Source organism: Caulobacter sp. FV2ye17ST (assembly GCF_058680955.1).
In genome coordinates this window covers 2464748-2519390 of the sequence record NZ_CM178727.1, presented here as the reverse complement: position 1 = coordinate 2519390, position 54643 = coordinate 2464748, and the positions used below count along the sequence as shown (strand labels likewise).

57 protein-coding genes and 5 tRNA genes (2 of these 62 cut by a window edge) are annotated in these 54643 nt (G+C 66.3%); 41 read left to right on the top strand and 21 right to left on the bottom strand.

Annotated features, from left to right (window positions below):
* On the top strand, nucleotides 1-451 hold the 3' portion of the coding sequence (locus ACW17V_RS12040; protein ID WP_492105361.1) for a TetR/AcrR family transcriptional regulator. 164 nt of this gene lie to the left of the window's left edge; 451 of the gene's 615 nt are visible here — the last part of the coding sequence; the start codon falls outside the window, past its left edge; it ends in the stop codon at nucleotides 449-451.
* On the opposite strand, the gene ACW17V_RS12035 is transcribed toward ACW17V_RS12040, so the two are convergent.
* The 7 genes from ACW17V_RS12035 to ACW17V_RS12005 form a co-directional block, all read right to left on the bottom strand.
* Nucleotides 448-831 carry an NUDIX hydrolase gene (locus ACW17V_RS12035; protein WP_492105360.1) on the bottom strand — a complete coding sequence of 128 codons (384 nt, stop codon included), beginning with the start codon at nucleotides 829-831 and terminating at the stop codon, nucleotides 448-450. The genes ACW17V_RS12040 and ACW17V_RS12035 overlap by 4 nt on opposite strands.
* Before the next feature lie 32 nt (nucleotides 832-863).
* On the bottom strand, nucleotides 864-1946 hold the full coding sequence (locus ACW17V_RS12030; RefSeq protein WP_492105359.1) for a serine hydrolase domain-containing protein: 1083 nt from the start codon (nucleotides 1944-1946) through the stop codon (nucleotides 864-866).
* 29 nt (nucleotides 1947-1975) lie between these two features.
* Nucleotides 1976-2842 carry a helix-turn-helix transcriptional regulator gene (locus tag ACW17V_RS12025; protein WP_492105358.1) on the bottom strand — a complete coding sequence of 289 codons (867 nt, stop codon included), beginning with the start codon at nucleotides 2840-2842 and terminating at the stop codon, nucleotides 1976-1978.
* Nucleotides 2839-3843, bottom strand: coding sequence for a porphobilinogen synthase (hemB, locus tag ACW17V_RS12020; protein WP_492105357.1), 1005 nt, complete (start codon nucleotides 3841-3843; stop codon nucleotides 2839-2841). Before hemB ends, ACW17V_RS12025 begins: the two co-directional genes overlap by 4 nt.
* A gap of 62 nt (nucleotides 3844-3905) precedes the next feature.
* Nucleotides 3906-4355, bottom strand: coding sequence for a DUF2147 domain-containing protein (locus tag ACW17V_RS12015; protein ID WP_492105356.1), 450 nt, complete (start codon nucleotides 4353-4355; stop codon nucleotides 3906-3908).
* Nucleotides 4356-4509: 154 nt separating this feature from the next.
* Nucleotides 4510-6012: a flavin-containing monooxygenase gene (locus ACW17V_RS12010; RefSeq protein ID WP_492105355.1), complete on the bottom strand. Its 1503-nt coding sequence runs from the start codon at nucleotides 6010-6012 to the stop codon at nucleotides 4510-4512.
* Nucleotides 6013-6224: 212 nt separating this feature from the next.
* Nucleotides 6225-6668, bottom strand: a complete 444-nt coding sequence (locus ACW17V_RS12005) for a DUF2147 domain-containing protein (RefSeq protein ID WP_492105354.1) — start codon at nucleotides 6666-6668, stop codon at nucleotides 6225-6227.
* 182 nt (nucleotides 6669-6850) lie between these two features.
* On the opposite strand from ACW17V_RS12005, the gene ACW17V_RS12000 reads away from it, so the two are divergent.
* From ACW17V_RS12000 to hemA, 6 genes are all read left to right on the top strand, one after another.
* Nucleotides 6851-8035: an isobutyryl-CoA dehydrogenase gene (locus ACW17V_RS12000; protein WP_492105353.1), complete on the top strand. Its 1185-nt coding sequence runs from the start codon at nucleotides 6851-6853 to the stop codon at nucleotides 8033-8035.
* Between the two features lie 36 nt (nucleotides 8036-8071).
* The gene (locus ACW17V_RS11995; RefSeq protein ID WP_492105352.1) at nucleotides 8072-8674 is read left to right on the top strand and encodes a histidine phosphatase family protein; all 603 of its coding nucleotides are present in this window, start codon (nucleotides 8072-8074) and stop codon (nucleotides 8672-8674) included.
* A complete protein-coding gene (locus tag ACW17V_RS11990) occupies nucleotides 8668-9723 on the top strand; it encodes an enoyl-CoA hydratase/isomerase family protein (protein WP_492105351.1) in 1056 nt (351 codons plus the stop codon). Before ACW17V_RS11995 ends, ACW17V_RS11990 begins: the two co-directional genes overlap by 7 nt.
* 57 nt (nucleotides 9724-9780) lie before the next feature.
* A complete protein-coding gene (locus tag ACW17V_RS11985) occupies nucleotides 9781-10587 on the top strand; it encodes a class I SAM-dependent methyltransferase (protein WP_492105350.1) in 807 nt (268 codons plus the stop codon).
* A gap of 74 nt (nucleotides 10588-10661) precedes the next feature.
* Complete coding sequence (mmsB, locus tag ACW17V_RS11980; RefSeq protein ID WP_492105349.1) at nucleotides 10662-11558, top strand: 3-hydroxyisobutyrate dehydrogenase; 897 nt, start codon at nucleotides 10662-10664, stop codon at nucleotides 11556-11558.
* Nucleotides 11559-11719: 161 nt separating this feature from the next.
* A complete protein-coding gene (hemA, locus tag ACW17V_RS11975) occupies nucleotides 11720-12946 on the top strand; it encodes a 5-aminolevulinate synthase (protein WP_492105348.1) in 1227 nt (408 codons plus the stop codon).
* A 16-nt stretch (nucleotides 12947-12962) separates the two neighbouring features.
* On the opposite strand, the gene ACW17V_RS11970 is transcribed toward hemA, so the two are convergent.
* Nucleotides 12963-13403, bottom strand: coding sequence for a Ros/MucR family transcriptional regulator (locus ACW17V_RS11970; RefSeq protein WP_492105347.1), 441 nt, complete (start codon nucleotides 13401-13403; stop codon nucleotides 12963-12965).
* Between the two features lie 161 nt (nucleotides 13404-13564).
* Between ACW17V_RS11970 and glyA the strand changes: the two genes are divergently transcribed.
* From glyA to ACW17V_RS11935, 7 genes are all read left to right on the top strand, one after another.
* Entirely contained in the window at nucleotides 13565-14857 is a 1293-nt protein-coding gene (gene glyA / locus ACW17V_RS11965; protein WP_492105346.1) for a serine hydroxymethyltransferase, read from the top strand.
* Between the two features lie 31 nt (nucleotides 14858-14888).
* Entirely contained in the window at nucleotides 14889-15362 is a 474-nt protein-coding gene (gene nrdR / locus ACW17V_RS11960; RefSeq protein ID WP_492105345.1) for a transcriptional regulator NrdR, read from the top strand.
* A gap of 70 nt (nucleotides 15363-15432) precedes the next feature.
* Nucleotides 15433-15897, top strand: coding sequence for a 6,7-dimethyl-8-ribityllumazine synthase (gene ribH / locus ACW17V_RS11955; protein ID WP_492105344.1), 465 nt, complete (start codon nucleotides 15433-15435; stop codon nucleotides 15895-15897).
* Nucleotides 15894-16343 carry a transcription antitermination factor NusB gene (gene nusB, locus ACW17V_RS11950; RefSeq protein ID WP_492105343.1) on the top strand — a complete coding sequence of 150 codons (450 nt, stop codon included), beginning with the start codon at nucleotides 15894-15896 and terminating at the stop codon, nucleotides 16341-16343. Before ribH ends, nusB begins: the two co-directional genes overlap by 4 nt.
* Nucleotides 16303-17364 (top strand): thiamine-phosphate kinase, encoded by a 1062-nt coding sequence (thiL, locus tag ACW17V_RS11945; RefSeq protein ID WP_492105342.1) that lies wholly within the window; start codon nucleotides 16303-16305, stop codon nucleotides 17362-17364. The genes nusB and thiL overlap by 41 nt, the downstream gene beginning before the upstream one ends.
* Nucleotides 17365-17398: 34 nt before the next feature.
* Nucleotides 17399-17911 carry a hypothetical protein gene (locus tag ACW17V_RS11940; protein ID WP_492105341.1) on the top strand — a complete coding sequence of 171 codons (513 nt, stop codon included), beginning with the start codon at nucleotides 17399-17401 and terminating at the stop codon, nucleotides 17909-17911.
* Nucleotides 17912-18152: 241 nt separating this feature from the next.
* On the top strand, nucleotides 18153-20294 hold the full coding sequence (locus ACW17V_RS11935) for a sodium-translocating pyrophosphatase (RefSeq protein WP_492105340.1): 2142 nt from the start codon (nucleotides 18153-18155) through the stop codon (nucleotides 20292-20294).
* 79 nt (nucleotides 20295-20373) lie between these two features.
* Here the strand turns inward: ACW17V_RS11935 and ACW17V_RS11930 are convergent, their stop codons facing one another.
* Nucleotides 20374-20739 carry a hypothetical protein gene (locus ACW17V_RS11930; protein ID WP_492105339.1) on the bottom strand — a complete coding sequence of 122 codons (366 nt, stop codon included), beginning with the start codon at nucleotides 20737-20739 and terminating at the stop codon, nucleotides 20374-20376.
* A 186-nt stretch (nucleotides 20740-20925) separates the two neighbouring features.
* On the opposite strand from ACW17V_RS11930, the gene ACW17V_RS11925 reads away from it, so the two are divergent.
* Nucleotides 20926-22710 (top strand): SLC13 family permease, encoded by a 1785-nt coding sequence (locus ACW17V_RS11925; RefSeq protein WP_492105338.1) that lies wholly within the window; start codon nucleotides 20926-20928, stop codon nucleotides 22708-22710.
* Here ACW17V_RS11925 and ACW17V_RS11920 read toward each other — a convergent pair.
* Complete coding sequence (locus ACW17V_RS11920; RefSeq protein ID WP_492105337.1) at nucleotides 22707-23357, bottom strand: response regulator; 651 nt, start codon at nucleotides 23355-23357, stop codon at nucleotides 22707-22709. The genes ACW17V_RS11925 and ACW17V_RS11920 overlap by 4 nt on opposite strands.
* 147 nt (nucleotides 23358-23504) lie before the next feature.
* Complete coding sequence (locus tag ACW17V_RS11915) at nucleotides 23505-23993, bottom strand: outer membrane protein assembly factor BamE (RefSeq protein WP_492105336.1); 489 nt, start codon at nucleotides 23991-23993, stop codon at nucleotides 23505-23507.
* A gap of 121 nt (nucleotides 23994-24114) precedes the next feature.
* On the opposite strand from ACW17V_RS11915, the gene ACW17V_RS11910 reads away from it, so the two are divergent.
* From ACW17V_RS11910 to ACW17V_RS11880, 7 genes are all read left to right on the top strand, one after another.
* Entirely contained in the window at nucleotides 24115-24645 is a 531-nt protein-coding gene (locus ACW17V_RS11910) for a ubiquinol-cytochrome C chaperone family protein (RefSeq protein WP_492105335.1), read from the top strand.
* Complete coding sequence (locus tag ACW17V_RS11905; RefSeq protein WP_492105334.1) at nucleotides 24630-25169, top strand: YceD family protein; 540 nt, start codon at nucleotides 24630-24632, stop codon at nucleotides 25167-25169. The genes ACW17V_RS11910 and ACW17V_RS11905 overlap by 16 nt, the downstream gene beginning before the upstream one ends.
* Nucleotides 25170-25234: 65 nt before the next feature.
* Nucleotides 25235-26320 (top strand): phosphate acyltransferase PlsX, encoded by a 1086-nt coding sequence (plsX, locus tag ACW17V_RS11900; protein ID WP_492105333.1) that lies wholly within the window; start codon nucleotides 25235-25237, stop codon nucleotides 26318-26320.
* Nucleotides 26317-27294: a beta-ketoacyl-ACP synthase III gene (locus ACW17V_RS11895; RefSeq protein ID WP_492105332.1), complete on the top strand. Its 978-nt coding sequence runs from the start codon at nucleotides 26317-26319 to the stop codon at nucleotides 27292-27294. Before plsX ends, ACW17V_RS11895 begins: the two co-directional genes overlap by 4 nt.
* A 198-nt stretch (nucleotides 27295-27492) precedes the next feature.
* Entirely contained in the window at nucleotides 27493-27795 is a 303-nt protein-coding gene (locus ACW17V_RS11890) for an integration host factor subunit alpha (protein ID WP_062146827.1), read from the top strand.
* A gap of 11 nt (nucleotides 27796-27806) precedes the next feature.
* The gene (locus tag ACW17V_RS11885) at nucleotides 27807-28235 is read left to right on the top strand and encodes a MerR family transcriptional regulator (protein WP_492105331.1); all 429 of its coding nucleotides are present in this window, start codon (nucleotides 27807-27809) and stop codon (nucleotides 28233-28235) included.
* Between the two features lie 72 nt (nucleotides 28236-28307).
* Nucleotides 28308-28384, top strand: a tRNA-Pro gene (locus ACW17V_RS11880).
* Between the two features lie 70 nt (nucleotides 28385-28454).
* Here the strand turns inward: ACW17V_RS11880 and ACW17V_RS11875 are convergent.
* Together ACW17V_RS11875 and ACW17V_RS11870 are read right to left on the bottom strand one after the other, a co-directional pair.
* Nucleotides 28455-28700, bottom strand: coding sequence for a DUF2842 domain-containing protein (locus ACW17V_RS11875; RefSeq protein WP_492105330.1), 246 nt, complete (start codon nucleotides 28698-28700; stop codon nucleotides 28455-28457).
* Entirely contained in the window at nucleotides 28697-28951 is a 255-nt protein-coding gene (locus tag ACW17V_RS11870; protein WP_492105329.1) for a GlsB/YeaQ/YmgE family stress response membrane protein, read from the bottom strand. The genes ACW17V_RS11875 and ACW17V_RS11870 overlap by 4 nt, the downstream gene beginning before the upstream one ends.
* 146 nt (nucleotides 28952-29097) lie before the next feature.
* Between ACW17V_RS11870 and ACW17V_RS11865 the strand changes: the two genes are divergently transcribed.
* The gene (locus ACW17V_RS11865; protein ID WP_492105328.1) at nucleotides 29098-30129 is read left to right on the top strand and encodes a COX15/CtaA family protein; all 1032 of its coding nucleotides are present in this window, start codon (nucleotides 29098-29100) and stop codon (nucleotides 30127-30129) included.
* Here the strand turns inward: ACW17V_RS11865 and ACW17V_RS11860 are convergent.
* Nucleotides 30126-31523 carry an alkaline phosphatase PhoX gene (locus tag ACW17V_RS11860; RefSeq protein WP_492105327.1) on the bottom strand — a complete coding sequence of 466 codons (1398 nt, stop codon included), beginning with the start codon at nucleotides 31521-31523 and terminating at the stop codon, nucleotides 30126-30128. The genes ACW17V_RS11865 and ACW17V_RS11860 overlap by 4 nt on opposite strands.
* Before the next feature lie 236 nt (nucleotides 31524-31759).
* On the opposite strand from ACW17V_RS11860, the gene rplM reads away from it, so the two are divergent.
* The 3 genes from rplM (at nucleotide 31760) to argC (ending at nucleotide 33743) form a co-directional block, all read left to right on the top strand.
* Nucleotides 31760-32233, top strand: coding sequence for a 50S ribosomal protein L13 (gene rplM, locus ACW17V_RS11855; protein WP_035047832.1), 474 nt, complete (start codon nucleotides 31760-31762; stop codon nucleotides 32231-32233).
* A gap of 3 nt (nucleotides 32234-32236) precedes the next feature.
* Nucleotides 32237-32710, top strand: coding sequence for a 30S ribosomal protein S9 (gene rpsI / locus ACW17V_RS11850; RefSeq protein WP_492105326.1), 474 nt, complete (start codon nucleotides 32237-32239; stop codon nucleotides 32708-32710).
* Between the two features lie 85 nt (nucleotides 32711-32795).
* Complete coding sequence (argC, locus tag ACW17V_RS11845) at nucleotides 32796-33743, top strand: N-acetyl-gamma-glutamyl-phosphate reductase (protein WP_492105325.1); 948 nt, start codon at nucleotides 32796-32798, stop codon at nucleotides 33741-33743.
* Nucleotides 33744-33760: 17 nt separating this feature from the next.
* Here argC and ACW17V_RS11840 read toward each other — a convergent pair whose 3' ends face one another.
* Both ACW17V_RS11840 and ACW17V_RS11835 read right to left on the bottom strand, forming a co-directional pair.
* A complete protein-coding gene (locus ACW17V_RS11840; protein WP_492105324.1) occupies nucleotides 33761-34375 on the bottom strand; it encodes a DUF1287 domain-containing protein in 615 nt (204 codons plus the stop codon).
* 69 nt (nucleotides 34376-34444) lie between these two features.
* The gene (locus ACW17V_RS11835; RefSeq protein WP_492105323.1) at nucleotides 34445-36439 is read right to left on the bottom strand and encodes a class I poly(R)-hydroxyalkanoic acid synthase; all 1995 of its coding nucleotides are present in this window, start codon (nucleotides 36437-36439) and stop codon (nucleotides 34445-34447) included.
* 95 nt (nucleotides 36440-36534) lie between these two features.
* Here ACW17V_RS11835 and ACW17V_RS11830 point away from each other — a divergent pair, with 95 nt between their 5' ends.
* From ACW17V_RS11830 to ACW17V_RS11770, 13 genes are all read left to right on the top strand, one after another.
* Entirely contained in the window at nucleotides 36535-36978 is a 444-nt protein-coding gene (locus ACW17V_RS11830; protein WP_492105322.1) for a hypothetical protein, read from the top strand.
* 109 nt (nucleotides 36979-37087) lie between these two features.
* Nucleotides 37088-38308: an LL-diaminopimelate aminotransferase gene (locus ACW17V_RS11825; protein WP_492105321.1), complete on the top strand. Its 1221-nt coding sequence runs from the start codon at nucleotides 37088-37090 to the stop codon at nucleotides 38306-38308.
* A 27-nt stretch (nucleotides 38309-38335) separates the two neighbouring features.
* Nucleotides 38336-39625: a homoserine dehydrogenase gene (locus tag ACW17V_RS11820; RefSeq protein WP_492105320.1), complete on the top strand. Its 1290-nt coding sequence runs from the start codon at nucleotides 38336-38338 to the stop codon at nucleotides 39623-39625.
* 50 nt (nucleotides 39626-39675) lie between these two features.
* A complete protein-coding gene (gene glpX, locus ACW17V_RS11815; protein WP_492105319.1) occupies nucleotides 39676-40629 on the top strand; it encodes a class II fructose-bisphosphatase in 954 nt (317 codons plus the stop codon).
* 60 nt (nucleotides 40630-40689) lie between these two features.
* Complete coding sequence (locus ACW17V_RS11810) at nucleotides 40690-41658, top strand: class 1 fructose-bisphosphatase (protein WP_492105318.1); 969 nt, start codon at nucleotides 40690-40692, stop codon at nucleotides 41656-41658.
* A gap of 99 nt (nucleotides 41659-41757) precedes the next feature.
* Nucleotides 41758-43566 carry a single-stranded-DNA-specific exonuclease RecJ gene (recJ, locus tag ACW17V_RS11805; protein WP_492105317.1) on the top strand — a complete coding sequence of 603 codons (1809 nt, stop codon included), beginning with the start codon at nucleotides 41758-41760 and terminating at the stop codon, nucleotides 43564-43566.
* A gap of 118 nt (nucleotides 43567-43684) precedes the next feature.
* Nucleotides 43685-43759, top strand: a tRNA-Glu gene (locus tag ACW17V_RS11800).
* A gap of 57 nt (nucleotides 43760-43816) precedes the next feature.
* Nucleotides 43817-43891: transfer RNA gene (locus tag ACW17V_RS11795), tRNA-Glu, on the top strand.
* Between the two features lie 196 nt (nucleotides 43892-44087).
* Nucleotides 44088-44708 carry a stationary phase survival cold shock domain protein CspD gene (gene cspD / locus ACW17V_RS11790; protein WP_492105316.1) on the top strand — a complete coding sequence of 207 codons (621 nt, stop codon included), beginning with the start codon at nucleotides 44088-44090 and terminating at the stop codon, nucleotides 44706-44708.
* An 86-nt stretch (nucleotides 44709-44794) separates the two neighbouring features.
* On the top strand, nucleotides 44795-45274 hold the full coding sequence (locus ACW17V_RS11785) for a DUF192 domain-containing protein (RefSeq protein ID WP_492105315.1): 480 nt from the start codon (nucleotides 44795-44797) through the stop codon (nucleotides 45272-45274).
* A 75-nt stretch (nucleotides 45275-45349) separates the two neighbouring features.
* A tRNA-Pro gene (locus tag ACW17V_RS11780) sits at nucleotides 45350-45426 on the top strand.
* A gap of 23 nt (nucleotides 45427-45449) precedes the next feature.
* Complete coding sequence (locus ACW17V_RS11775) at nucleotides 45450-45755, top strand: ETC complex I subunit (RefSeq protein WP_492105314.1); 306 nt, start codon at nucleotides 45450-45452, stop codon at nucleotides 45753-45755.
* Nucleotides 45756-45782: 27 nt separating this feature from the next.
* Nucleotides 45783-45859, top strand: a tRNA-Arg gene (locus tag ACW17V_RS11770).
* Between the two features lie 191 nt (nucleotides 45860-46050).
* Here the strand turns inward: ACW17V_RS11770 and ACW17V_RS11765 are convergent.
* The 3 genes from ACW17V_RS11765 to ACW17V_RS11755 all read right to left on the bottom strand — a co-directional run bounded on the left by ACW17V_RS11765 (nucleotide 46051) and on the right by ACW17V_RS11755 (nucleotide 49473).
* Nucleotides 46051-46896: an alpha/beta hydrolase gene (locus ACW17V_RS11765; protein ID WP_492105313.1), complete on the bottom strand. Its 846-nt coding sequence runs from the start codon at nucleotides 46894-46896 to the stop codon at nucleotides 46051-46053.
* 278 nt (nucleotides 46897-47174) lie between these two features.
* On the bottom strand, nucleotides 47175-48179 hold the full coding sequence (araD1, locus tag ACW17V_RS11760; protein ID WP_492105312.1) for an AraD1 family protein: 1005 nt from the start codon (nucleotides 48177-48179) through the stop codon (nucleotides 47175-47177).
* Nucleotides 48180-48315: 136 nt separating this feature from the next.
* Nucleotides 48316-49473, bottom strand: a complete 1158-nt coding sequence (locus ACW17V_RS11755) for an aldose epimerase family protein (protein ID WP_492105311.1) — start codon at nucleotides 49471-49473, stop codon at nucleotides 48316-48318.
* 347 nt (nucleotides 49474-49820) lie between these two features.
* On the opposite strand from ACW17V_RS11755, the gene ACW17V_RS11750 reads away from it, so the two are divergent.
* Both ACW17V_RS11750 and ACW17V_RS11745 read left to right on the top strand, forming a co-directional pair.
* On the top strand, nucleotides 49821-51623 hold the full coding sequence (locus ACW17V_RS11750; RefSeq protein WP_492105310.1) for an IlvD/Edd family dehydratase: 1803 nt from the start codon (nucleotides 49821-49823) through the stop codon (nucleotides 51621-51623).
* Nucleotides 51624-51664: 41 nt separating this feature from the next.
* Nucleotides 51665-53230: a glycoside hydrolase family 43 protein gene (locus ACW17V_RS11745; protein WP_492105309.1), complete on the top strand. Its 1566-nt coding sequence runs from the start codon at nucleotides 51665-51667 to the stop codon at nucleotides 53228-53230.
* A gap of 23 nt (nucleotides 53231-53253) precedes the next feature.
* Here ACW17V_RS11745 and ACW17V_RS11740 read toward each other — a convergent pair whose 3' ends face one another.
* Both ACW17V_RS11740 and ACW17V_RS11735 read right to left on the bottom strand, forming a co-directional pair.
* Nucleotides 53254-53991: a FadR/GntR family transcriptional regulator gene (locus ACW17V_RS11740; protein ID WP_492105308.1), complete on the bottom strand. Its 738-nt coding sequence runs from the start codon at nucleotides 53989-53991 to the stop codon at nucleotides 53254-53256.
* 81 nt (nucleotides 53992-54072) lie between these two features.
* Nucleotides 54073-54643: the 3' end of an alpha-N-arabinofuranosidase gene (locus ACW17V_RS11735; RefSeq protein ID WP_492105307.1), read on the bottom strand. The gene runs 1031 nt beyond the window's last position; the window shows 571 of its 1602 coding nt (coding positions 1032-1602); its start codon lies off the right edge, out of view; its stop codon occupies nucleotides 54073-54075.

Genomic DNA, 54643 nt, shown 5'->3' with positions numbered 1-54643 from the left:
GCTGCACCACTTCGGTTCGATCGACGGCGTGCAGACCGCCCTGATGGAGCGGATGATCCGCCAGCTGGTCGATGACGTGCTCTCCATCACCGTGGCCGAGGGGCAGGGCGCGGCCTTTGCGGGGGAAGGCATGCGGGCCCTGTTCGACGCTTTCGAAGCCCGGGGCGCGGCGCGTCTGGCCGCCTGGCTGGCGCTGACCGGCGAGGCGGCGCGCATGACGGGCGTGCGGGGCGCGGTTCAGGAGGTGATCGATGCGCGCATCAGTCAGGTGGATGGCGTCTCGGCCGAGGTGATGGGCGACTTCATCCTGGGCTGCGTCACCTACGCCCTGGGGGTCGGCCTGTTCGGCGCACCGCTGGGCGAGCTGCTGGGCAAGCCGCCGGGCCGGGCGCGCGAAGTGGCCCTGGGCATTCTGCAGGCGCGACTGGACGCGGCGGCGCGCGGCGCCTAGAGGGCCGCGATCACCACGCGCATCAGCGGCGCCAGACGGATGTCGCCCGGCGCGGCGATGTCGATCCAGGCCATTTCCTCGATCTCGGCGCGCACCCCTATCTCGCCCTCGACCTGGGCCAGATAGGTCGCGGCCTTGACCGTGAAGCCGGCCTCGTTGGCGGCCGGGGCCTCGAAATGTCCCAGCAGATCCGCGCGGACCAGCTTGCAGCCCAGTTCCTCGTCGAGTTCGCGGGCGAGGGCGGTGAGGTCATCCTCGCCCGGCTCGCGCTTGCCGCCGGGCTTCATGAAGATCGCCGTGCCGCGCTTGCGAACCACCAGCATCCGCCCGGCGTCGTCGCGGATGACGGCGGTGACGATGTCGATGGTCGGCTGGGTCATGGACCCAGCCATAGCAGACGAGGGGATTCGCCTCAGCCGCCGACCGCCGCCAGCACGTGCTCGACCAGCAGCTTTTCGGAAATCCCGTGGGACCCGCGGACATTGAAGTTGGTGGTGGTGATCACCACCACCAGGTCCAAGTCAGGGATCACGATCACCTTGTTGCCGCCGCTGCCGTTCATCAGCCAGGCCTTGTGGCCGGCGAAGGTCTGCAGCCACCACAGATAGCCGTAGTCGGTTCCGGTGCGCGCCTCGGCGTGGGGTGCGACGGATGCCTTCACCCAGGCTTCGGGCAGGATCTGCTGGCCGTTCCAGCGCCCGCCATTGGCGTAGAGTTGGCCCAGTTTCAGCAGGTCGCGGCTGGTCAGGCCAAGGCCGCCGCCGCCCTGGGCCAGACCCGTGGGCGAGAACTGCCATTGCGGCTTCTCGATGCCCAGCGGGCCAAACAGCGCCTCATCGGCGAAAGCGGGCAGCGGCTTCTTCACGGCGCTCTGAACCACCGCGCCCAGTGTGGTGACGCCGGCGGTGCAGTAGCTGAAGCTACGGCCATAAGGGGCGTCGGCGGGCTTGGGCATCCAGGCCGGAAAGCCACGGATGGGCAGGTCGAGGTAGAATTTCGGCCAGTCCTCGATCAGGTACATGCGCTCCTCGTTGCCGCGCGAGAACGAGTTCTCGTCGTCGCATTCGAGCAGGGAGCTCATGGTCAGCAGATCCTCGATCGTGATCTTCGCCTTGCGCGGATCGGGGTTCTCGAGCGGCAGCCGGTCCTTCAGATAGGGCAGGATGGGGGCGGAAACGCTGGGGATCTTGCCGCGAGCGATGGCGGCCCCCGCCAGCATGCCGGTCACCGACTTGGTGACCGAGCGCGTGTTGCGGCGGGCGTCGGCGCCGCCGTCATCATAGTAGGACTCGGAGACCAGCTTGCCGTGGCGGGCGATCAGGACACTGGTGATCTGCTGGAAATCGCCCTTCCTGATCGCGGCCGACATGGCTTCCAGCCTTTCGGCTGAAAGGCCCTCTGTGGCCGGCGCGGCGGTTGGCCAGTCTTTGTCGGCGGCGAGGGCGGGAAGGGGTGCGGCCAGCATCAGGGCGGCGGCGATCAACAAAGGCTTCAAGTCGGGTACTCCTACGCTTGAGCTCCCGCTTAGCTAGCCTTGCGCGTTCCGTCTTGGACAGCGGAAACATCGGGGCGACGACGGCCGCACAGGCGCGCGAATTCGCCGGGGGTTACGCCATAGGCGGCGCGGAACTGGCGGTTCAGGTGGCTCTGGTCGCAGAAGCCGGCCTGAAGGGCGACTTCGCCGATGCCCGCGCGACCATGCATCAGCAGGTCGGCGGCTCGCTCCAGCCGGCGGACCCGCAGCCGGTCGCCCGGGGCGGCGCCGATCCAGCGTTGATAGCCGCGCGCCAGATGCACGCGGTGAACGCCGGCGGCGCGGGCGATATCGGCGATGCCGATCGGCTGGTCGAAGCTGTCGGCCAGAAAGCTCTCGGCGGTCTCCAGCCAGGCCGGGCGTTTCTGGCTTTCGCGTCGCGCCGGGATCATGGCCTCGGCGGCCAGCGCCAGGGCGTGGGTCTCCAGGTCGATCCGCTCGACGTCGCGGGACAGGGCGGCCCGGGTCAGGCGCAGGGCGGCCCCGACCGCGCGCGGCGACTGCAGGCGCAGGGCGTCGACAGCCGCGCCGGACTGGCTGGTCAGGTCGCGCCAGGCTTCGGCCTCGACACTGATCGCCAGGAACCAGCCGTCCACGCCCTCGAAGCGGTCGCGATGGATGACGCCGGGCGGGTTGAAGACCAGCACCGGACCCTCGGTCTCGTCGCCATGCGCGGTGGTCACGTACCGCCCGCGCGTGGCCAGCACGAAATGGGCGTCGTCGTGACTGTGCTCAGCCACCTGTTCGGGCGGGGTGGTGGCTGCCAGATGGGCGACGCGGGCGTCGGCCAGCTTATGCTCGACCGCGACGGCGCCGTAGAACCGGCCCGGGCTGAAGGCGGCCCGGGGCTGACTCACGAACCCAGCTTCTCGGCGGCCCAGGGCGCGAAATAGGTGATGATCCCGGCCGCGCCGGCCCGCTTGAAGGCGGTCAGGCTTTCGAGGATGGCGCGCTCCTCGTCGATCCAGCCGTTCATTCCGGCGGCCTTGATCATCGCGTACTCGCCCGACACTTGGAAGGCGTAGGTGGGCATGCGGAACTCGTCGACCAGGCGGCGCAGGATATCCAGATAGGGCATGCCTGGCTTGACCATGACCATGTCCGCGCCCTCGGCGATGTCGAGCGCGACTTCGCGGATGGCTTCCTCGGTGTTGGCCGGGTCCATCTGATAGGTCTTCTTGTCGCCCTGGCCGCCGGCCAGCTTGGCCGAGCCTATGGCGTCGCGGTAAGGGCCGTAGAAGGCCGAGGCGTACTTGGCGGCGTAGGACATGATCAGCGTGTCCTGGAAGTTGGCGCCCTCCAGGGCCGCGCGCAGGGCGCCGATCCGGCCGTCCATCATGTCGGAAGGGGCCAGGATGTCGGCGCCGGCTTCCGCCTGCATCAAGCCCTGTTCGATCAGGCGCTCGATGGTCGGGTCGTTGAGGATCCTGCCGCCCTCGACCACGCCGTCGTGGCCGTGATCGGTGAAGGGGTCCAGCGCCACGTCGCACATGATGCCGACCTCGGGGGCGGCGTCCTTCATGGCCTTGACGGCGCGGGGGATGACGCCGTCCGGATCGGCGGCGATCGAGCCGGTCGAGTCCTTCCGGGCCCCATCGATGTGCGGGAAGATGGCGATGGCCGGGATACCCAGGTCGCGGGCGCGCACGGCGGCCTTGGCGGCTTCCTTGACGCTCAGGCGCTCGACGCCCGGCATCGAAGCCACCGGGATCACGCCTTCGCCTTCATGCACGATCATCGACCAGATCAGGTCGGAGGGGCGCACCTCGGTCTCGCGGACCAGGCGGCGGGTCCAGTCGGCCTGGCGAACGCGGCGCAGGCGGGTGGCGGGATAGGGAGCGAGCGGGGGCGTGGTCATGGTCTAGGGTTTCGCGCGGTCGGGCGCGCGAGGCAAGGCGCCCAGGCCCTTAAATGGGCGCCTTAAGGGCTGACCGTGGACGCCATGACCGACGCCGCGTCGACCCGGGTCCAGATCTGCGACTTGCAGAGGATGCTGCCCAGCACGCAGCCCTTGGCGCGCAGCGTCTTGGCGTCCAGCACTTCGGCGGTGCCCGAGAAGGTCATGTTCAGGTCGGGGACGAAGACCTTGCCGCGCCAGGCGCCGTTCTTGTCGGGGGTGAAGTCCCGGAGGAGCCGCAGGCCGACGAGATTGGCCGAGCCGCCCTTGCGGGCGTCGGCCTTGGCGCGGGTGCTGGCCCAGACAACGACGCCGCAGGCGGTTTCACCGCAGTCCTTGATCTCGAGATGGACGCTGTTCTTGGGATTGCGCCAGACGCCATAGGTGTCCGCCGTGCTGGCCGCGTAAGCCGAAATCGGGGCCATGCCAAGGACCGCCGAGACCGCGACCACGGCGAGTTTAACGATATGCATCTAAACGGCGCCTCCAGAGGCCCGCAGGATTGGAGCCAGCCCGGAACATTAGCAAGGGGGCGCGCGTCTCACGCGAGGTCACGACGTGTAACAGCAGGTTTCGCTGGCGACGGCCGGAGGGGGAGAACCCGACCGTCGCCGCCGCGAAGGGACCTCAGGAATAGACGAAGCTGGCCTCGTCCAGATCGATGGCGGGAAGCGCGTCCTTTTCCGCCCAGTAGTCCTGGGTGTGGCGCCATTCGGGCTTGTCGCCGGCCTTTGGCAACAGGTGCATGCCGCGCATCAGATAGCCCGGATTGAAGTTTTCCGGATCGATCCAGCCGGACAGGGGCATGTCCTTGTCCTGTGGCCGCAGGGCGACCTCGACCTGTTTGGCGCCCTTTTCGTCCATGTGGGCCAGCAGTCGGCAGACGAAGTCGGCGATCAGGTCGGCGCGCAGGGTCCAGCTGGCGCGGAAATAGCCGAACACCCAGACCATGTTGGGCACGCCGGTGAACATCATGCCGCGATAGGTGACGGTGTCGGCGAAGGTCAGCGGCTTTCCGTCGACGACGAAGTCGATGTCGCCCAAGACGTTCAGGTTGAAGCCGGTGGCGGTGACGATGATGTCGGCGTCGAGGGTTTCGCCCGATTTCAGCAGCAGGCCGGTGGGGGTGAAGCGCTCGATCTCGTCGGTGACGACCGAGGCCTTGCCCGAGGCGATGCCCTGGAACAGGTCGCCGTCCGGCACGAAGGCGATCCGCTGGCGCCAGGGCCGGTAGCGCGGGGTGAAGTGCCTCGCGATGTCGAAGTCCTCGCCCAGGAAGGCCTTTACCCCCTCCAGCAGCTCTGCCTTGACCGCGTCGGGCTCGGCGATGGCGCGATGGGTGAACATCTCCTGGTCGAACAGGGCCTTGCGACGGACGATCTCGTGGATCCAGGTCTCGTCGATCTGCAGTTCGCGCAGGGTGTTGGCCAGGTCGTTCTCGTTGCGACCGGGCACGAAATAGGTCGGGGAGCGCTGCAGCAGGGTGACGTGGCCACAGTCCCCGGCGATGGCCGGCACCAGGGTGGCCGCCGTGGCTCCGGATCCGATGACGACGACTTTCTTGCCCTTGTAGTCGAGGTTTTCCGGCCACTCCTGCGGGTGGATGATCTGGCCCGTATAGTCGCTCATGCCCGGCCATTGCGGCGTGTAGCCCTGCAACTGGCGATAATAGCCCTGGCACATCCACAGGAAGTTGGTGGTGAAGCGTTGGGTCGCCCCGTCGCTGCGGGTGACCTCCAGGGTCCACAGCTTGTCCTGGCTGGACCAGCTGGCGCGGGTGATCCTGTGGCCATAGCGGATGTGGCGGGCCAGATCGTTGTCCTCGATCACCTCGCCCATATATTTGAGAATCTCGGCCGCGCTGGCGATCGGCGGTCCGACCCAGGGCTTGAAGCGATAGCCGAAGGTGTAGAGGTCGCTGTCGGAGCGGATGCCGGGATAGGTATGGCTGCGCCAGGTGCCGCCGAAGTCGCCCAGGGCTTCCAGCACGACGAAACGAGTGTCCGGACGCTGCCGGGTCAGATGATAGGCCCCGCCGACCCCGGATATGCCGGCGCCGACGATGATCACGTCGAAATGTTCGGTCGAGGACTGTTGCGGCGCTCTCTCGAGCGTGGAGGTGTCCGTCATGCGCGTCTTCCCTGGGCGGAAGACCCTGAGGTCCGCCGCGTGCCCTCGCCAAAGTCGACGCCTCTTCGGGCGTCTAACTGAACGCAGTAAACCTACACGCTGCCGCGAGGTTTGATCGGGATCAAGCGACTTGTTTCGACAGGCGGGGCGGGCGCGAGGTCAGGGTGTGCGCGAAGCTGGGCGGGACCGTGGTGGTCAGACGCCCCGGAAGTTCAGCTGGAGGCGCGGCTGCCGCCGGCGGTGACGGTGTCGACCCGGGTCCAGATCTGCGACTTGCAAAGGAGCTTGCCCAGCACGCAGCCCTTGGCGCGCATGGTGCGGGCGTCGATGAACTCGGCGGTGCCCGACAGGGTGACCTTCAGGGTCGGCACGAAGACCTTGCCGCGCATCGAGCCGTTGCCGACGGGTTCGAAGTCGCGCAGCAGCTGCTGGCCGATCAGGGTGTCGTAGCCGCTCTTGCGGGCGTCGGCCTGAGCCTTGGGGCTAGCATAGACGACCACGCCGCAGGTGCTGTCGCCGCAGCTCTTGATCTCGACCCGGACGTTGTCCTTGGGATTGCGCCACACGCCATAGCCTTCGCCGCCGGCATGGGCCGGAGCGGACGCGAGACCAACCAGCGCGGCGAGCGCGACAAAGAAAAGCTTGAGCTTACGCATGACGAAACGATGACGCCTCCGAGGGGCGTGATCTGATGTCAAAGCGAAGGGTTATCAAGAGGGCGAGGCGTTTGCGCTGCAGCACAACATGTAACAGAGGATTTCAGGTCACAGTTTCGTCGGGCGCGCTATCGTCGCGTCGCCGTTGACATCGCGGTCGCAGCGCGTCACGTCCAGCGGCAATGAAAGGCGAGGGCGGTTCTGCCTCGCATGGGAGGATATCGCGCATGGATTTCGCACTCAGCGACGACCAGATCGCCATCCAGGACGCCGCGCGCGCCTTTGCCGAGGGACAGCTTGCCCCGCATTCGGCGGAATGGGACGAGAAGAGGCACTTCCCTGTCGATGTGCTGCGCCAGGCCGCCGAGCTGGGTTTCGCGGGCATCTATGTGCAGGACGACGTCGGCGGCACGGGTCTGAGCCGCCTGGACGCCTCGATCATTTTCGAAGCGCTGTCCTACGGTGACGTGCCCACGGCCGCCTATCTGACCATCCACAACATGGCCTCGTGGATGATCGACCGGTTCGGATCCGAGGATCTGCGCCAGCGCTATCTGCCGCGCCTGACGACCATGGAGCTGATCGCCAGCTACTGCCTGACCGAGCCGGGCTCCGGGTCTGACGCCGCCAACATGCGCACCAGCGCCAAGCTGGAAGGCGACCACTATGTCCTGAACGGCGGCAAGGCGTTCATCTCGGGCGGTGGTGTTTCAGACGTCTATGTGGTCATGGCCCGCACCGGCGGCGACGGCGCCAAGGGCGTCTCGGCCTTCGTGGTCGAGAAGGGGGCGCCCGGCCTCACCTTCGGGGCCAACGAGCGCAAGATGGGCTGGAACAGCCAGCCGACCGCCCAGGTCAATTTCGACGACTGTCGGGTCCCGGTCGCCAATCGCATCGGCCAGGAAGGCGAGGGCTTCCGCTTCGCCATGATGGGCCTGGACGGCGGACGCCTGAACATCGCCTCCTGCTCGCTGGGCGGGGCCCAGTTCGCGCTCGACACCGCCAAGGCCTATCTGGAAACCCGCAACCAGTTCGGCCGCCCGCTGAAGGACTTCCAGGCCTTGCAGTTCAAGCTGGCCGACATGGCCACCGAGCTGGAAGCGGCCCGCCTGATGGTGCGCCGCGCCGCCCACGCCCTGGACAACAAGGACCCGCAGGCCACCAAGCTGTGCGCCATGGCCAAGCGCTTCGCCACCGACGCCGGCTTCCAGGTGGCCAATGACGCTTTGCAACTGCACGGCGGCTACGGCTATCTGCAGGACTATCCGCTGGAGCGCATCGTCCGCGACCTGCGGGTGCACCAGATCCTGGAAGGCACCAACGAGATCATGCGCGTGATCATAGCGCGCGAGATGTTTCGGCAGTAGAGCCACGCCAGCCCTTCGCCGAACCGGGATGCCCACGTGATCTATCTCTGCCGCCACGGCCAGACCGAGTGGAACCGCGAACGCCGTCTGCAGGGGCAGACGGAGGCCGACCTGACGCCCCTGGGCCGCTTGCAGGCCGCGGCGATGGCTGACCTGCTGGACGACTGGATCGCGCGGGACCCTGCTGCCGATTGGCGGATCGTCGCCAGCCCTTTGCGGCGAGCGCGCGACACCGCCCAAGCCATCGCCAATCGTCTCGGTCGCGAGGTCGAGTTCGACGACCGATTGATGGAGCTAACCGTCGGCGAATGGGAGGGGCGTCTCTATGCCGATGTGCATCGTGAAAATCCGGAGGCCTTCAAAAGCCCCGAATGGTTCTTCACGGCGCCTGGCGGCGAGACCTATGAGCAGGTCATGGCGCGGGTGTCCGATTGGCTGGCCGAGCAGGCGCCTGAGCCGGAACGGCGGCTGATCGTGGTCAGCCACGGCATCGCCGGCCGGCTGTTGCGGGGCGCCTATGCCGGCCTGTCGCGCGAAGACACCCTGGCCCAGGATGTGCCGCAAGACGCGCTCTATCGATTGCACGGCGGTCAGATTGATCGCCTGGACTGCGAACCCGTCGAGGAACCGGCATGCTGAACGATACGGCCGAAATCATTGTCCGCGTTCATAAAAACGTCGGCCGGATCACGCTCAACAGGCCCAAGGCGCTGCACGCCCTGACGCTGGGCATGTGCGAGACCATGATCGAGACCCTGCTGGAATGGCAGGCTGATCCCGAGATCGACATGGTCATGATCGACCACACCGGCGAGCGCGGCTTCTGCGCCGGCGGGGATATCCGCATGCTGGCCGAGAGCGGGGCGGGCGACGGCGTCGCGGCGCGCCAGTTCTTCCACACCGAGTACCGGCTCAATCACCTGCTCTTTACCTATGACCGTCCGGTGGTGGCGATCATGGATGGGGTGGTGATGGGCGGCGGCGTCGGCATCTCTATGCCGGCCCACTACCGGATCGCCACCGAGCGCACGACCTTCGCCATGCCCGAGACCGGCATCGGCCTGTTCCCGGACGTGGGCGGCGGCTGGTACCTGCCGCGCCTGCCGGGCAAGGCGGGCCTGTGGCTGGCCCTGACCGGCGCGCGGATCAAGGGCGCTGACTGCCTGCGTCTGGGGATCGCCACCCATTTCGTCGAGTTTGGCGCGGTCGAGGGCCTGAAGAAGGCGATCATCGCCGATCACCGCCGCATCGACGAGATCCTGAAGATGTTCCGCGCCGACGCCGGCAAGGCGCCGCTGGCCAGCATCGAGCAGGATCTGAACCGCCTGTTCGTGGGCGACAGCGTCGAGCAGATCTTCGAGTTCCTGGAGATGGACTCCAGCGACTGGGGCAAGGCCCAGTTGGCCGCGCTGAAGACCAAGTCGCCCCAGACCCTGAAGGTGGCCTTCCGGCAACTGGCGCTGGGCGAGGCCGCCGAGGACTTCGCCGAGCACATGGCGATGGAGTATCGCATCGGCGCCCGGGTCGTTCAGCGGCACGACTTCATCGAGGGTGTCCGCGCCGTGATTATCGACAAGGACAATGCGCCCCAATGGTCCCCGGCGACCCTGGACGGTGTGACCGAAGCGATGCTCGACGAAATTTTCGCGCCACTCGCGCCGGAAGATGAGTGGACGCCGCTGACGTAAGGGACGGCGTGCGCTAACCTGGGCGCAACAAGAACACCACCGGTCGGAAGGAATGCCATGCGTAAGCCGCTTCTCAGTCTCGTCGCCGTGCTCGGCCTCGCCGCGTGCGCCACGACGCCCATGGGACCGCCGCCTCCGCCCCCGCCGCCTTCGGGTCCTGTCGCCGTGGCCATTCCGGCCAACATCGCCGCCGCCGTTTCTGATCCCGCGCGCCCGGCCGCCGATATGGTCCGCGACGCCGATCGCCTGCCGGGCGACGTCCTGGCCTTCGCCGGCGTCAGGACTGGCGCCAAGGTCGCCGACCTCATCCCCGGCGGCGGCTACTTCACCCGTATCTTCGCCAAGGCCGTGGGTCCCAAGGGCAAGGTCTACGCCTATGTGCCCGACGAGCTGACCAAGCTGGCCAAGCGCGAGCCGGCGGTGAACGCCATCGCCCGCGATCCGGCCTACAAGAACGTGACGGTGCTGCTGAACACGCTGCCGAACTTCTCGGCTCCCGATAGACTGGATCTGGTGTTCACCGCCCAGAACTATCACGACATGCACAACAAGTTCATGGGGCCGGCCGACCTGGGCGCCGTGAACCGCGCGATCTTCCGCTCGCTGAAGCCGGGCGGCGTCTATCTGGTCATCGACCATTCGGCTGAGCCGGGTTCGGGCCTGCGCGACACCGAAACCCTGCATCGCATCGACTCGGCGGCGGTGAGATCTGAAGTGACGGCGGCCGGCTTCGTCTTCGAGGGCGAGAGCCGGGTGCTGCGCGACCCGGCCGACAAGCGCACCGCCAGCGTCTTCGACCCGTCGATCCGTGGCAAGACCGACCAGTTCGTCTACAAGTTCCGCAAACCGGCCAGCGCGCGATAGAGTCCGGCAACCATCCGGATTTCAACGATAAGAACCGCGCCCATGAGGCGCGGTTCGCATTTGGGAGCAGCAATATGACCCGCATCGCCTTCATCGGCCTGGGCAATATGGGCGGCGGCATGGCGGCCAACCAGGCCAGGGCCCAGCATCAGGTGAAGGCCTTCGACCTGTCGCCGCAGGCGGTCGAGCGGGCGGTGGCGGCGGGGTGCCATGCGGCGGGTTCGGTCGCCGAGGCGGTGGCCGACGCCGAGGTGGTGATCACCATGCTGCCGGCCGGCCCACATGTGCGAAGCGTCTATGGCGAGCAGATCCTGGCCCATGCGCCGAAGTCGGCCCTGCTGCTCGACTGCTCAACGATCGACGTCGAGAGCGCTCGGGCCGTGGCGAGCCAAGCCGTCGCCGCTGGCTTCCGCTTCGCCGATGCGCCGGTGTCGGGCGGCATCATGGCGGCCGAGGCCGGGACTCTGGCCTTCATGGTTGGCTGCGACGCCGCCGATTTCGCCGCGGTCGAGGCGGCGCTGGCGCCGATGTCGCGCGTCACCATCCACGCTGGCGACCATGGGGCGGGGCAGGCGGCCAAGATCTGCAACAACATGCTGCTGGGCGTCTCGATGCTGGGAACCTGCGAGGCGTTCGCCCTGGCCGAGAAGCTGGGCCTGGCCGCCGACCGATTCTTCGAGATCGCCAGCAAGTCGTCCGGCCAGTGCTGGTCGGTCTCGACCTACTGTCCCGTACCCGGAGTGGGTCCGGCCACGCCCGCCGATCGCCAGTATGAAGGCGGCTTCGCCACGACGATGATGCTCAAGGACCTGAAGCTGGCCCAGGACGCCGCCGCCAAGGCCGGCGCCTCCACGCCCATGGGCGCCCAGGCCGAAGCGCTCTACGCCCTGTTCGACGCCAATGGTTTTGGGGGCAAGGATTTCTCGGCCGTGATCCAGATGCTGCGCGGCCGTCTCGCCGAGCTTGGCTGACGCGGGCTTGACCTGGATCAATGTGACAAAAAGCCTATTTCTTAAGCGTAAGTAATCGTCCCTATGTGGACAGCGGCGGCCCGTGCGTGCGAAACGCGGGGTATCGAGAAGGGACCGGCGGTCCGGCGGTCTTGTCCGTCTGGCGGTCGAGTAAGAAGACCATGGACTATAAAACCGCGTTCAGCGCCGCGATCGGCCAGATCCGTGAAGAAGGCCGCTACCGGGTATTTGCTGACCTGAAGCGCCACCGCGGCGCCTTCCCGCGCGCGACCTGGACGGGTCCTGACGGCGGCGAGAGCGACGTCGTGGTCTGGTGCAGCAACGACTATCTGGGCCAGGGCCAGAACCCGGTGGTGCTGGACGCCATGCACGCCGCGATCGACCAGCACGGCTCGGGCTCGGGCGGCACCCGCAATATTTCCGGCACCAACCATCACCATGTCGAGCTGGAGGCGGAGCTCGCCGACCTGCACGGCAAGGATGCGGCGCTGCTGTTCACCTCGGGCTATGTCTCGAACGAAGCCAGCCTCAGCGTGCTCTACAAGATCCTGCCGGGCCTGATCATCTTTTCCGATGAGCAGAACCACGCTTCGATGATCGCCGGCATCCGCAACGGCGGCGGCAAGCGGCACATCTTCCGCCACAACGATCTGGCGCACCTTGAAGAACTGCTGGCGGCCGCGCCCGCCGACGCCCCCAAGCTGGTGGCGTTCGAGAGCGTCTATTCGATGGACGGCGATATCGCCGACGTCGGCGCGACGGCGGCCTTGGCCAAGAAGTACGGCGCGATGACCTATCTCGACGAGGTCCACGCGGTCGGCATGTACGGTCAGCGCGGCGGCGGCGTCGCCGAGCGCGACGGCGTCATGGACCAGATCGACATCATCGAAGGCACCCTGGGCAAGGCCTTTGGCGTCATGGGTGGCTACATCACCGGTGACGTCGAAGTGGTCGACGCCATCCGCCTGATGGCTTCGGGCTTCATCTTCACCACCTCGCTTCCGCCGGCCCTGACGGCCGGGGCCCTGGCCAGCGTCAAGTGGCTCAAGCAGCATCCCGAGGTGCGTGAAATGCACCAGGAGCGCGCCCAGGCCCTGAAGGCCATGTTCAAGGCCGCCGGCCTGCCGGTGATGGAAAACGACAGCCACATCGTGCCGGTGATGGTGGGCGACCCCAATCACACCAAGATGATCAGCGACATGCTGCTGGCCGAACACGGCGTCTATGTGCAGCCGATCAACTATCCGACCGTGCCGCGCGGCACCGAGCGCCTGCGCTTCACGCCGACGCCGTTCCACACCGACGACATGATGCGCAAGCTGGTCGGCGCCATGGAGCAGTTGTGGGCGCACTGCAACGTGGCCCGCATGGGCGGCTACGCCGCCTGATCGGGTCGGGAGGGGGCTAAAGCCCCCGCCGAACGCCCTTGCCCAATCCGATCTGCTTGGCGAAATCCGAGCGCCGCGCCGCATAGGCCGGAGCCACCATCGGGTAGTCGGCCGGAAGACCCCATTTGCGGCGGTATTCCTCGGGGCTCATATTGTAGTGCGAGCGAAGATAGCGCTTGAGCATCTTCAGGCGTTTTCCGTCTTCGAGACAGACGATGTAGTCGTGCTGGACAGAGCGTGAGACGGGAACAGCGGGCTTGGTCTTCTCGGCGGCCCGCAGCGGCTCGCCGCCATTGAGGGTCGACAGCGCCCCGTGAACGGTGCGGATCAGCTCGGGAATGACCGACTGGGCGACGGTATTCTGCCCGACATAGGCGGCTACGATATCGGCGCTGAGCGCCAGAAGGTCGGGTGATTGTCCGTCGTTCAAGCCTGCATCCCCGCTTTGCGCCGTCATCGGTAATCGCCTCATGATTGTTACAGTCGTCGGGCGGGGGCGGACTCATCGCCCCGGCAGGCGACGAACGCGCAACTTTCTCCGAGGTTCCGAGATTGATCGCGGCGCGAAGGCCGTTAAAGAAGGCGCCACTGACTCCCCGCAGTGTCTGGAGACCGCCCATGACCGCACCAGCTTCCACCCTGACCGCCTTCTTCGGCGCGGACCTCGCCACGGCGGACCGCGACATCTTCGATCGGATCGGTCTGGAGCTGGGTCGTCAGCAGAACCAGATCGAGCTGATCGCCTCGGAGAACATCGTCTCCAGGGCCGTGCTTGAGGCGCAGGGCTCGATCCTGACCAACAAGTACGCCGAGGGCTATCCGGGCAAGCGCTACTACGGCGGCTGCGAGTTCGTCGACGAGATCGAGCTCATAGCCATCGAACGCGCCAAGCAGCTGTTTGGAGCCGGCTTCGCCAACGTCCAGCCGCACTCGGGCTCGCAGGCTAACCAAGCCGTGTTCATGGCCCTGCTGCAGCCCGGCGATTCTTTCCTCGGCATGGACCTGGCCGCCGGCGGCCATTTGACGCACGGCAGCCCCGCCAACCAGTCGGGCAAGTGGTTCAAGCCGGTGTCCTACACCGTGCGCCAGCAGGACCAACTGATAGACTATGACAACGTGGCTGAGGTGGCCGAGCGCGAGAAGCCCAAGCTGATCATCGCCGGCGGCAGCGCCTATAGCCGCGAGATCGACTTCGCCCGCTTCCGCCAGATCGCCGACAGCGTCGGGGCCTATCTGATGGTCGACATGGCCCACTTCGCGGGCCTGGTGGCCGGCGGCGCGTATCCCAGCCCGATCCCGCACGCCCATGTGGTCACCACCACCACCCACAAGACCCTGCGCGGCCCGCGCGGCGGCATGGTGCTGACCAATGACGAAGCGATCATCAAGAAGGTCAATTCGGCGGTTTTCCCTGGCCTGCAAGGCGGCCCGCTTGAGCATGTCATCGCCGCCAAGGCCGTGGCCTTCGGTGAAGCGCTGCGTCCGGAGTTCAAGGCCTATGCCCGGCAGGTGATCGCCAATGCGCGAGCCCTGGCCGACGCGCTGGGCAAGTCGGGGGTCAACATCGTCTCCGGCGGCACCGACAGCCACCTGATGCTGGTCGATCTGCGGCCCAAGGGCGTGACCGGCCGCGACGCCGAGCACAGCCTCGAGCGCGCCAACATGACCTGCAACAAGAACGGCGTACCGTTCGACACCGCGCCGTTCACGGTCACCTCGGGCATCCGACTGGGCACGCCGGCCGGCACGACCCGCGGCTTCGGCGAAGCCGAGTTCACCAAGGTCGGTGAGTTGATCGGCGAGGTCATCAATGGCCTGGCGGCCAACGGCGCCGAGGGCAACAGCGCGGTAGAGTCGCAGGTGCGCGAGCAAGTGCTGGCCTTGACGGCGCGCTTCCCGATCTACAACTAATAGATTCGATTGAGCCGGGGAGGGCCAGATCATGCGCTGCCCTTTCTGTGGTCACGCCGAAAGCCAGGTCAAGGACAGCCGCCCGTCGGAAGACGGCGCGGCGATCCGGCGTCGCCGCGCCTGCCCTGAATGCGGCGGACGCTTCACCACCTTCGAGCGGGTTCAGCTGCGCGAGCTGACGATCCTCAAGCGTTCAGGGCGGCGCTCGCCGTTCGATCGCGAAAAGCTTGTGCGCTCGATCGCCCTGGCCACCCAGAAGCGTCCCGTCGACGCCGAGCGCGTGGATCGGATGATCAACGGCATCGTCCGACAGCTGGAAAGCATGGGCGAGACCGAACTTCCGTCATCGACGGTGGGCGAAATGGTCATGAAAGCGCTGAAGGCTCTCGATGACGTGGCCTATGTCCGCTACGCCTCGGTCTATCGCGATTTCAAGGAAACTAGCGATTTCGCAAAGTTTCTGGGCGAAGAAGGCCTGAGCGACGTCGCGGATGAAGAAGTATAGGCGCATTCTGTAACGATTGCGGCTGAGTCTGTTGGCCACGCGCCTGCGCCGGCCCTGGAGTTCGAGTTAGATGATGGAAGAGAAGATCCGCCTGCTGATCGTGGAGGGCCGAAGCTATTCGGGCATCTCCGACGAGCTGCTGCGCGGAGCCGCGCAGGCGATCGAGGCCTATGGCGCGGACTATGACGTCATCACCGTTTCCAGCGCGCTGCAGATCCCGGGCGCCGTGGCGATGGCCGAAGAGGCCGGCCACCGTCCTGTCGGCGTGCAGTATGACGGCTATGTCGCCCTGGGCTGCGTGATTCGCGGCGAGACCTATCATTTCGAGATCGTCGCCAACGAGACCGCGCGGGGTCTCCAGGATCTGTGCATCGGCAAGCGTCTGGCCATCGGATTTGGCGTGTTGACCGTCGATGAGGAAGACCAGGCCTGGACGCGCGCCAGGGTCAGCGAAGGCGATCGCGGTGGCGCGGCCGCCAAGGCCTGCCTCGAGACCGTCGCCCTCAAGCGCCAATTGCTGGGGCAGACCCGATGAGCAAGAACCGGATCCAACCGCGTTCGGTGGCCCGTCTGGCCGCCGTTCAGGCGCTGTATCAAATGGAAGTCTCGGGGGTCGGCGTCGACGCCGTGGTCCGTGAATTTTCCGAGCACCGCTTCGATCGCGACGTGGACGGCCAGCAGATGGCCGCCGCTGACGAGACCTTCTTCGCCGAACTGGCCAAGGGGGTCGTGGACAAGCAGGGCGAGGTCGACCAGGCCATCGTCAAGCGTCTGGCCTCGGGTTGGCGTCTGGAACGCCTGGACGCCACCGCGCGCGCGGTGCTGCGGGCCGGGGCGTTCGAGCTGATCCATCGCCGCGATGTTCCCACCGAGGTCGTCATCGACGAGTATGTCGAGATCGCCAAATCGTTCTTCGAAGGACCGGAGGCCGGATTCATCAATGGCGCCCTCGACGCGATCGCCCGCGATGCACGAACCTGACGCTGACGACGACTGGTTCTCGGATGACGGCCCGTCGGAACCGGCGGTTGAGCCGGCCAACGAGTTCGACCATATCGCCCGTCTGCTTCGCCCGCTGACGCGCGGCGATCCTGTCGCCCTCGACCTGATGGATGATGCGGCGGTGCTGCCCTCGCGCATCGACCACGACCTGGTCATCACCAAGGACGCCATGGTCGCCGGCGTGCATTTCCTGGCTGGCGAGGACCTGGACCTGGTGGCCAAGCGGCTGCTGCGCACCAACCTGTCGGACCTGGCGGCCAAGGCCGCTGAACCCTACGGCTACTTCCTGGCGATCGGCTGGCCATCGGGCACGACCGTCGAGGATCGCGAGACTTTCGCCCGCGGCCTGGCCGAGGACGGCGAACTCTACGATATCAATCTTCTGGGCGGCGACACGGTCACCACCTCCGGCGCCCTGGTGGTTTCGGCCACTTTCCTGGGCTGGGTCCCCGCCGGCGACGCGGTGCTTCGGCGCGGCGCACGGGTCGGCGACCGCCTGATGGTCAGCGGCACGATCGGCGACGGCTGGCTGGGCCTGCTGGCTCACTGGGGTGAAGTCGAGGATTTGGACGGCAGTCTGGTCAGCAGCTATCGTCTGCCCCCGCCGCGCCTGAGCATTCGCGACGCCCTGCGAGCCTACGCCCGGGCCGCCGCCGACGTGTCCGACGGACTGCTGGCTGATGCGGCCCATGTGGCCAAGGCCAGTGGCCTGAGGGTCATGGTGGACCTTGATCGTCTGCCGTTGTCGCCCGGCGCTCGCAACTGGCTCAGCGCGCAGCCGGAAGCCGGCGAGGCGCGGATGTCCCTGGCTTCGGGTGGCGATGACTATGAAATCGTCTGCGCCGTCGATCCCACCGACGTCGCCGCCTTTCAGGCCGCCGCCATGGCCGCAGGCGTTCCCGTGCGCGACATCGGCGAGTTCGTGGAAGGCGAGGGGATCTGCGCCCTGTTCAAGGGCAAGGATATCACCCCCGAGCGTCTCGGCTGGCTTCACGGGTAGTAAAACCTCAAGCCTTGGCGGGTATAGAGGGCGCATGATCGCTCGTTCCGTCCTTACGCGCCGCTTCCTGATCGCCACAGCCCTGCTGGCCGTTGCGGGTCCTGCACTGGCCAGTGGACCGCCGAAGAAGAAGGAGGGCGAGGCCGCCGCGCCGGACCCGACGATCAAGCTTCAGCCCATAGCCATTCCGATCATCGTCGATGGCAAGCTGCTGAACTACATCTTCGTCAACATGACCCTGAAGATGGCCCCGACGGTCCCCGTGACCGCGATGGAAGGGCAGGAGCCTTTGCTTCGAGACGCTGTCGTGAAGGCCGCGCACCGCACGCCGTTCACCGCGTCCGACACCTATGTCGAGGTCGACGCCGTCAAGCTCAAGGCCGTCGTGATGCGCGAGGCCGCTACCCTGGTCGGCAAGGGCAAGGTGGCTTCGGTCGAGATCACCAAGCAGATCGCCCGCAAGCAGATCCCGCATCCGTCCGGCCCCAAGCGCGCCGCGGCCCCTGCGTCTGACGGCCATTCCGCGCCGGCCGCAGCCCACCACTAGATCGCTTCGAACAATTGTTTCACCTGCTCGATGGCCCTTTCGGCCACGGGTTGCGCACGCTTGTCCCATTTGGCACTGTCCACGCCTTGGCGCGCCGTGCGCGTCAAGACAGGGAGCATCGAGGGGGCACGAGGCCATAAGGCCCACCCGTCGATCCGAACGACCTCTTGATCATGGTCAAGGCGTCCAAGCCGGATCGGCGTCCCTCTCGTGATTGGAAGCGCGAAGGGGCAATTTACGGATGAGTTCTTGGCTTATACTGGCCATAGCGGCCGGGCTGCTGGCGGTGCTGTATGGCGCTGTCCAGACGGCCAGCTTGATGCGGGCCTCGGCCGGCAATGCAAAGATGCAGGAGATCGCCGCGGCGATCCAGGAAGGCGCTCAGGCCTATCTGAAGCGCCAATACACCACCATCGCCATGGTCGGCGTGGTGGTCATCGCCCTGCTGACCTTCTTCTTTAAATCCTGGGAACAGCCCGTCGGCTTCGCCCTGGGCGCGATCCTGTCGGGCGCCGCCGGTTTCGCCGGTATGCTGATCTCGGTCCGCGCCAATGTGCGCACCGCCCAGGCCGCGTCCGAGAGCCTGGCCAAGGGCCTGTCGATGGCCTTCACCTCCGGCGCCGTCACCGGCATGCTGGTGGCCGGCTTCGCCCTGATCGGCGTAGCGGGCTATTTCGCGTTGCTGACCGGTCCTGGCGGCTATGCCGGCACCGACCGCGTGGTGGTCGACTCCCTGGTTTCGCTGGGCTTCGGCGCCAGCCTGATCTCGATCTTCGCCCGTCTGGGCGGCGGTATCTTCACCAAGGGCGCTGACGTGGGCGGCGATCTGGTGGGCAAGGTGGAAGCCGGCATTCCGGAAGACGACCCCCGCAACGCCGCGACCATCGCCGACAACGTCGGCGACAATGTCGGCGACTGCGCAGGCATGGCCGCCGACCTGTTCGAGACCTATGCGGTGACCACGGTCGCCACCATGGTCCTGGCGGCGATCTTCTTCCGCGGCACCGAAGCGGTCACCGCGATGATGCTGCTGCCGCTGGCCATCTGCGCGGTCTGCATCGTCACCTCGATCGTCGGCGCGTTCTTTGTCCGCCTGGGCAAGAGCCAGAACATCATGGGCGCCCTCTACAAGGGCCTCATCGTCACGGGCCTGCTGTCGATCCCGGCGGTCTGGTACGTGATCCACCAGCTGGTTCCCGCCGCCGTCACGGTCGGCGACCAGACCTTCGACGCCAACAGCCTGTTCTATTGCGGCCTGGCTGGCCTAGCCGTCACCGCCCTGATCGTGATGATCACCGAATACTACACCGGCACCAACTTCCGTCCGGTCAAGTCGGTGGCTCAGGCCAGCGTCTCGGGTCACGGCACCAACGTGATCCAGGGTCTGGCCATGTCGCTGGAATCCACGGCCCTGCCGGCCCTGACCATCATCGTCGGCATCGTGGTGACCTATAATCTGGCCGGCCTGTTCGGCATCGCCATCGCCACCACCACCATGCTGTCCCTGGCCGGCTTCATCGTCGCCCTGGACGCCTTTGGTCCCGTCACCGACAACGCCGGCGGCATCGCCGAAATGGCCGGCCTGCCCAAGGAAGTCCGTGTCACGACAGACGCCCTCGACGCCGTGGGCAACACCACCAAGGCCGTCACCAAGGGCTACGCCATCGGTTCTGCCGGCCTTGGCGCCCTGGTGCTGTTCGCCGCCTACACCGAAGACCTTAAGTTCTTCTCGGCCAACGCCGCGCCGGGCAGCTTCTTCGAGGGCATGGGTCCTGTCACCTTCGACCTGTCCAACCCCTATGTCGTGGTCGGCCTGCTGTTCGGGGGGCTGCTGCCCTTCCTGTTCGGCGGCATGTCGATGACCGCCGTCGGGCGCGCCGCCGAGGCCGTCGTGGCCGAGGTGCGTCGCCAGTTCCGCGAGAATCCGGGCATCATGACCTATGAGGTCAAGCCCGAGTACGGCAAGGCGGTCGACATCCTGACCAAAGCCGCGATCCGCGAAATGATCGTACCCAGCCTGCTGCCGGTGGTTTCGCCGGTGGTGCTGTTCTTCGCGATCCAGGCGATCGCCGGCAAGGTCGACGCGTTCGCCTCGCTGGGCGCCATGCTGATGGGCGTGATCGTCACCGGCCTGTTCGTCGCCATTTCAATGACCAGCGGCGGCGGCGCCTGGGACAACGCCAAGAAGGTGATCGAGGAAGGCTTCACCGACAAGGACGGCGTCCTGCACACCAAGGGTTCGGAGGCTCACAAGGCCGCCGTCACCGGCGACACCGTCGGCGACCCCTACAAGGACACCTCGGGTCCCGCCGTGAACCCGATGATCAAGATCACCAACATCGTGGCCCTGCTGCTGCTGGCGGTCCTGGCCCACGGCGTCTGATCCAGACACACCGTACAAAAGGCGACGCCCCGGAGAGTGATCTCCGGGGCGTTTTCTTTTTCAGCCTGGGTGGGGAGGCTTAGCCCCGGCGGCCGTCGTGGCGACCGTCGCGGTCGTGGCGGTCACGATCCTGACGGTCATGCTTCTGGACGTAGACGCGCTGGCTCAGGCGGTCGAAGCGCATGTCCAGGTCGCGGCGTTCCTGCATCGACAGGCCACCGCCGCTGCGACGGTACTGGACTTCCAGGCGACCCAGGCTGCGGAACTCGCCGCGCAGGCGCTGGGCTTCCGAGCGTGTGATCTCGCCGCTGCGGACGCCCTGGTCGATGCGGCGGTCCAGATTGGCCTGACGCTGGTTGACCGACTGCCACGGCGCGGCCTGGGCGGCCAGGGGCGCTGCCGAAACGATGGCCAGGGCGGAGAGGGAAAGCAGAAGGCGCTTCATGGCGAAAACCTTTCGAAACTGTCGATCGCCGGGGAGTGCGATCTGATGGAGCCATAAAGCCACCCCTCATCTGAACGTTTCCGGAGCCGCTCGTTATGCTGCGTTCATGCTGGGAACGGTGGACGGCAAGGATCGTTGAGCGTCCAAGGTCGAGCTTGTCGGCCGCCAGTACGGGGCGTTTTCTCAATGACATTGCAGCAGGGACTGTCCTTCGCGCTGATCGGCGCGACGGTGCTGTGCTTTCTCTGGGGGCGCTGGCGGTACGACCTGATCGCCCTGGGCGCGCTCGCGGCGGGCATCGCGCTTGGCCTGATCCCGATCAAGACCGCCTTCGACGGCTTCTCCAACGACATCGTCATCATCATCGCCAGCGCTCTGGTCCTCAGCGCCGCCATCGCCCGGTCAGGGCTGGTCGACATGCTGATGGCGCCGCTGTTGCCCTATCTGAAGGATGAGCGCTCGCAGGTGCCCGTGCTGGCCGGCGTCACCACCATCCTGTCCATGGCGACCAAGAATGTCGGGGCCCTGGCCCTGATGATGCCTTCGGCCCTGCAGATCGCCAGGCGCAGCGGGGTTTCGCCGGGGCGTCTGCTGATGCCGATGTCGTTCGGGTCACTGGTCGGGGGGCTGGCGGTGCTGGTCGGCACCTCGCCCAACATCATCGTCTCGGAGGTGCGCAAGGAAGCCCTGGGCAAGCCCTTCCTGATGTTCGACTTCATGCCGGTCGGCGGCATCCTGGCGATCCTGGCTGTGGTCTATCTGTCCTTCGCCTATCGCCTGCTGCCCAAGGGGCGGGTCGCGGCGATCGACGTCGACGCGGCGCTGGCCGCCAACGCCTATGTGACCGAGGTCGAAGTCCCCGAAGGCTGGGCGTTCGAGACCTCGCGGGTCGCCGCCCTGCTCGCCGCAGCAGGCGGCGCGGTCAGCGTGGTGGCCATCCTGCGGGGTCGCAAGCACATCGCCTCGCCACACCCCAACCGCAAGGTGCTTCCGGGCGATGTGCTGCTGTTGGAAGGCGAGCAGCAGGCGCTCAATGAATTGATCGTACGGGCCAAGTTCAAGTTCAACGACGCCGACCGACCGATCGTCATGGATGAGCCCACGGACGAGGTGCGCGTGGTCGAGGCGGTGATCGGGGCCCAGTCCGACCTGATCGGCAAGACGGCGAAGGGGTTGAAGCTGAACGAGATCCAAGGCGTGAATATTCTGGGCGTCAGCCGCAGCGGCTACCGCATGGCGGGACGACTGGCGACCGTGCGCCTAAGGGCCGGCGACATGCTGGTGCTGCAGGGCTCCGAACAGCAACTGCCCGCGGCCCTGCAGGCTCTGGGCTGCCTGCCGTTGGCCGAGCGCGAAGTGCGCCTGGGCGGCGTACGGCATGCCCTGCTGCCGACGGGCATCGTGGCCGCCGCAATGCTGCTGGTGGCATTCGGCCTGATCCCGGTCGCGGCGGGCTTCTTCGGCGCCGCCGTTCTGGTGATCGCCACCGGCGCCCTGAGGATGCGGGAGGCCTATGGTGCGCTGGAGGGGCCGGTGCTGATCCTGGTGGCCGCCTTGATACCGGTCAGCGACACCGTTCAGGCCAGCGGTGGCACTGACCTGATCGCCGGCTGGCTGTCGGGCGCTTTCCACGGGCTGCCGCCGCTGTTGACCCTGACGGCGATGATGGCGGTCGCCATGGCCGCGACACCGTTCCTCAACAACGCCGCCACGGTGCTGATCGTCGCCCCGATCGGCCTGAGTCTGGCCCAGCGCCTGGGGCTCAATCCCGACCCGTTCCTGATGGCGGTGGCCATTGGCGCGGGCTGCGATTTTCTCACGCCCATCGGCCATCAGTGTAACACGCTGGTGCTGGGCCCAGGCGGCTACAAGTTCAGCGACTATGCTCGGCTGGGCGCGCCGCTCACCGTGTTAATCCTGCTTGTGGCTCCGTCCCTGATCGCCGTCTTCTGGCCGTTCGTGGCACGCTAGTAGACGTCTTCGGGATCGAACTGCGCCTCGGCGTCAGCGTCCGGAACCGAGCCGCGCCGTTCCTCGCCCGCGAATTCGTGGTCGATACGGCGACGCCGGCAGGGACCGAAATACTCGCCCACCCGAACGAAAGGGCGGGGATTGTTGATCACCTCATTGAGGCGGTGCATCACGCCGCGCGCGTTGAGCGGCTTGGCGAGAAACTCGGTGACCCCGGCCATGCGGGCGTCGTCGAGGCTGCGCTTGGTGGCATGGCCCGTGATCATGACCACCGGCACGTAGGGGTTGGGGCTGGCGGTGGAGGTGCGGATCCATTTGATAAAGGCCAGGCCGTCGACAGGCTGCATCATCAGGTCGGTGAAGATGATGTCGACCTCGCTCGCGTTCATGATGCGCAGCGCCTGAAGGCCATCATCGGCTTCGTGGATCCGTCGGATGCCAAACGACTTCAGGATCGCGCCCATGATTTTGCGCATGTTTGAATTGTCGTCGACCACGAGTACGGACAACGAACTGAGGTCCATCCCGTTCACCCAACCGTCTCCAATCACCCAGCAATATGAAAGCCGTTGGACTTTGTAGTCCCAGACGTCGAAGTTGCGCCATCTCTGGTTTATGAAGTGTTTCTGGTCGCGATCTGAACTCACGAAGCCATGATGACTCAGTTTTAACTGTAAATCGATTGGCTGAATTCTATCGCTACAGTGGATTGAGAATATCTGCTGTCGCGACGCGCGAAAAAGGCCGCGCTCTGCAAGAGCGCGGCCTTCTGAATCTCGGCGGTGCTGTGAAGCCTAGCGGCGGTCGCCGGGGCGGCTGCCGGGAACATTCTGATCGTCCTGGGGCAGCATGCCGCCACGACCGACGGTTCCGAGCAGCTGCTCAAGGATGGTCATTTCGCGACCGCGGGTCGGGGTCTCTCGGCCGTTATAGGCGATGACCTTGCCGTCCTTCAGCGTGAAGGTGTTGACCGAGGCGACCTTTTCGTCAGCCGGGTTGAACTTGATCGCGATCACGTCGCGCTTGATCACGCGCGGCATGTAGAACGCCACCCGGTCCGTTGTCTGGGACACGTAGTACCAAGTGTTCGGATCAAAGGTTGAAATGGTCGAGGGGGAACCCAGCTTCTCCATCAGCGTGGATTTGCTGTCCTCGCCGACCTTCATGTCGGCGGGGCGAGCCTCGATGGCCTGAAAGCCGGAATAGCTCGTCAGCGGCGTGCAGCCGGACACAACGGCGGACAGGCCGAGGGCGGCGGCGACGAAAACGGCGGGACGAAACATGTAGGCTCCGGAACCGGAAAAATGCTGGACTTTGACCTATCGCCCGCAGGGGCTTAGTTCAATGGCCCGCGTGGACCGGTAGCTCATCTAGTTCCGGGTCGCGGCGAAATAGAGGCGTTGAATGATTCTGGATCGGCTGCTGAAACCCAGGCCCGCCAAGGCCGCAGGGGCCAAGCTGTATGCATCGGCCGTCGCACAGGCGCGCTCAGCGCCGCTGTACGCGACGATGGGCGTTCGCGACTCGCTGGAAGGCCGGTTCGAGCTGTTTACGCTCCACGTCGTGATTTTGCTGGAGCGGTTGAAGGGGCAGGGCGACCTGGCCGCTGAAACTTCTCAGGCCGTGTTCGACGCCTATGTACGCGGACTTGACGACGCTTTCCGCGAGATCGGGGTGTCGGACACCGCCGTCGGCAAGAAGATGAAGAAGCTGGCCGGCGCCTTCTATGGCCGCCTTAAGGCGTTCGACGAGGCCGCCGCGTTGCTGCCTGATCGCACCGCTCTGGGCGAGATGATCGGCCGCACGGTTCTGGAAGAGCGCGGCGAAGGCGATGCAGAGGCTCTGACGACCTATGTGGTCGCTGCGCGGGGCAGCCTGGCCGCCCAGTCGCTGGACGCCCTGCTGCAAGGAGAGGCGCAATGGCCGAACCCGTGAATACGCCCTGGCCTTGCGAGGTTCCCCTGGCCCGCGTCGATCGCGGCGACATCAGCCTGCGCTTTGAACCCGACGCCGATCAGCGCAAGGCCATCGCCAAGCAACTGGGTCTGGTGCGTCTGGAGGCGTTCTCGTCCGAGGTCTATCTGACCTCATGGATGGATGGCGCCGAGGTCTCGGGCCGTCTGAGCGCCCGGGTGATCCAGGTGTGCAGCGTAACGGCCGACGACTTCGAGGAGGCCATCGAGGCGCGGTTCACGGTCCATGTGATCCCCGCGGACAGCGAGCATGCTCCGGCCGAAGAGGGCGGCGAGCTTGGGCTGGACCCCGAGGCCGACGATCCGCCGGACGTGCTGGAGGGCGATGTAATCGACGTCTCCGGCTATGTGCTGGAGCATCTGGCTCTCGAGCTCGACCCGTTCCCCCGCAAGCCGGGCGCGGTGTTCGAGAACCCGCTGCCGACAGCGGAAGTCTCGCCCTTCGCCGCGCTCAAGGCGCTCAAACCCAAGGGCGATTCGGACTAAACGGGTCCGACTCGCCCCGCTTGCGTGATACTCATGCGGGCGTCCCAGGAGCTAAAAGCGCCAACGTGTCCAAGACCATAGTCATTTCGATCGACGCCATGGGCGGCGATCACGGCCCGTCCGTCGTTGTTCCTGGGGTAGCCAAGGCCGCCCAGGCGCTGCCGGGCGTGCGCTTTCTGCTGCATGGCGACGAAGCCAGGCTGAACGCCGAACTGGCCAAGTCGCCGGCCGCGCGGGCGGTCAGCGAGGTCCGTCACACCGACAAGTTCATCGCCATGGATGAGAAGCCTGCCCAGGCCATGCGCCGGGGCAAAGGCTCCAGCCTGTGGAACGCCGTCGAGTCGCTGCGCGCCGGCGAGGCCCAGGCCTGCGTCTCGGCCGGCAACACCGGCGCCCTGATGGCGATCTCCAAGCTGATCCTGCGCATGGGCGCCGGGCTGGAGCGTCCGGCCATCGTCGCCAGCTGGCCGACCATGAAGGGCATTACCGCGGTTCTGGACGTCGGGGCCAATGTCGAGAGCGACGCGGCCCAGCTGGTCGAGTTCGCGATCATGGGCGCGGCCTTTCACCACGCGGTGCATGGCTCCAAGCGACCGACCGTTGGCCTGCTGAACGTGGGTTCGGAAGACCAGAAGGGCCACGACGAGGTGCGTGAAGCCCACGCCATCCTCAAGGACACCCAGCTGGACTTCGACTATCACGGCTTCGTCGAGGGCACCGATATCGCCTATGGCACCGTGGACGTGGTCGTCACCGATGGATTCACCGGCAATGTGGCGCTGAAGACCGCCGAGGGCTTGGCGCGGTTCTTTTCCAATGAAATCAAGTCGACCCTGACGTCTGGACCGCTCGCCATGCTGGGCGCGGTGATCGCCTCGGGCGCGCTGAAGAAGATGCGCGCGCGACTGGATCCGGGCCGCGTCAATGGCGGGCCGCTGCTGGGTTTGAACGGCATCGTGGTCAAGAGCCACGGCGGCGCGGACGCCAACGGCTTCTTCTCGGCGATCCGGGTGGCCACGGATCTGGCGCGCAGCGACTTCACCGCCGAGATCGACCGAAATCTGAAGCGCCTGACCGCTTCGGCGACCCCAGGCGGCGTCCAGGGCGAGGCTTGCCCCGTCGACGCCAAGCGTGATGGAGTGAGTGAGTGAGCGTTGTCCGCAGCGCGGTCACCGGGATCGGCGCCTATCTGCCCCCCAAGATCGTCACCAATGATGACCTGTCCAAGTTCGTCGACACCAGCGACGAGTGGATTGTCGAACGCACGGGCATCCGCCAGCGTCACCAGGCGGCCGAAGATCAGGCCGTGTCAGACCTGGCGCTTGAGGCCGCCAAATCGGCGCTCGCAGCGGCGGGCAAGACGGCGGCCGATGTCGATCTGATCATCGTCGCCACCACAACGCCCGACCTGACCTTTCCCGCCACCGCCACCATCGTGCAGCGCAAGCTGGGCGCGCCGGTTTGCATCGCCTTCGACATCCAGGCCGTCTGCTCGGGGTTCGTCTACGCGCTGAGCGTCGCCGACGGCTTCGTGGCGCGGGGTCATGCCAAGTGCGCTCTGGTCATCGGGGCCGAGACCATGACCCGACTGATGGACTGGTCGGACCGCGGCACCTGCGTGCTGTTCGGCGACGGCGCCGGCGCGGTGGTGCTGGAGCCGCGCGAAGGGCAGGGGACGACGGCTGATCAGGGGCTGCTGAGCTTCGCCCTGCGCGCCGACGGGACCAAGCAGGACCTGCTGTTCGTCGATGGCGGTCCTTCGACCACCGGCACGGTCGGCAAGCTGCGGATGCTGGGCAATCAGGTCTTCAAGCACGCCGTGGTCAATATTTCGGAGGCCATCCGCGCGGCGGCCAGCTCGGCCGGCGTCCAGATCGCCGATGTCGACTGGTTCATCCCTCACCAGGCCAATCAGCGCATCCTGCAGGGTGTGGCCCACCGGGTGGGGCTGGACGAGGACAAGGTCATCTCGACCGTGGCCATTCACGCCAATACCTCGGCGGCTTCGATCCCTCTGGCCTTCGCCCACGGCGTTGCCGACGGGCGCATCAAGCCGGGGCAATTGCTGTTGCTGGAAGCCATGGGCGGCGGTCTGACCTGGGGCGCCTGTCTTCTGCGCCTCTGACGCGCGCCGGCGCCCTGCTTGCGGGCGGGTGTGAAGTCTCGCCCTTGAGGCTTTGACTTCATGCGATAATCACGGCATGCAGTCTTGGCTAAACGTCAGCGTTCGCTGAGTGAAGGCGACGACCTTCGTTTGAGTGGACCAAGTGTTTTCAATCTGGCGCAGTCCTTTCAGGACCCGTCAAAGCGCGTAGGGGGCGTCATGAAGGGCGCGACATTGACCCGGGCCGACCTCTGCGAGGCGGTCCATGAAGAGGTTGGTCTGACCCGGCAGGATTGCGCCGGTCTGGTCGAGCGTACGCTCGATCTGGTGGCCGAGGCGCTCGAGGGCGGCGAAACCGTCAAGCTGTCGGGCTTCGGCGTCTTCCAGGTTCGCGACAAGCGGGCGCGCATGGGCCGCAACCCCAAGACGGGCGAGCCCGCCGAGATCGAACCCCGCCGGGTGATCGGTTTCCGCGCCTCGCAGGTCATGAAGGCGCGCATCGACCGCGCCCTGGGCGGCTAGGCACACACGCGGTGGCGAAGGGACCCAACGCCTTCCGCACGATCTCCGAAGCCGCTGAAGAGCTGGGCGTGCCGCAGCATGTCCTGCGGTTCTGGGAAACCAAGTTCTCTTTCATACGCCCCATGAAGCGGGCGGGCGGACGGCGATTCTACCGTCCGCAGGATATCGCTGTCCTGAACGGCGTGCGCGTGCTGCTGCACGGCGAAGGCCTGACCATCAAGGGCGTGCAGAAGCTGCATCGCGACCAGGGCCTGTCCCATGTGATCGCCGCGGGCCTGGGCTCCAACGGTTCGGCCATGCTGGACGCTGACGCCGCTCGCCCCAACGATCCCACGCACGGCTTCGAACTGGCCGACGAGGCCCGCGATCGGCTGGCCTTTGCGCTCGGTGATCTTGAGGTCGTCAAGGCGCGTCTGGACGGCCTTTTGAAGCGTCTTTGAGGCCCCTCGAAATTCACCCGGAATACCGGTTGCAGAGCCCCGGACCGGCGCCTATAAGAGCGCCTCTTCCGTCGGAGCGTGGCGCAGCCTGGTAGCGCACTTGACTGGGGGTCAAGGGGTCGCAGGTTCAAATCCTGTCGCTCCGACCATTTCCGCAAGGGAATAAACGGAAGAACGGAAAGGCCGCCCTACGGGGCGGCCTTTTTCGATTCTGGCGCCTCAGCGAATGACCGGCTTGTCGGCCTTGCCCATCCACGACATCAGCGGCATCAGCGGCAGGCCCCAGGCCAGGCCCACGACGGCGAAATACAGCAGGTGCACCGCGCGGTTGTCGGGCAGGTAATCGTAGAGCGTGGCGGCGCCGGCCACATAGGCCGTCAGAAAAGCCATGATGCCCAGGCCGCCGATCAGTTTCCGCACCCTGGCAGGGAGAAGAGGGCGGGCGGGGATAAGGGGAGCACTCACGCGGATCTCCGGAAGACGAGGCCGAGCACGGCCAGAAACAGGACGGCGCCGACGCTGGCGATCAGCAGTCCGCCCCAGAAGCCGGTGAACGGCAGGGCCAGGCGCTGGGCGATGAACACGCCGATAAAGGCGCCGATGACGCCGATCAGCAGCTTGACGAACAGCGAGTGGCGGCGTCCCAGCACGAGGTCGGCGAACCAACCGGCGAAGATGCCGATCAACGCCGTGGCGAACACTCCAACACCGCTCATCAGGTCCTCCGCGCCGGACCCGTCGTCCGCGTCGCATCCTCGCACGAAAGTCCCTTAAGCGTCATCGGTCATGGACGGCTGGCCGCGACGGGAGTAGGGGTCGGCTGGTCGCATTTCGGCCCAGAATAGTCGCTTTGTCCGGTAACATGACGTCTTTCCTGCGTTCCGATCGTTCCCGTCCCGTCGCCATCTGGCTGTTTGTCGTGGCGGCGCTCGTTTTCTGCATGGTCGTGGTCGGCGGCGCGACGCGCCTCACCGACTCGGGCCTGTCGATCACCGAGTGGAAACCGATCATGGGCGCGCTGCCGCCGATGTCGGAAGCCGCCTGGCAGGCCAATTTCGAGCTCTACAAGGAAATTCCCCAGTACAGGCTGGTGAATGCCGGCATGACGCTGGAGGCCTACAAGACCATCTTCTGGTGGGAGTGGGGACACCGGCTTCTGGGTCGCCTGGTCGGCGCGGCGTTCGCCATCCCGTTCGCATTCTTTCTGATCCGCGGGATGATCCCCCGCCGCTTGATCTGGCGCTGCGCGGTGATGCTGCTTCTGGGCGGGCTTCAGGGGCTGGTCGGCTGGTGGATGGTGTCCAGCGGTCTGTCCGAGCGGGTCTCGGTCGCGCCCGAACGGCTGATGACCCACCTGGGCCTGGCCTTGGCGCTGTTCGTGATGCTGAACTGGACGGCGCTGGACGCCTGGGCCGGCTCGCCCCGCGTCGAGGAGCGTTCGCCCTGGCGCGGCTGGGCCCTGGCCCTGCTGGGCGCCATCTTCTTTCAGAGCCTGCTGGGCGCCCTGGTGGCCGGCAATGACGCGGGTCTCGTCTATAACGACTGGCCGCTGATGAACGGCGCGCTGTTGCCCGACCAGTATCTGGGCAAGGGTTTCTGGGGCACGCTGGCCCATAGCCAGGGCGCGGTGCAGCTTCACCACCGGCTGGTCGCCTACGCCCTGTTCGCGGCGGGCATCGCGGTGGGCGTCATGGCCCAGCGCGCGCGCCACCTGCCGGCTCAGGCCAAGGCGGCGGGCCTTGCGGTCGCCGTTGTCGTTACAATGCAGGCCGGGCTGGGCGTGTGGACCCTTATGGCCCACGTGCCGCTCTCCCTCGGCGTGCTGCACCAGGCAGGCGCCGCGGTGTTGCTGGCGGTCGCCACCGCCTTCGCCTGGCGCGTGCGGCGGCCTTAGATCTTCATGGCCGCCCAGGGACCCGTGATCGCCAGGGTCATGCCGGGCCACTGGATGTTGACGAACAGGGTCTGGCCGTCCGGCGAGAAGCAGGCGCCGGCGAACTCGGCATTGCCCTTGAAGACATTGCGACCCAGGGTGAAGACCTTGCCCTGCGGGGTGACCATCTTGATGTGGTTGGGCTTGATCAGGGAATAGCGATCTTCGCAGACCACGATGTGGCCCTGGGGCGAGATCGTGATGTTGTCGGCATAGTCCAGCACGCGCGTGTCGTCGCTCTCGACGAACAGTTGCAGACGCCCCGGCTTGTCGCGCTCGCCAGCCTGGCCCTCCTCGGCGCTTGGCACATAGCGGAAGATCTGGCCCGCGGCCTTGGGGCCGCCCGACGTGGCGGTGAAATAGAGCTCGTCCTGCCCCCACCACAGGCCTTCGCCCCGAGCGAAAACGGCGGCGCCCGCCGCATGGCCGCGCCGACGCAGGTCGTCGTCGGGGTTATCGACGCCCTCAAGATCGATCCAGCGCGCATCCAGCCAGCCGGCCGGCTCGATCGTGCGGCTGGCCTGGTTGCGGCTGTCGGCGCCGCTCTGGACACCGACAAAGCCCAGCGCCTGAAGCCGACCGCCCGCCGCCAGATTGCGCCGGTCGTTGGGCAGGAAGCGATAGAACAGGCCGTCGGCCACGTCTTCGGTCATGTAGACCACGCCGGTGCGGGGATCGATGCAGGCGGCCTCGTGCTTGAAGCGGCCCATGGCTTTCAGCGGAACCGGCTCGACCAGCCCCTTGGCGGCGCTGGGCACTTCGAAGACATAGCCGTGGTCCTTGTTGACCGACTTGCCGGCCTTGCGGACAGTCTCTTCGCAGGTCAGCCACGAACCCCACGGCGTGACGCCGCCAGCGCAGTTCACGGCCGTGCCCGCCAGGCTCAGATGCTGGCTCACGGTCTCTCCGCTCTTGAGGTCGTAGACTACCGTGGTCGTGCCGCCCGGCAGCGGCACGTCGCCGCTGGTGAAGTCGTAGACGCCGCCGCGCGCCATGCGCCCGGCCAGCCGCGCGCCTCGACCATAGGGGCCGGTGTCGATGTCGTCGTGGTCCAGTTCGTGATTGCGCACGAGGGCGACGCGGTCGCCGCCCAGATCGAAGCAGCCCATGCCATCAAAGGCGCCGGGCACGAGGAAGCCGTCGGACATGGTCTGGCCCGCCTGGCTGATCACCCGATACGAGAAGCCGTCCGGCAGCTCCATCATGCCCTTCGGATCGGGACGCAGCGGCCCATAGCCCTCGACCTGGTTGCGATAGGACGCGCCGCTGGCGTTGTCCTGGGCGCGGGCCTGAAAGCCCATGAAGGCCAGGCTGGTGGCGGCCGAGGCGATGAAGGCGCGACGCGAGAAGGTCATGGCAGGGGGACTCCGGTCTAGGCCCGCCCTATGCCCACCTTGCATGACGCCGCTATGACGCTTCAGAATGAGGTATTATGATACCGCATCGCGCAAACCCTTGTGCTGTAAGGGTTTGTCGAGTTTCTTGCGTGCGCATTGTTGACAGGCCGCGAACCCTCCTGTACCTGCCGCCCCTCACGCAGACGGAGCCGTTTCCTTTGGCTCCCGACGCACAAGGAATACGGATCAATCCCATGCAAAAGACCACGGCTTCCCTGAAGCCCGCCGAGGTCGAGAAGAAGTGGATCGTGGTCGACGCCCAGGACGCCGTTGTCGGTCGTCTGGCGACGTTCATCGCCATGCGTCTTCGCGGCAAGCATCGCCCCGACTACACCCCGAACGTTGACTGCGGCGATTTCGTCGTCGTGATCAACGCCGACAAGGTGAAGTTCACCGGCAAGAAGATGGACGACAAGATCTACTATCGCCACACCGGTCACCCGGGCGGCGTCAAGTCGACCACCCCGCGCAAGCTGCTGGAAGGCCGCTTCCCGGAACGCGTCCTCGAAAAGGCCGTCGAGCGCATGCTGCCCAAGGAAAGCCCCTTGGCCCGCAAGCAACTGACGCACCTGCTCATCTACAACAACGGTGAGCACCCGCACCAAGCGCAGAGCCCGGAAGCGATCGATTTCGCTGCGCGCAACGCCAAAAACACCCGGAGCGCCTAAGTCATGTCCGAAGCTCAAGGCTTTGACGCGCTGGCCAGCCTGTCCAGCAACCCCGAAGCGGCCGCTCCGGCCGTCCAGAAGATCGACGCCCAGGGCCGCGCCTACGCGACCGGCAAGCGCAAGAACGCGATCGCTCGCGTCTGGATCAAGCCCGGCAAGGGCACCATCACCATCAACGGCCGCGACCAGGAAGTTTACTTCGCTCGTCCGGTTCTGCGCATGATGATCGCTCAGCCTCTGCAGGTCACCGACCGCGAAGGCCAGTTCGACATCGTCGTCACCGTTGAAGGCTCGGGCCTCTCGGGCCAGGCCGGCGCCGTGCGCCACGGCCTGTCCAAGGCCCTGACCTACTATGAACCCGCGCTGCGTCCCGTCCTGAAGCCGCATGGCTTCCTGACGCGCGACAGCCGCGTGGTCGAGCGTAAGAAGTACGGCAAGGCCAAGGCCCGTCGTAGCTTCCAGTTCTCGAAGCGCTAAACGCGATTTCACGCGTTTGGAGGAGGGCGCTTCGGGAAACCGGAGCGCCCTTTTTCTTGTCTCCTTGTCTGGATTGGAGGTCGCGATGACCCCGAAGGTCTTCATCGATGGCGAAGCCGGCACCACGGGTCTGCAGATCCGCGAGCGTCTGGTCGGCCGCACCGATCTTCAGCTGATCTCGATCGATCCCGACAAGCGCAAGGACCCGGCCGCGCGGGCGGAGATGCTGAACAGCGCCGACGCCGTGATCCTGTGCCTGCCCGACGACGCCTCCAGGGGGGCGGTCGCCCTGATCGAGAACCCTTCGGTGAAGGTCATTGACGCCTCGACGGCCTATCGCACGGCGGGGGACTGGGCCTATGGCTTCGCCGAGCTCGACCGCGAGCAACGCGGCAAGATCGCTGGCGCGACGCGGATTTCCAATCCGGGCTGCTATGCCACAGGCGCCATTGCCCTGACCCGTCCGCTGGTCTCGGCCGGCATCCTGCCCGCCGACCTGCCGATCTCGTTCAATGCCGTCTCGGGCTACACCGGCGGCGGCAAGGCCATGATCGCCGAGTTCGAGGACGAGACCTCACCGAACTACACCCGGGTTCCGTACCGGATCTACGCCATGGGCCTGTCGCACAAGCATGTGCCCGAGATCCAGAAGCACGGCGGCCTGCTGACCCGTCCGATCTTCACCCCGGCGGTGGGTCGTTACGCCCAGGGCATGCTGGTGGAGTTGCCGCTGCACCTGGCGACGCTGGAAGATGGCCGCTGCCTGCACGACATCCACGCCGCCTTCGCCGCCCACTATCGGGGCGAACAGTTCGTCCAGGTCGCGTCGCTGGACGAGGCCAAGGCGATGACCACGCTGGATCCGGAAGGCCTGAACGGCACCAACCGCCTGAAGATCTTCGTATTCGGCTCCGACACGAGTGGTCAGGCCCGTCTCGTGGCCCTGCTCGACAATCTGGGCAAGGGCGCGTCCGGCGCGGCGGTGCAGAATCTCAACCTGGCGCTGGGCCTGGACGAGGCGGCGGGGTTGTAGGTCGTCGCCGCGGCGGCTCAGCCGCGCCAGCGATAGTGCGCCACGGCCGTGTGGAGCTTGAACATCCACAGCGGCTCCTCCTTGGTTCCGAAGCCGATATTATGCACGACACGCACGCTGTCGGGGCCTCGCGCCACGATGCCCAGGTGTGGGCGCCCGCCCCAGACTCGCCAGGTGAGGATGTCACCCGGACGAGGTTCGTCGAAGCTGTCGCCCACCTCTCGCCGCGTTGATCGGCTCAGCAGCGCGCCCTGGCGCTGCAGATAGGTTTCCAGGTTCAGCACCCGGCGGTGATCGATGTTGGAATCCGGTCTCTTCAGTCCCCAGGTGCTGCGCGAGGGATAGGCATCGAAGTTCCGGGCCATGTCCTCGTGGACGCGCTGCTGCAGATCGATCTGCCACGCGTCTCTGGCTGCGCGAACCAGCACGTCGGCGCAGACGCCCGTTGTGCGTAGGACGTCGCCCAGCGGATAGGCGATGGCGCGATAGCTGGCGTCATAGGCCTTGGTCACGCCGATCTGCGCGCGCGCCGCCATGGCCAGGTCAAGGCCATCGCGTGTCGCCGCCCGCGCGCCAAACGCCGGGGCGGCGAGAATCATTCCCAGGGTGGTTCGGCGGCTGATCGCGGACATGGCGGGAAGCTTCACCACGATCCGGGCGAGTTTTGGGCGAACATCGTCCGGTCAATACCTGATCAACGATCAGGCGTCGGACCTCACCCGCACATAGCTGCCGGGCGCATCTTCCAGCGGCTTCAGTTTGCCCTTCGCCGGGTCGCGGGCCGGGACCAGCGGGCCAGAGCGGGCCCGCAGCCATTCCGCCCAGTGCGGCCACCAGGAGCCGGGATGTTCCTGCGCGCCCGAGATCCAGCCCTCGACCGAGCCTGGCAGGGCTTCGTTGGTCCAGTGCTGGTATTTCCTGGCGTCGGGATGGTTGATCACCCCCGCGATATGGCCCGAACCGGCCATGGTGAAGGTCACCGGGCCGCCAAAGGCCCGCGCGCCGCGATAGACGCTGCGATAGGGAGCGATGTGGTCGTCCTTGGACGACTGGACATAGATCGGGATCTTGACCTTGGACAGGTCCAGCTTCTCGCCGCCCAGGGTCAGGGCCCCGGTGGTCAGGGCGTTGTCCTTGTAGAAATTGCGCAGATAGAACATGTGCAGCGACTTGGGCATGCGGGTCTGGTCGGCGTTCCAGAACAGCAGGTCGAAGGGGCGGGGCTCCTTGCCCATCAGATAGTTGCTGATGAAGAACGACCAGATCAGGTCGTTGCCGCGCAGGCTGTTGAAGGTGTCGGCCATAGACTGGCTGGGCAGGAAGCCGCCTGTCGCGTCCATCTGCTGCTCGATCGACTGCAGCCATTCCTCGTTCGTGAACAGCAGAAGATCGCCGGCTTCGGAGAAGTCCTGCTGGGCGGCGAAGAAGGTGGTCGAATTGATCCGCGTGTCGTCCCTAGCCGCCATATGGGCCAGGGCGCAGGAGAGCAGGGTGCCGCCGATGCAATAGCCGACGGTGTTGACCTTATCGACGCCGGTCTGGGTCATGACCTGCTGGGTGGCGTCATAGACGCCCTCCAGCATGTAGTCCTCGAAGGTTTTTGCGGCGAGCCTGGCGTCGGGATTGACCCACGATGTCACGAACACCGTGAAGCCTTGGCTGGTGAGCCAGCGGATCATCGAATTTTCGGGCCGCAGGTCCATGATGTAGAATTTGTTGATCCACGGCGGGAAGATCAGCAGCGGGATTTCGTGGACCTGCTCCGTGGTCGGATCGAACTGCAGCAGCTGCAGGATGTCGTTCTGGTAGACGACCTTGCCCGGCGCCGTGGCGACGTTCTCGCCCACCTTGAACTTGTCGAGATCCGTCTGGCTGATCGCCAGCTGGCCGCCGCCGCGATCCAGGTCTGCGGCGAAGTTCTCCATGCCGCGCACCAGGCTCTCGCCATTGGTCTGCATCACCTCGCGCAGGGCGGCGGGATTTGAGATCAGGAAGTTCGACGGCGAGAAGGCGTCGGTCAGCATCTTGGTGAAAAACTCGACCCGGCGCTTGGAGCCCGGATCCACGCCCTCGACATCGGACACTAGGCCGTTCAGCCAGTTCGAGGTGAGCAGGTAGGACTGCTTCATCATGTCGAACATCGGGTTGGACGCCCAGTCGGGGTCGCTGAACCGCTTGTCGCCGCTGGCGGGCGTCACGACGGGCTTGGTTTCCTCGCCGGCGGCGCGGCGGGCGGCCGACTGCCACAGGTCCATGTAGCGGCTGAAGAGGTCAGCCTGGGCGCGCAGCATGCGGTCGGGCTGTGCTGCCAGGCGGGACATCACTTCGTTCATGGCCGGGGCGACGTGGAACGGGTCGGCGTTCAGCGCCGCGGGGCGATCAGCCTGTCGCAGGGCCGCCTCGGCGATCGCGCCCTGGGCGGTCACGGCGGCGCGGGCCAGGTTGGCCGAAAGCTTTTCCAGCATCTGGCGCTGGTCGGGTGACATCATCGCATCGAAGCCGGGCATCGACGGCGTCGGCGGATGAACACTGGCGGCGCCGGTCGATTCGGCCTGGGGCCCGGCCGCTTCCTGGCGAGGCGGCGGTTCGGGCGGCGGGGCCGTGGGCTTGGCGGCGGCCTTGGGCTTGGAAGAGGCCGATTTCGCCTTAGGCGCTGAGGCCTTGCGCGGCTTTGGGGGTGTTTTCGCCGTAGCCATGCTGGTTCTTCCCGCTTCTTTTCTACCGTCTCGTCAGCTTGCTGACGCGCACGGCCTTTTGTTCGTCGCGATCATCGCATAAGACCGGAGACAAGATGAACGGCGCAACAGGCAAAATCGCACGTCTCGGCGTGCTTATCGGTCTCACGGCTCTGACCGTGTCGGGCTGCGCCTCGCCGTTCAAGACGGCGAAGGTGGATCCGTCCTCGCCGATCGCCGAGGCTACCCGCGCCGCCGCCCGCCAGAAGGGCCACCGTCCGACCTTCGCCGACATCCCCGCCGTGCCCACCGATGTGCGCGGACCGGCGCGGATCAAGGCCGTGGTGGAGGCCGAGCAGCGCGCCGCCGCCAAGCTGCGTCGCGACGCGGCGCCGGAAACCTTCAAGCTGACCGACACCGAAGGCTATGCCGCCCGTGCGCGCGCGGAAGCCAAGGCGCCGGACTTCGGCGCGCCCACCGACGCCGATCGCGCCGAGACCGAAGCTTTCGCAGCAGCGGCGCGTGGCCGAGCTAGCGCGCCTTCGTCGCAGCCCAAATAGGCCGGCGAAGGCATGATCTTCCTTGAACTGGCTTGGCGCGACCCCGCTTGGGGTCTATCCATGCCCGACTTTTGCTCCCGACGCGCCGGAGCGGCGCACTGAGCCCCAAATGACCACCGATTTTCATCGTATCCGACGCCTGCCGCCCTATGTTTTCGAAGAGGTCAACAAGATCAAGGCGCGCCTCCGCGCCGAGGGGACCGACATCATCGACTTCGGCATGGGCAATCCCGACATGCCGACGCCCAAGCACATCGTCGACAAGCTGATCGAAACGGCCCGCGATCCCAAGGCCGGCCGCTATTCCGCCTCCAAGGGCATTCCCGGTCTGCGTCGCGCCATGGCCGGCTACTATGACCGCCGCTTTGGCGTGAAGCTGAATCCCGACACGGAGGTCATCTCGACCCTGGGCTCTAAGGAAGGCTTTGCCAATCTGGCCCAGGCCCTGACCGCGCCCGGCGACGTGATCATCTGCCCGAACCCGGCCTATCCGATCCACGCCTTCGGTTTCATCATGGCGGGCGGCGTCATTCGCCACGTGCCGGCCCTGACGCCCGAGGACTACCTGTCCAACATCAGCCGCGCGGTGAAGCACTCGGTGCCGCCGCCCAGCGTGCTGATCCTGTCCTATCCCTCCAACCCGACCGCCCAGTCGGTGGACCTGGACTTCTACAAGGACGCCGTCGCCCTGGCCAAGAAGCACGACCTGCTGGTGATCAGCGACGTGGCCTATGGCGAGATCTATTTCGAGAACAATCCGCCGCCGTCGATCCTGCAGGTCAACGGCGCCAAGGACATCGCCGTCGAGGTCAATTCGCTGTCGAAGACCTACGCCATGGCCGGCTGGCGCGTGGGCATGGTGGTCGGCAACGCCCGCATCTGCGCCGCCCTGGCCCGCGTGAAGTCCTATCTGGACTACGGCGCCTATACGCCGGTGCAGGTGGCCGCCGCCACGGCGCTGAACGGTCCGCAGGACTGCGTCGACGAGATCCGTGGCATCTACAAGGCCCGCCGCGACACCCTGGTGTCGTCGATGGCCCGCGCCGGCTGGGACATTCCCAATCCGCCGGCCTCGATGTTCGCCTGGGCCAAGATCCCCGAAGCCTATCGCGAGGCGGGCTCGATGGTGTTCTCTAAGCTGCTGATCGAGGAGGCCGGCGTCGCCGTGGCTCCGGGCGTCGGCTTTGGTGAGTACGGCGAGGGCTATGTCCGCATCGGGCTGGTCGAAAACGAGCACCGCATCCGTCAGGCCGCGCGCAACGTGAAGAAATTCATCACCAACGCCGACGCCATCCTGGCCAAGCATCACAATTCGGTGGAGCCGGTCTAGGACGGGCTTCGCGATTAGGATTCCAAGATGACGAACAAAACCTGGCGCGTCGGCGTCGCCGGCCTCGGCACGGTTGGTGGTGGCCTTCTGCAGTTCCTGGCCGAGCGCCCCGACTTCGCGCCAGCCGGCGACCGCGCCGTCGTCACCGCCGTCTCGGCGCGGTCGAAATCGCGGCCGCGCACGATCGATATCTCGGGCCTGACCTGGTTTGACGATCCCGTCGCCCTGGCCGGTTCGCCGGACATCGACCTGTTCGTCGAACTGGTCGGCGGCTCCGACGGCCCGGCCAAGGCCGCGGTCGAGACGGCTCTAAAGGCCGGCAAGCCGGTGGTCACCGCTAACAAGGCCCTGATCGCCGAGCATGGGGCCGAACTGGCCGCCCTGGCGGAAGCGCAAGGCGTGCCGCTGCTGTTCGAGGCGGCCGTCATGGGCGGCGTGCCGGCCGTGAAAATGATGCGCGAGGCGATGGTCGGCGACGACATCGACTCCGTGGCCGGCATCCTCAACGGCACCTGCAACTTCATCCTCAGCGAAATGGAGAAGACCGGCCGCTCGTTCGCCGATGTGCTGCGCGAGGCCCAGGCCCTGGGTTATGCCGAGGCCGATCCGACCATGGACGTGGGCGGCTTCGACGCCGGCCACAAGATCACGATCCTGGCGGCCCTGGCCTTTGGCTGCGCGCCCAACTTCGCCGCCGCCGAGATCGAGGGCATCGAAGCGGTCGAGCTGCTCGACATCAAGCTGGCCAAGGATCTGGGCTACCGGATCAAGCTGGTCGCCTCGGCCTCGCGCACCGACCACGGCGTGGCGGTGAAAGTGCACCCCTCGCTGGCGCCGCTGGAGCATCCGTTGGCCCAGGCGGGCGGGGCGCTCAACGCCCTGTTCATCGAGGGCCGTCGCGTTGGACGGATCTTCGTGCAGGGCCCTGGCGCCGGCGCGGGGCCGACAGCCGCCGCCGTGGCCGCCGATATCGCCGATGTGATGACCGGCGCTGTGCGTCCCGTGTTCCAGGCCCCGGCCGGAAACCTCAAGCCGTTCATCGCCGTCGATCCCAGCCGCACGGTGGGCAAGGCCTATCTGCGGATCATGGTTCGCGACGAACCGGGCGCCATCGCCGCCATATCCGAAACCCTGGCCGAATGCGGGGTCTCGATCGACAGCTTCCTGCAAAAGCCTGTCGAGGGTGCGGGCGGCGTGCCGATCGTGCTCGTTACCCATGCGACTCCTGAATCCAATCTCCTTGACGCGATTAGCGGCATCGAAAAACTTCACGCCGTGCTAGAGCGTCCCCGCCTTTTGCGCGTCGCGCGCATCTGAGAACCGCGAAAAGCGGCCGAGAATTAGCCTCACAAGGCTGGGAGACGTTGATGAGTTCGAAGACCCTGGACCGCTCGCTGGTCCTGGACGCGGTCCGCGTTACCGAAGCCGCCGCCATCGCGTCCTGGACCCTTGTCGGACGTGGTGACGAGATCGCCGCTGACCAGGCTGCCGTCGACGCCATGCGCAACGCGCTGAACGAACTGGCCATCGACGGCGAAATCGTCATCGGCGAGGGCGAGCGCGACGAAGCGCCCATGCTCTACATCGGCGAGAAGGTCGGAACGGGCAAAGGTCCGGCCATCGACATCGCCCTCGACCCGCTGGAAGGCACCACCCTGGCCGCCAAGGCCATGCCCAACGCCCTAGCCGTGATGGCCTGGGCGCCCAAGGGCACGCTGCTGAACGCACCCGACACCTATATGGACAAGATCGCGTGCGGGCCTGGCCTTCCGGCCGGCGTCATCGATCTGGACCGCACGCCGGCCGAGAATGTGCAGGCGGTCGCCGCCGCCAAGGGCGTGCCGCCGTCCCAGATCACCGTCTGCGTTCTGGATCGTCCGCGTCACGCCGAGATCATCGCCAGCGTCCGCTCGGTCGGCGCGCGGGTTTATCTGATCACCGACGGCGACGTGGCCGGAGTCATCAACACCACCGATCCCTCGACCGGCATCGACCTCTATGTGGGCTCCGGCGGCGCGCCCGAGGGTGTGCTGGCCTGCGCGGCCCTCAAATGCGTCGGCGGCCAATTCCAGGGTCGCCTGCTGTTCCGCAACAGCGATGAAAAGGCCCGCGCCGCCAAGTGGGGCATTACCGAGCTCGACAAGAAGTACGACCTGCACGACATCGTGCGCGCCGACGCCATCTTCGCGGCCACCGGCGTCACCTGGGGCAATCTGCTGGACGGGGTCACCTACAGGGACGGCTTCGTGCACACCCACACCCTGGTGATGAACTCTTCCACAGGCACCGTCCGCGAAGTGCGAATGAAGCGCCGGGTGTAGGATCGTCACGGCCCAGCGGCTAAGGTCGCGGCGAATCCTTCAAACTTTTCGAGACCCTGAATGACCACGCTGAAAACCCTCGCCGACCACCTGGCCGCCGAGCAGACCGCCAATGACGCGGTCAAGGACGTGGTCGCCGTGATCGCCGCCGCCTGCGTCCAGATCAGCAGGGTCGTGGCCTCTGGCGCTATCTCTGGCAGCCTGGGCGCGGCCGGGCAGATCAATGTTCAGGACGAAGAGCAGAAGAAGCTCGATATCATCACCAATGATATTCTGCGCGACGCCCTGAAGGCCTGTCCGGCCGTGGCGGGCCTGGCCTCCGAGGAGCTGGAAGAGATCGAGACCACTGGTCGCGTCGGCGGCTTCCTCGTCACCTTCGACCCGCTGGACGGCTCCAGCAATATTGACGTCAACGTGTCGGTCGGGACGATCTTTTCGATCCTGCCGGCCCCGGCCGGGCGCGAGACGACCGAAGCCGACTTCCTGCTGCCAGGCCGCCAGCAGGTCGCGGCCGGCTATGTGGTCTATGGCCCGCAGACCATGCTGGTCCTGACCCTGTCCAAGGGCGTGTTCGGCTTCACGATGAACGCCGAGAGCGCCTGGCTGCTGACCCACGAGACCGTGGCGATCGGCGCCGACACCGCCGAGTTCGCGATCAACATGTCCAACCAGCGCCACTGGGCCGAGCCCGTGCGTCGCTATATCGACGGCTGCCTGCAGGGCAAGGATGGCCCACGCGGCAAGAACTTCAACATGCGCTGGGTGGCCTCGATGGTGGCCGACGTCCACCGTATCCTGATGCGGGGCGGCATCTTCATGTACCCGTGGGACGCCCGCGAGCCGGACAAGCCCGGCAAGCTGCGCCTGCTGTATGAGGCCAATCCCATGGCCCTGATCGTCGAGCGCGCGGGCGGCAAGGCGACGGACGGCAAGACGGCCATCCTCGACCTGCAACCGACCAAACTGCATCAGCGCGTGCCGGTGGTGCTGGGCTCGGCCAACGAGGTCGATCTCGTTTCGGCGAGCTAGGCGACCGCGACTGACGCCGCCAGGGCGCATGGAGCGAATCCCCGGAAACGGATAGGCTCGTCCGATGCGCATCACACCCAAGCTCAGGATCGTCTAGCCATGGCCGACGGTCATGCGCCTATCGAGCAGGACGCCTTCCTGGGCGTCGCGCGCTCCCTGAGTGGCCGGGCCTGGCGCGAGCGCCCGGGCGATCCCGCGGCGGCGCGCAGCCATCAGCAGGTCCACGGCCTTTCCGAGCCCCTGGCGCGCGCCCTGGCGGCGCGGGGCGTGGGCGCCGACGGGGCTGAGGACTATCTGCGCCCGACCCTGAAGGCGCTGTTTCCCGACCCTTCCAGCTTCACCGACATGGACCGGGCCGCCGAGATCCTGATCGACGCCCTGGAAGCGGGCCGGCCGACCATGGTGTTCGCCGACTATGACGTCGACGGCGCCACCAGCGCCGCCCAACTGGTGCGCTGGTTCCGCCATATGGGCGTCGAGCTGCCGATCTATATTCCCGACCGCCTGACCGAGGGCTATGGCCCCAGCCCGGCGGCCTTCAAGACCATTCGCGACACCGGCGCCGAGCTGGTGGTGACCCTGGACTGCGGCGCGGCGGCCTATGACGCTATCGCCAGCGCCGCAACCATCGGGCTGGAGGTGGTGGTGATCGACCACCACCTGATGCGCGAGGATCCGCCGGCCGCTGCCGCCGTGGTTAATCCCAATCGCCCGGGATGCCAGAGCGGGCAGGGGGTTCTGGCCGCCGCCGGCGTCACCTTCGTGCTGCTGACCGCCCTGAACCGTGAGGCCCGCAAGCGCGGTCTGTTCACCGAAGATCGCCCGCAGCCGGATCCGCGCCAGTGGCTGGACCTGGTAGCCATGGGCGAGGTCTGCGACGTCACCCAGCTGGTCGGCTTCAACCGCGCCCTGACGACCCTTGGCCTGCGCACCATGTCCCAGTGGGGCAATCCGGGTCTGAAGGCCCTGTTCGAGGTCGGCAAGGGCTCTGGCCCGGCTTCGGTGTTCCATGCCGGCTTCATCCTGGGGCCGCGCATCAATGCTGGCGGCCGGATCGGTCGTTCGGACCTCGGCGCGCGCCTTTTGTCCACGGATGATCCCGAGGAAGCCCGGATGCTGGCCGAGGAGCTCGACGCCCTCAACACCGAGCGCAAGGCCGTCGAGGCCGGCGTGGTCGAGGAAGCCGCGGCCGTGCTGGAGCGCGGCAGCAATTTCAATCCGGACGCGCCCGTGATCGTGGTGGCGGGGGAGGGGTGGCATCCCGGGGTCATCGGCATCGTCGCCGGCCGCCTGCGCGAGCGCTATCGCAAACCCGTGGTGGTGATCGGCATCGATCGCGCCGCCAATGTGGGCAAGGGCTCGGGCCGGTCGCAGCCCGGCGTCAATCTGGGCGCGGCGATCCAGGCGGCGTTCGAGCAAGGCTTGCTGATGTCTGGCGGCGGTCACGCCATGGCGGCGGGGCTGTCGATCCGTCCGGATTCCATTCCCGAGTTCCGCGCCTTTCTGGAAGAGCGCCTGGCCGGCGAGATGGAAGCCGTCGGCCCGGAGGCCGTCGAGATTGACGCCCTGGTCCAGCCGCGTGGCGTGGACCGCGCGCTGTATGAGGACTTCCAGCGCCTTGCCCCGTTCGGACCGGGTAATCCGGAGCCGATGTTCGCCCTGACCGGCGTGCGCGCCGACCGTGTCATGGCGCTGAAGGGCGGCCATGTGAAGATGGATCTGGTCGGACCGACCGGCGAACGCCTGAAGGCGATTTCCTGGCGCAGCGCCGAAACGGACCTTGGTCGCCGGCTGTTGTCGGGCGGCGGCGCGCTGCATGTCGCCGGCAAGCTGAAGCCGGACGACTATAATGGCCGCAACGGCGTTCAGCTTGAGATCGAGGACGCCGCCGACCCGCGCGTCTGTTGATCGCCAACAGCATTTTCGGGCGTTGTCGCCCCGCCTGTGGGTGAACGGAAAAAATGCTTCCCAGCGGGTTGCGCACCCCAAACGGCGCGGCTATACACCCGCTTCCTCGCGGGGCCGTGGTCCCTTCGTCTATCGGTTAGGACGCCAGATTTTCATTCTGGAGAGAGGGGTTCGACTCCCCTAGGGACTACCACCCGCGAGGCTTTCAAATTCGACTATCGACGATGTCATCATCCCCGGATGGCGATGTGGTCCCTTCGTCTATCGGTTAGGACGCCAGATTTTCATTCTGGAGAGAGGGGTTCGACTCCCCTAGGGACTACCACCAAAAGCTGCATTCCTGACGCCTGCGGCTGTATTTCAGAATTATTGCCAGAAAGCCGCTGCGACGAAATGTCGCGCAGCCCCTTTGCGCGCGTGCTTGACGCGAATTCACCATTGACGGCTCTCCTAACGCGAGAACAGTGTTATTCTTGTGGCGCTCGTCCCGTTGGGCTGATTGGGCGAGCCAGAGGGGCGGAATGTCTGGTTATGATTTTGACGCCGTAGGTGCGCACGAAGACCTCGTGCGGATCAGCGGACGCGTAAAATGGTTCGACGTCGGCAAGGGTTACGGGTTCATCGTACCGGATGATCCCGGTCAAACCGGCCTCAAGGACGTGCTTCTCCACGTGACCTCGCTGCGCAATTGCGGCCGGGAAACCGCGCTTGAGGGCGCTGTAATCGTCTGTGACGTGGTGCGTCGCCCCAAGGGGTGGCAGGTCAGCGAGGTGGTCGATCTCGACGAGAGTTCGGCGCCGTCGCCGCTGGAGCGGCCGCGCCGCACCTTCGCCGACGCCGCGCCGCGACGCGAGCGCGACGGGATGGCCAGCGGCTTCCGCTCGGGGCTGGACAGCGGCGGCGGGCGTCAGGCCCTGACCCCCGAGGGACCGGCCGAGCACGCCAAGGTCAAATGGTTCAACCGCACCAAGGGCTATGGCTTCGTGGTGCGCGACGCCGAGCCCGGCGACATCTTCGTCCACATCGAGACCCTGCGCCGCGGCGGCCTGGAAGACCTCCAGCCCGGCGACGACGTCCTGGTGCGCTTCGCCAAGGGGCCCAAGGGCCTGGTCGTGGCCGAGATCACGCCCGGCGACGCCTGACTTTCGCCATCCAGGTCCGTCATTTCCGTTGATGGACCTGTCGCGCTAGGCTGCGTGTGTGGCCGTATGGCGAGTGAGGATTGCAAGTGGCGGTAATCGGCGAAGTTGGACGACGAGCAGTGCTGACGGCCCTGCTGGCTGGCGCTCTGCTGGCCGGCGAGGGCGCTGTCGCCAAGCCTGCGGGCAAGCTCGAGGCGGTTGAGATCCTGACCTCCAAGGGACGCGCGCGCTTTCAGGTCGAGATCGCCGCGACGCACGCCGAGCAGCAGCGGGGCCTGATGTTCCGCAAGTCCCTGGCGCCCGATCGAGGCATGCTCTTCACCTACGCCAAGCCGCAGCCGGCCGCCTTCTGGATGAAGAACACCCTAATCCCGCTCGACATCATCTATATCGCGCCCAATGGCAGGGTGCTGTCGATCGTCCGCAACGCCCAGCCCCACAACGAAATGCCCATGCCTTCCGGAGGCCCGATCCTGGGCGTTCTGGAGATCGCCGGGGGACGCGCCGCGCAGCTTGGCGTTCTGCCGGGCGACAGGGTTCTGCACCGGATTTTCCCGAAAGGCTGATCGGTTCTGCGATTGTCGCCGTTCCCGTTTGATCCGGACGACGAACCCTTGTAGAGCACGCCCCTGCCGATGTGTCGGAGCGTAGCGCAGCCTGGTAGCGCATCTGGTTTGGGACCAGAGGGTCGCAGGTTCGAATCCTGCCGCTCCGACCATCGGCTAAAGACTGGAGAGGTTCATGCTGGCCCGCATCTATCGCCCCGCCAAGACCGCCATGCAGTCCGGCAAGGCCAAGACCAAGGACTGGGTTCTGGAATTCGAACCCGCCTCGGCGCGCCGTTCGGACCCCCTGATGGGCTGGACCCAGTCGAGCGATATGAACGGCCAGGTTCGCCTGACCTTTGAAACGCGCGAGGAAGCGGTGGCCTACGCCCAGCACAACGGCCTGGCCTTCCAGCTGTTCGAGCCCAAGACTCCCAAGCGCATCATCAAGGCCTATGCCGACAACTTCGCGGCCGGCCGCAGACAGCCCTGGACGCACTAGCGTCGGCGTACTGAGGCTTCCCGGTTCGCGCCCTTAGCTCAGTTGGATAGAGCACTCGCCTTCTAAGCGAGCGGTCGCTGGTTCGAATCCAGCAGGGCGCGCCAATCCGGAAACTGTGGGCGCGGAGCCTCCGTCGCTTGCGCCATGCTTTTCAGTCCCCAAAGGGCGGCGAGCACAGTCGCCGACGAGACGCATGCGCCTTCCGCGCGCCTGTGTCGTCCGCAAGGCCCAGCAGACCCATGTCAGGTCGGCTGGGCGCTCTCGGGGATAATCAAGCCGCGATCAATAAGGGAGCCTAGCTCTTGGGCTTCAGCAGGCCGTGCATGCCCAGCCACCGGACGTAGGCGTCGAACCACCCGGTGCTGGTGGTGGTCTTCTGATACATGCCAAAGCCATGACCACCCTGCTCATACAGGTGGAACTCCACGGGCCGTTTGGCTGACCTCCAGCTCTCGATCAGTCCAAATCCGCTATTGGCGAAGAAGGGATCGTCGGCCGCGAGTGCGACGAACATGGGCGGAGCTTCGGACGGGACCGTCACCGGCGCGAGAGGGCCATAGATCAGGCCGATGAAAGCGGGTTTGGCGTCTTCGCCCGCCAGGGTGGTCGCCATGGTCAGCATGGCGCCGGCCGAAAAGCCGACCATCCCGATACGGTCGGGATCGACCTTCCATTCGGCCGCGCGCTGGCGGACAAGCGCGAAGGCCGCGCGAGAGTCCGCGATCTGCGGGGCTAGGCCGGCAAGCGCGGCCTCGGGGCTGGGCCGGGGCGGCCTGCTGGCCGTGGCAGAGAACATCTCGTTCATCGAGCGCTCGAAGCCCGGCATGTCCGCCGGCGTCGGGTTCAGCCGGTATTTGAGCACGAAGGCGGCGACGCCCTTGTCGGCCAGCGCCTTGGCGACATCCCAGCCCTCGTTTTCCATCGACAGGGTGCGAAACCCGCCGCCGGGCGCGACGATCACCGCTGCGCCCGTGGCCTTGGCCGGATCCGGTAGAAACGGCGTAAGCGTGGCGACGGTGACGTTGCGGGCGAAGGTGCTGTTGTACTGCTCGTGCCAGGACTCCGGCGCCGTGGCGCCGGGCAAGGCGCCGGTGCCAAGCACGATGGCGTTTGGCTGCGCCGGAACGGGTGTCGGCGTCATCCTGTCGTTCTGCGCGTTTGCCGTTGTGGCCAGGACGCAGGCAAGCGCGACGCCCGCCGCTGTCAAATAGGTCCGGATCGGGCCCATTCGCCCGCTGGATTTCGCAAGATCAGGCTGTCTCATGGCGTTCTCCCTTGTTGTTCTGGACCGCGCCGATCTCCCCGGGCCGTGACGACCTACAACGGCGGCCAGAGCGAGGCGTGGGGCGGCGGCTATGGCCGGAAGGTGCTGATCTCCCGCGATCTTTCCGGGACCGTCCATGGCGACGCGGATGGGCGTCACAGGCAATGCACCGCGACGGGGCGTTCTGGGGCCTGAGCCAGGGCGTTGCGAACGGGGTAGTGGAACGGCGAGGCTTCGACCTCGAAGACGTCGCCGATCCGGGTCTGGAAGCCAGCGGAGAACGACAGGGTCGCCGTGCCGAAGAAGTGCACGTGAATGTCGCCCGGCCGGCGGAACAGATCGTACTTGAAGTGATGGTGCTCCAGATTGGCGATCGTGTGCGACATGTTCGCTTCGCCCGACAGGAAGGGCTGCTGCCACACGACCGCGCCATCGCGCAGAATGCGGCTTGTTCCGCGCACGTCGGCGGGCAAAGGGCCTGCCAGCAGTTCGGGGCCCAGCGCGGCCTGGCGAAGCTTCGAATGGGCCAGCCAGAGATAGTTGCCGCGCTCGATGACGTGATCGGAAAACTCGTTGGCCAGGCAGAACCCCAGCCGGTGGGGCGCGCCGTCCGGGCCGATGATATAGACGCCGGCGATTTCAGGTTCCTCGCCGCCGTCCTGCGCGAAGGCGGGCGAGGTCAGGGGGTGGCCCGGACCCACCAGCTGCGAGCCGTCGCCCTTGTAGAACCACTCTGGCTGAACGCCGACCTGGCCGTCGGCGGGCTTGCCGCCCTCGACACCCATCAGGAACATCCGCATCGAGTCGGTCAGTTGCTCGCCATCCTTCTGGGACTGGGCGGCCCTGTGCATCTTGTCGCGTCCCTCGGCCGAGCCGAGGTGGGTCAGGCCGGTGCCGGTCATCAGCAGATGCGCGGGGTCCAGATGGTCGATCGGCGCGAGGACCCGACCTTCGGCCAGGGCTGAGTCGAGATCGACGACCTCGCCCAGCGGCTCGGCGAGCGCGGCCTCGATCAACGTGGCCTGTACCTGTATCGCCCGAAGCGCCAGATCCCGCAGCGTGTCGGCGACGACAACGCGACGGGCGACGCCGTCGGGATCGATGGCCGCCAGGTTGCGGGCGCCATCGCTCTGGCGAAACTGCACAAAACGCATCGGCATGCTCAGGCGCCGATCAGGGGACTGGGAGAGCAGTGGGTTAGAGAGCTGAGCATGGCTTCCTCTGTGAGCGAATAGGGACCAACGCGATCCCTTTTCAACGCTGGCCTATGGACGACGTGATGGAGGGCGGCGCTGGCTACCGCTTTTTCTCGACGCCAAGTTTGAAGACCATGACGTTGCGATAGGTCTGGCCTGGGTCCAGCCGCGTCGACGCGAAGGCGGGTTTGTTGGGGGCGTCGGGGAAATGCTGCGGCTCCAGAGCGATGCCGTCGCCCTGACGGTAGATCCGGCCGCTCTTGCCCACCATGGTTCCGTCGATGAAGTTGCCCGCGTAGAACTGGATGCCCGGCTCGTCGCTGAGGATTTCCAGCACCCGCCCGCTCGCCGGATCAGAGAGGCGCGCGGCCAGGCGCGGCGATTTCGCTCCGGGCTGGGGCGTCAGGACCATGTTGTGGTCGTAGCCGCGGCCAACGATGATCTGGGGATCGCGGGCGTCACGGATCCGCAGGCCCACCGCCGTCGGCTTGCGAAAGTCGAACGGCGTGCCCGCCACCGGCGCGATCTCTCCGGTCGGGATCAGGGCCGAATCCACCGGCGTGAAACCATCAGCCGGAAGGGTGAGGACATTGCCCATCGCCCCTTCCGCCGCGCCTTCGCCCGCCATGTTGAACAGGGCGTGGTTGGTCATATTGACCACCGTCGGCTTGTCGGTCGTCGCGCCGTAGGTGATCGTCAGTTGATTGGCTTCATCCAGGGCATAGGTCGCTGTGGCGGTCAGGGCGCCGGGATAGCCTTCCTCGCCATCGGGGCTGGCATGGGTGAAGGTGACCGACGCTACGGGGCCAGACTTGATCTCGCCGACCTTCCAGACAACCTTGTCGAAACCCTTTACCCCGCCATGCAGCGCCGCCAGGCCATGGTCGTTCAACGCCAGCTGGTAGGTCTTGCCGTCGAGCGCGAAGCGGCCCGCGCCGATCCGGTTGGCGAATCGGCCAACGGAAGCTCCAAAATAGCTGGCGTTCTTGGCGTAGGCGGCTGCGTCGGCGAACCCCAGCACGATGTCGGCCTTGGCGCCGTCGGCCCCGGGCGCGATCAGGGACTGAAGTGTGGCGCCATAGGTGATCACCGTGGCGCTGACGCCGTGGCTGTTGGTCAGGGTGAAGGCTTCGACGCTTTCACCGGCGGGCGTGTCGCCAAAGCCGCGCCGCGTGATCTCGGTGGCCTGGGCATTCGGCGCCGCGGCAAGGAAGAGCAGGGCGACAGCCCCGATCGGCGACAGGCTTGCAGCGCGCATATGATTTTCCCCTCCGACGTCCATCCGCTCCTGACGGGCGGTCTTTGATCGAAATATACTCCGACAAAATCGGCGTGCGCAATCTCTGGTATCCACCGCTGGTCCTCTGTGTGAGCCTATTTTTAGCGCCGTTCGTCGCAGGATCAGCGTCACGGTGGTGTCGAGCATGACTTTTTGGGTCGAGTCCGCTCGCGGCAAGCGATGTTGGGCAGCCGGCCCGATTGACGCCCTATGGGGCAGGTTATAGTCAGACAATTGAGGGCCCGTCTTGGGGCGACCTGACAGGTGTCGATCGAAACACCACGCCGTCGGCGACATCTTCAGGTCAAGTCATCACAGGAATAGCCATGGTTTCGTCCGGCAACACCAAACCCAAGCTACGGTCGCGCGCCTGGTTCGATAATCCCGACAACATCGACATGACCGCGCTCTATCTGGAGCGCTATCTGAACTTTGGTCTATCTCTGGAAGAGCTTCAGTCTGGCAGGCCGATCATCGGCATCGCCCAGACCGGGTCGGACCTGTCGCCCTGCAACCGGCACCATCTGGTTCTGGCCGAGCGCGTGCGCGAGGGGATCCGCAGTGCTGGCGGCATCGTGCTGGAGTTCCCGGTTCACCCGATTCAGGAAACGGGCAAGCGCCCGACGGCCGGGCTGGACCGCAACCTGTCCTATCTGGGACTGGTCGAGCTCTTGTACGGCTATCCGCTGGACGGAGTGGTGCTGACCATCGGCTGCGACAAGACCACGCCCGCCTGCCTGATGGCGGCTGCGACGGTGAACATACCGGCCATCGCCCTTTCGGTCGGCCCCATGCTGAACGGCTGGCACAAGGGACAGCGCACCGGTTCGGGCACGATCGTCTGGAAGGCTCGGGAACTGCTGGCCGCCGGCGAGATCGACAATGCCGGCTTCATCAAGCTGGTCGCCAGCTCGGCGCCATCCACGGGCTATTGCAACACCATGGGCACGGCGACGACCATGAACTCGCTGACCGAGGCGCTGGGCATGTCGCTGCCCGGCTCGGCGGCGATTCCCGCGCCCTATCGTGATCGCCAGGAGAACGCCTATCGGACGGGCCTGCGCATCGTCGACATGGTGCGCGAGGACCTTAAGCCTTCCGATATCCTCAGCCGCGAGGCGTTCCTCAACGCCGTCGTCGTCAATTCGGCCATCGGTGGTTCGACCAACGCCCCGATCCACCTCAACGCCCTGGCGCGCCACGTCGGCGTCGAGTTGACAATCGACGATTGGCAGAAGACCGGCGAGGAGGTGCCTCTGCTGGTCAACCTCCAGCCCGCCGGCGAGTATCTGGGCGAGGACTATTATCGTGCGGGCGGCGTGCCGGCGGTATTCGGTCAACTGATCGAGCAGGGCCTGATCCGCGAGGACGCCCGCTGTGTCTCGGGCCTGAGCATCGGTGAGCAGTATCGCGGCGCGCAGATCGAGGACGAAGACGTCATCCGCCCGTTCTCTCGGCCTCTGGTCGAGCGGGCCGGCTTTGTCGTGATGCGCGGAAATCTGTTCAATTCGGCGATCATGAAGACCAGCGTGATTTCGAAGGAGTTCCGCGACCGCTATCTGTCCAATCCCGACGACCCCGACGCCTTCGAAGGCGTCGCCATCGTGTTCGAGGGCCCCGAGGACTACCACCACCGGATCGACGATCCATCGGTCGGCATCACCGCCAACTCGATCCTGTTCATGCGCGGCGCTGGCCCCATCGGTTACCCCGGCGCGGCTGAGGTGGTGAACATGCGCCCCCCCAACTATCTGATCAAACAGGGCATTCACCAGCTACCCTGCATCGGCGATGGCCGTCAGTCGGGCACATCGGGCTCGCCCTCGATCCTGAACGCCTCGCCCGAGGCGGCGGCGGGCGGGGGGCTGGCGCTGCTGAAGAGCGGCGACAAGGTGCGCTTCGATCTGCGGAAATCGCGCGTTGACGTGCTGGTCTCGCCCTCCGAGATCGTTGAGCGGCGCAGGGCTCTGGAGGCCGCCGGGGGCTTCGCCTATCCCGAAAGCCAGACGCCGTGGCAGGAAATGCAGCGCGCCGTCGTCGGGCAAATGGACACCGGCGCGGTTCTCGAGCCCGCTGTGAAATACCAGCGCATCGCCCAGACCAAGGGCTTGCCGCGCGACAATCATTGAAGCCCGAACGCTCGAAGAGACCCCACGGACGGGACAGGACCATGAGCATGTCAATTGGCCGGCTGATGCGCGCGTTCATCGCGGGACTGATGCTCTTGGGCGGGGCGAGCGCCGCTCACGGCCAAGTCTGGCGGGCCGACACCGGTCAGGGCGCCTACCACAACCCGCCGCTCTACGCCGACTATCCCGATCCCGACATCATCCGGGTGGGGCAGGATTTCTACTTCGCCTCGACCACCTTCGTGAACGCGCCCGGGCTGACGATCCTGCACTCCAGGGATCTCGTGAACTGGGACATCGCCGGCCATGTGATGCCGCGCCTGGAGGGCAATCCCAAATACGATCTCAGCCATGGCGGCGACTATCGTCGCGGGGTTTTCGCGCCCAGCCTTCGTCACTACAACGGCCGGTTCTACATCGTGGTCACGCCCGTCGGCCAAAACACCCGGATCTATTCGACCGCCGACATCCGGGGCGCCTGGCAGGTGCATGAACTTGACCGCGAGGCCTTCGACCCCGGTCTGTTTTTCGACGCGGACGGCAAGGCGTTCATCGCCACATCGATCGGCTCGGACGGGACGGTGCGCCTGCTGACCCTGAACGCCGATCTCACCGCGGTCACCGCCGAACAGACCATCCACTACGTGCCTGGCGCGGAAGGCTCCAAACTGATCCGGCGCGGCGACTGGTACTATCTGTTCAACGCCATTCCCAGGCGTCTGGCCCTGACCGTATCCCGGGCCAGGAGTCTGACGGGGCCCTGGGAGACCCGCGAACAGATCGACGACACCACCGGCGGACACCAGGGCGCCCTGGTCGATCTGCCGGATGGCGGCTGGTACGGCTTTGTCATGCGCGACGCCGGGGCCATTGGTCGGGTGACCAACATCAGCCCGGTGTTCTGGCGCGACGACTGGCCGGTCTGGGGCACGCCCGACGCGCCCGGCCGGGTCCCGGACGTCGCGGCCAAACCGATCCTGGGCCATCCCTTTGTCGAACCACCCGCCTCGGACGACTTCAGCGGCCGGTCGCCGGGCCGGCAATGGCAGTGGAATCATAACCCTGACGACAGCCGTTGGTCGCTAGGTGAGCGGCCGGGATTCCTGCGGCTGAAGGCGACCCCGAGCCCGGATTTCTGGAACGCCCGGAACACCCTGATCCAGAAGGGGCAGGGCCCGAGAAGTCGCGGCGTCGTCAAGCTGGACGTTCGAGGCCTCGCGCCGGGCGACGCCTGCGGCTTTGGGACGTTCGGCAAGTTCTCCAATCAGCTTGTGGTGACCCGCGCGCGAGGCGGGCAGGGCGCCATAGGCGCGCGCGTGGTGGAAAGCACTGAGAGTGGACCAGAGACCACCGAGCGTGGGCCGGCGCGCTTCATCCCGCTGGGCGATCTCTGGCTTTCGGTCGAGATGGACTTCAACACCGACAAGGCCGCGCTGGCCTACAGTCTCGACGGCCTGGCCTGGACCCGGATGGACGGAGACTTTCCATTGGCCTTCGCCTGGCGCACCGGCACCTTCCAGGGGCAGCAGTTCGCCATCTTCTGCTCGAACCCCGGCGAGGGTGCGGGTCGCCTGGATATCGACAGTTTCACGCTAAGCCGGCCCTAAAACCCTCGATCGCGATCGGAGGGTCACATGGCCGAGCGCGTGTCTTCCAGCGCCAGGTCGACAAGCGCGCGCATGGCCGCGCTCGCGCCGGCGGGATCGCCGGCGATGATCGCCTCCAGGACCCTGGCATGGTCGGGCACTGGATCGCGGGGCAGGGCGCGTGAGCGCTGCTTGAACTCGGTCGTCCAGCTGACCGCCGCGCTGATGCTGGCGCTGAGCGCCATCATCGCCGAGTTGTGGGTGGCGGCCAGCAGCGCATCGTGAAAGGCGCGGTCCGCGGCTCGACCTGCTTCGGTCGCCAGGGTGTGGCGACGCATCTTCGTCAGGGCCTCCTTCATGGCCTTGATGTCGTCCTTGTCCCGACGTTCGGCCGCGAAGCGCGCGGCGGCGGGTTCGACCACGGCGCGGAGCTCGAATAGATCCCGTACGAAGGCGACGTCAGGTTCGGCCGAGAACGCCCAGGCTAGCACGGCGGGATCCAGAATATTCCAGCGACTGCGCGGCAGGACGCGCGTTCCAGCCTTTGGCCGGCTCTCGACCAGGCCCTTGGCGGTCAATACCTGGACCGCTTCGCGATAGGCGCTGCGGGAGACGTCCAGCGCTTCGGCGTTGGCGATTTCTCCGGTCAGCTTCTCGCCGGGCGCGATCTGGCCCGAAACGATCGCCGTGCCGAGATAGTGCGCGATGGCCCCCCGAAGACGACGACCAGAGCCTCTCGCCGATCGCGTGATCGGCTTGTCGTCCGGTTCATCCAACGGCATGTGTTCGAGGCTCCTGGGCGCGCGCGCTTTCTATAAGCGGAAGCGCACGCGCCTTGGCAAGTTGGTCGCGCCCGCGCCCGTTCAGGGTTCCAGCTGCACGACGACGATCGACTTGGCGGGAATGTCCAGGCTCAGACTCTTGGCTCCAGCCTTGGCCGCATAGGGCTTAGGCGCCACGGCGTTGGGCGCGGCGAACGTGTTGACAGCGTCCAGGCGCGGCGCGGTCAGCACCTGGCCGCGCGCGCTGGACGCCTTGGCCCCGGCCAGATCGGCCAGGACCGACGCCGAGCGGGTCGGATCAAGGTTCGTCACGGCCAGCCAGAGCTTGCCCTGGGTGTCGCGCACCGCGACCGCGTCGATGCGGGGCAGCTTGATGTCGCCCTGCGCATAGGTCCCCGCCTCGAACTTGACCGGAACAAAGGTCGCGTCCTGGAACGGAAGGTACATCTTGAAGATATGATAGGTCGGCGTCAGGACCATCTTGTCCTTGTCGGTGAGGATCATCGCCTGAAGAACATTGACCATCTGGGCGATGTTGGTCATCCGCACCCGGTCGGCATGCCTGGCGAAGATGTTGATGTTGAGCGCCGCGACGATCGCGTCGCGTAGGCTGTTCTGCTGGACGAGGAACCCAGGATTGGTGTCGGCTAGC

What these genes read in the sequence shown, in the direction of transcription:
- ACW17V_RS12035 (WP_492105360.1), bottom strand. Translation starts at nt 831, where the DNA reads ATGACCCAGCCGACCATCGACATCGTCACCGCCGTCATCCGCGACGAC.
- hemB (WP_492105357.1), bottom strand. Translation starts at nt 3,843, where the DNA reads ATGACCACGCCCCCGCTCGCTCCCTATCCCGCCACCCGCCTGCGCCGC.
- ACW17V_RS12015 (WP_492105356.1), bottom strand. Translation starts at nt 4,355, where the DNA reads ATGCATATCGTTAAACTCGCCGTGGTCGCGGTCTCGGCGGTCCTTGGC.
- ACW17V_RS12010 (WP_492105355.1), bottom strand. Translation starts at nt 6,012, where the DNA reads ATGACGGACACCTCCACGCTCGAGAGAGCGCCGCAACAGTCCTCGACC.
- ACW17V_RS12005 (WP_492105354.1), bottom strand. Translation starts at nt 6,668, where the DNA reads ATGCGTAAGCTCAAGCTTTTCTTTGTCGCGCTCGCCGCGCTGGTTGGT.
- ACW17V_RS12000 (WP_492105353.1), top strand. Translation starts at nt 6,851, where the DNA reads ATGAAAGGCGAGGGCGGTTCTGCCTCGCATGGGAGGATATCGCGCATG.
- ACW17V_RS11990 (WP_492105351.1), top strand. Translation starts at nt 8,668, where the DNA reads ATGCTGAACGATACGGCCGAAATCATTGTCCGCGTTCATAAAAACGTC.
- ACW17V_RS11985 (WP_492105350.1), top strand. Translation starts at nt 9,781, where the DNA reads ATGCGTAAGCCGCTTCTCAGTCTCGTCGCCGTGCTCGGCCTCGCCGCG.
- mmsB (WP_492105349.1), top strand. Translation starts at nt 10,662, where the DNA reads ATGACCCGCATCGCCTTCATCGGCCTGGGCAATATGGGCGGCGGCATG.
- hemA (WP_492105348.1), top strand. Translation starts at nt 11,720, where the DNA reads ATGGACTATAAAACCGCGTTCAGCGCCGCGATCGGCCAGATCCGTGAA.
- ACW17V_RS11970 (WP_492105347.1), bottom strand. Translation starts at nt 13,403, where the DNA reads ATGACGGCGCAAAGCGGGGATGCAGGCTTGAACGACGGACAATCACCC.
- glyA (WP_492105346.1), top strand. Translation starts at nt 13,565, where the DNA reads ATGACCGCACCAGCTTCCACCCTGACCGCCTTCTTCGGCGCGGACCTC.
- nrdR (WP_492105345.1), top strand. Translation starts at nt 14,889, where the DNA reads ATGCGCTGCCCTTTCTGTGGTCACGCCGAAAGCCAGGTCAAGGACAGC.
- ribH (WP_492105344.1), top strand. Translation starts at nt 15,433, where the DNA reads ATGATGGAAGAGAAGATCCGCCTGCTGATCGTGGAGGGCCGAAGCTAT.
- nusB (WP_492105343.1), top strand. Translation starts at nt 15,894, where the DNA reads ATGAGCAAGAACCGGATCCAACCGCGTTCGGTGGCCCGTCTGGCCGCC.
- thiL (WP_492105342.1), top strand. Translation starts at nt 16,303, where the DNA reads ATGGCGCCCTCGACGCGATCGCCCGCGATGCACGAACCTGACGCTGAC.
- ACW17V_RS11940 (WP_492105341.1), top strand. Translation starts at nt 17,399, where the DNA reads ATGATCGCTCGTTCCGTCCTTACGCGCCGCTTCCTGATCGCCACAGCC.
- ACW17V_RS11935 (WP_492105340.1), top strand. Translation starts at nt 18,153, where the DNA reads ATGAGTTCTTGGCTTATACTGGCCATAGCGGCCGGGCTGCTGGCGGTG.
- ACW17V_RS11930 (WP_492105339.1), bottom strand. Translation starts at nt 20,739, where the DNA reads ATGAAGCGCCTTCTGCTTTCCCTCTCCGCCCTGGCCATCGTTTCGGCA.
- ACW17V_RS11925 (WP_492105338.1), top strand. Translation starts at nt 20,926, where the DNA reads ATGACATTGCAGCAGGGACTGTCCTTCGCGCTGATCGGCGCGACGGTG.
- ACW17V_RS11915 (WP_492105336.1), bottom strand. Translation starts at nt 23,993, where the DNA reads ATGTTTCGTCCCGCCGTTTTCGTCGCCGCCGCCCTCGGCCTGTCCGCC.
- ACW17V_RS11910 (WP_492105335.1), top strand. Translation starts at nt 24,115, where the DNA reads ATGATTCTGGATCGGCTGCTGAAACCCAGGCCCGCCAAGGCCGCAGGG.
- ACW17V_RS11905 (WP_492105334.1), top strand. Translation starts at nt 24,630, where the DNA reads ATGGCCGAACCCGTGAATACGCCCTGGCCTTGCGAGGTTCCCCTGGCC.
- ACW17V_RS11890 (WP_062146827.1), top strand. Translation starts at nt 27,493, where the DNA reads ATGAAGGGCGCGACATTGACCCGGGCCGACCTCTGCGAGGCGGTCCAT.
- ACW17V_RS11870 (WP_492105329.1), bottom strand. Translation starts at nt 28,951, where the DNA reads ATGAGCGGTGTTGGAGTGTTCGCCACGGCGTTGATCGGCATCTTCGCC.
- ACW17V_RS11865 (WP_492105328.1), top strand. Translation starts at nt 29,098, where the DNA reads ATGACGTCTTTCCTGCGTTCCGATCGTTCCCGTCCCGTCGCCATCTGG.
- ACW17V_RS11860 (WP_492105327.1), bottom strand. Translation starts at nt 31,523, where the DNA reads ATGACCTTCTCGCGTCGCGCCTTCATCGCCTCGGCCGCCACCAGCCTG.
- rplM (WP_035047832.1), top strand. Translation starts at nt 31,760, where the DNA reads ATGCAAAAGACCACGGCTTCCCTGAAGCCCGCCGAGGTCGAGAAGAAG.
- rpsI (WP_492105326.1), top strand. Translation starts at nt 32,237, where the DNA reads ATGTCCGAAGCTCAAGGCTTTGACGCGCTGGCCAGCCTGTCCAGCAAC.
- argC (WP_492105325.1), top strand. Translation starts at nt 32,796, where the DNA reads ATGACCCCGAAGGTCTTCATCGATGGCGAAGCCGGCACCACGGGTCTG.
- ACW17V_RS11840 (WP_492105324.1), bottom strand. Translation starts at nt 34,375, where the DNA reads ATGTCCGCGATCAGCCGCCGAACCACCCTGGGAATGATTCTCGCCGCC.
- ACW17V_RS11835 (WP_492105323.1), bottom strand. Translation starts at nt 36,439, where the DNA reads ATGGCTACGGCGAAAACACCCCCAAAGCCGCGCAAGGCCTCAGCGCCT.
- ACW17V_RS11830 (WP_492105322.1), top strand. Translation starts at nt 36,535, where the DNA reads ATGAACGGCGCAACAGGCAAAATCGCACGTCTCGGCGTGCTTATCGGT.
- ACW17V_RS11825 (WP_492105321.1), top strand. Translation starts at nt 37,088, where the DNA reads ATGACCACCGATTTTCATCGTATCCGACGCCTGCCGCCCTATGTTTTC.
- ACW17V_RS11820 (WP_492105320.1), top strand. Translation starts at nt 38,336, where the DNA reads ATGACGAACAAAACCTGGCGCGTCGGCGTCGCCGGCCTCGGCACGGTT.
- glpX (WP_492105319.1), top strand. Translation starts at nt 39,676, where the DNA reads ATGAGTTCGAAGACCCTGGACCGCTCGCTGGTCCTGGACGCGGTCCGC.
- ACW17V_RS11810 (WP_492105318.1), top strand. Translation starts at nt 40,690, where the DNA reads ATGACCACGCTGAAAACCCTCGCCGACCACCTGGCCGCCGAGCAGACC.
- recJ (WP_492105317.1), top strand. Translation starts at nt 41,758, where the DNA reads ATGGCCGACGGTCATGCGCCTATCGAGCAGGACGCCTTCCTGGGCGTC.
- cspD (WP_492105316.1), top strand. Translation starts at nt 44,088, where the DNA reads ATGTCTGGTTATGATTTTGACGCCGTAGGTGCGCACGAAGACCTCGTG.
- ACW17V_RS11775 (WP_492105314.1), top strand. Translation starts at nt 45,450, where the DNA reads ATGCTGGCCCGCATCTATCGCCCCGCCAAGACCGCCATGCAGTCCGGC.
- ACW17V_RS11765 (WP_492105313.1), bottom strand. Translation starts at nt 46,896, where the DNA reads ATGACGCCGACACCCGTTCCGGCGCAGCCAAACGCCATCGTGCTTGGC.
- araD1 (WP_492105312.1), bottom strand. Translation starts at nt 48,179, where the DNA reads ATGCCGATGCGTTTTGTGCAGTTTCGCCAGAGCGATGGCGCCCGCAAC.
- ACW17V_RS11755 (WP_492105311.1), bottom strand. Translation starts at nt 49,473, where the DNA reads ATGCGCGCTGCAAGCCTGTCGCCGATCGGGGCTGTCGCCCTGCTCTTC.
- ACW17V_RS11750 (WP_492105310.1), top strand. Translation starts at nt 49,821, where the DNA reads ATGGTTTCGTCCGGCAACACCAAACCCAAGCTACGGTCGCGCGCCTGG.
- ACW17V_RS11745 (WP_492105309.1), top strand. Translation starts at nt 51,665, where the DNA reads ATGAGCATGTCAATTGGCCGGCTGATGCGCGCGTTCATCGCGGGACTG.
- ACW17V_RS11740 (WP_492105308.1), bottom strand. Translation starts at nt 53,991, where the DNA reads ATGCCGTTGGATGAACCGGACGACAAGCCGATCACGCGATCGGCGAGA.